General features: G+C 48.0%; 59 protein-coding genes (1 of these 59 running past the window's edge). 26 read left to right on the forward strand and 33 right to left on the reverse strand.

Annotated elements, in window-relative coordinates; all coding sequences use genetic code 11:
• Positions 1–171 precede the first annotated feature (171 nt).
• Complete coding sequence (locus F4X88_07465; protein ID MYA56115.1) at positions 172–480, forward strand: hypothetical protein; 309 nt, start codon at positions 172–174, stop codon at positions 478–480.
• Positions 481–550: 70 nt separating this feature from the next.
• Here the strand turns inward: F4X88_07465 and F4X88_07470 are convergent, their stop codons facing one another.
• From F4X88_07470 to F4X88_07505, 8 genes are all read right to left on the reverse strand, one after another.
• Positions 551–976, reverse strand: a complete 426-nt coding sequence (locus tag F4X88_07470; protein ID MYA56116.1) for a hypothetical protein — start codon at positions 974–976, stop codon at positions 551–553.
• Entirely contained in the window at positions 948–1,289 is a 342-nt protein-coding gene (locus F4X88_07475; protein ID MYA56117.1) for a hypothetical protein, read from the reverse strand. The genes F4X88_07470 and F4X88_07475 overlap by 29 nt, the downstream gene beginning before the upstream one ends.
• Before the next feature lie 24 nt (positions 1,290–1,313).
• Positions 1,314–2,210, reverse strand: a complete 897-nt coding sequence (locus F4X88_07480) for a methyltransferase domain-containing protein (protein ID MYA56118.1) — start codon at positions 2,208–2,210, stop codon at positions 1,314–1,316.
• A 99-nt stretch (positions 2,211–2,309) separates the two neighbouring features.
• The gene (locus F4X88_07485) at positions 2,310–3,302 is read right to left on the reverse strand and encodes a hypothetical protein (GenBank protein ID MYA56119.1); all 993 of its coding nucleotides are present in this window, start codon (positions 3,300–3,302) and stop codon (positions 2,310–2,312) included.
• A 199-nt stretch (positions 3,303–3,501) separates the two neighbouring features.
• Positions 3,502–3,723: a hypothetical protein gene (locus tag F4X88_07490; protein MYA56120.1), complete on the reverse strand. Its 222-nt coding sequence runs from the start codon at positions 3,721–3,723 to the stop codon at positions 3,502–3,504.
• Between the two features lie 58 nt (positions 3,724–3,781).
• Entirely contained in the window at positions 3,782–4,801 is a 1,020-nt protein-coding gene (locus F4X88_07495; GenBank protein MYA56121.1) for a glycosyltransferase family 4 protein, read from the reverse strand.
• On the reverse strand, positions 4,802–5,047 hold the full coding sequence (locus F4X88_07500; GenBank protein MYA56122.1) for a hypothetical protein: 246 nt from the start codon (positions 5,045–5,047) through the stop codon (positions 4,802–4,804).
• Between the two features lie 605 nt (positions 5,048–5,652).
• The gene (locus tag F4X88_07505; protein MYA56123.1) at positions 5,653–6,612 is read right to left on the reverse strand and encodes a hypothetical protein; all 960 of its coding nucleotides are present in this window, start codon (positions 6,610–6,612) and stop codon (positions 5,653–5,655) included.
• Between the two features lie 619 nt (positions 6,613–7,231).
• Between F4X88_07505 and F4X88_07510 the strand changes: the two genes are divergently transcribed.
• From F4X88_07510 to F4X88_07540, 7 genes are all read left to right on the forward strand, one after another.
• Positions 7,232–9,748 (forward strand): T9SS type A sorting domain-containing protein, encoded by a 2,517-nt coding sequence (locus F4X88_07510; GenBank protein ID MYA56124.1) that lies wholly within the window; start codon positions 7,232–7,234, stop codon positions 9,746–9,748.
• A gap of 371 nt (positions 9,749–10,119) precedes the next feature.
• On the forward strand, positions 10,120–11,229 hold the full coding sequence (locus F4X88_07515; protein ID MYA56125.1) for an acyl-CoA desaturase: 1,110 nt from the start codon (positions 10,120–10,122) through the stop codon (positions 11,227–11,229).
• A 341-nt stretch (positions 11,230–11,570) separates the two neighbouring features.
• Positions 11,571–12,482 (forward strand): phytanoyl-CoA dioxygenase family protein, encoded by a 912-nt coding sequence (locus F4X88_07520; GenBank protein MYA56126.1) that lies wholly within the window; start codon positions 11,571–11,573, stop codon positions 12,480–12,482.
• Positions 12,483–12,663: 181 nt separating this feature from the next.
• Complete coding sequence (locus F4X88_07525; protein ID MYA56127.1) at positions 12,664–13,794, forward strand: FtsX-like permease family protein; 1,131 nt, start codon at positions 12,664–12,666, stop codon at positions 13,792–13,794.
• Complete coding sequence (locus F4X88_07530) at positions 13,784–14,041, forward strand: hypothetical protein (GenBank protein ID MYA56128.1); 258 nt, start codon at positions 13,784–13,786, stop codon at positions 14,039–14,041. The genes F4X88_07525 and F4X88_07530 overlap by 11 nt, the downstream gene beginning before the upstream one ends.
• On the forward strand, positions 14,026–14,700 hold the full coding sequence (locus F4X88_07535; GenBank protein ID MYA56129.1) for an ABC transporter ATP-binding protein: 675 nt from the start codon (positions 14,026–14,028) through the stop codon (positions 14,698–14,700). Before F4X88_07530 ends, F4X88_07535 begins: the two co-directional genes overlap by 16 nt.
• Positions 14,697–16,106, forward strand: a complete 1,410-nt coding sequence (locus F4X88_07540; protein ID MYA56130.1) for a hypothetical protein — start codon at positions 14,697–14,699, stop codon at positions 16,104–16,106. Before F4X88_07535 ends, F4X88_07540 begins: the two co-directional genes overlap by 4 nt.
• Here the strand turns inward: F4X88_07540 and F4X88_07545 are convergent, their stop codons facing one another.
• From F4X88_07545 to F4X88_07580, 8 genes are all read right to left on the reverse strand, one after another.
• Entirely contained in the window at positions 16,107–16,412 is a 306-nt protein-coding gene (locus F4X88_07545) for a Rieske (2Fe-2S) protein (protein ID MYA56131.1), read from the reverse strand.
• Positions 16,413–16,583: 171 nt separating this feature from the next.
• Positions 16,584–18,407 (reverse strand): ABC transporter permease subunit, encoded by a 1,824-nt coding sequence (locus F4X88_07550; GenBank protein MYA56132.1) that lies wholly within the window; start codon positions 18,405–18,407, stop codon positions 16,584–16,586.
• Positions 18,310–19,182, reverse strand: a complete 873-nt coding sequence (locus F4X88_07555; GenBank protein ID MYA56133.1) for a MoxR family ATPase — start codon at positions 19,180–19,182, stop codon at positions 18,310–18,312. The genes F4X88_07550 and F4X88_07555 overlap by 98 nt, the downstream gene beginning before the upstream one ends.
• Before the next feature lie 22 nt (positions 19,183–19,204).
• Complete coding sequence (locus F4X88_07560; protein MYA56134.1) at positions 19,205–19,834, reverse strand: nucleotidyltransferase family protein; 630 nt, start codon at positions 19,832–19,834, stop codon at positions 19,205–19,207.
• Positions 19,835–19,837: 3 nt separating this feature from the next.
• The gene (locus F4X88_07565; GenBank protein MYA56135.1) at positions 19,838–20,107 is read right to left on the reverse strand and encodes an acylphosphatase; all 270 of its coding nucleotides are present in this window, start codon (positions 20,105–20,107) and stop codon (positions 19,838–19,840) included.
• A gap of 840 nt (positions 20,108–20,947) precedes the next feature.
• Positions 20,948–21,076 (reverse strand): DUF481 domain-containing protein, encoded by a 129-nt coding sequence (locus tag F4X88_07570; protein MYA56136.1) that lies wholly within the window; start codon positions 21,074–21,076, stop codon positions 20,948–20,950.
• 202 nt (positions 21,077–21,278) lie between these two features.
• The gene (locus tag F4X88_07575; GenBank protein MYA56137.1) at positions 21,279–21,587 is read right to left on the reverse strand and encodes a tetratricopeptide repeat protein; all 309 of its coding nucleotides are present in this window, start codon (positions 21,585–21,587) and stop codon (positions 21,279–21,281) included.
• A 161-nt stretch (positions 21,588–21,748) separates the two neighbouring features.
• Complete coding sequence (locus F4X88_07580; GenBank protein ID MYA56138.1) at positions 21,749–22,177, reverse strand: hypothetical protein; 429 nt, start codon at positions 22,175–22,177, stop codon at positions 21,749–21,751.
• A gap of 270 nt (positions 22,178–22,447) precedes the next feature.
• Between F4X88_07580 and F4X88_07585 the strand changes: the two genes are divergently transcribed.
• Positions 22,448–23,416: a nucleoside hydrolase gene (locus tag F4X88_07585; protein ID MYA56139.1), complete on the forward strand. Its 969-nt coding sequence runs from the start codon at positions 22,448–22,450 to the stop codon at positions 23,414–23,416.
• On the opposite strand, the gene F4X88_07590 is transcribed toward F4X88_07585, so the two are convergent.
• Together F4X88_07590 and F4X88_07595 are read right to left on the reverse strand one after the other, a co-directional pair.
• Positions 23,413–23,964: a hypothetical protein gene (locus tag F4X88_07590; GenBank protein ID MYA56140.1), complete on the reverse strand. Its 552-nt coding sequence runs from the start codon at positions 23,962–23,964 to the stop codon at positions 23,413–23,415. The two genes, F4X88_07585 and F4X88_07590, sit on opposite strands and share 4 nt — an antisense overlap.
• 135 nt (positions 23,965–24,099) lie before the next feature.
• The gene (locus tag F4X88_07595; GenBank protein ID MYA56141.1) at positions 24,100–25,611 is read right to left on the reverse strand and encodes a carboxypeptidase M32; all 1,512 of its coding nucleotides are present in this window, start codon (positions 25,609–25,611) and stop codon (positions 24,100–24,102) included.
• 268 nt (positions 25,612–25,879) lie between these two features.
• Between F4X88_07595 and F4X88_07600 the strand changes: the two genes are divergently transcribed.
• The 9 genes from F4X88_07600 to phoU all read left to right on the forward strand — a co-directional run bounded on the left by F4X88_07600 (position 25,880) and on the right by phoU (position 33,658).
• A complete protein-coding gene (locus tag F4X88_07600; GenBank protein ID MYA56142.1) occupies positions 25,880–26,806 on the forward strand; it encodes a phosphate ABC transporter substrate-binding protein in 927 nt (308 codons plus the stop codon).
• Positions 26,807–26,808: 2 nt separating this feature from the next.
• Positions 26,809–27,717: a phosphate ABC transporter permease subunit PstC gene (gene pstC, locus F4X88_07605; GenBank protein MYA56143.1), complete on the forward strand. Its 909-nt coding sequence runs from the start codon at positions 26,809–26,811 to the stop codon at positions 27,715–27,717.
• A 188-nt stretch (positions 27,718–27,905) separates the two neighbouring features.
• Positions 27,906–28,790, forward strand: a complete 885-nt coding sequence (gene pstA / locus F4X88_07610; protein ID MYA56144.1) for a phosphate ABC transporter permease PstA — start codon at positions 27,906–27,908, stop codon at positions 28,788–28,790.
• A gap of 175 nt (positions 28,791–28,965) precedes the next feature.
• A complete protein-coding gene (locus F4X88_07615) occupies positions 28,966–29,724 on the forward strand; it encodes an ion transporter (GenBank protein ID MYA56145.1) in 759 nt (252 codons plus the stop codon).
• The gene (locus F4X88_07620; GenBank protein MYA56146.1) at positions 29,705–30,490 is read left to right on the forward strand and encodes a phosphate ABC transporter ATP-binding protein; all 786 of its coding nucleotides are present in this window, start codon (positions 29,705–29,707) and stop codon (positions 30,488–30,490) included. The genes F4X88_07615 and F4X88_07620 overlap by 20 nt, the downstream gene beginning before the upstream one ends.
• Before the next feature lie 40 nt (positions 30,491–30,530).
• Positions 30,531–31,295 carry a phosphate ABC transporter ATP-binding protein gene (locus F4X88_07625; GenBank protein MYA56147.1) on the forward strand — a complete coding sequence of 255 codons (765 nt, stop codon included), beginning with the start codon at positions 30,531–30,533 and terminating at the stop codon, positions 31,293–31,295.
• Between the two features lie 44 nt (positions 31,296–31,339).
• On the forward strand, positions 31,340–32,167 hold the full coding sequence (locus tag F4X88_07630; protein ID MYA56148.1) for an ABC transporter permease subunit: 828 nt from the start codon (positions 31,340–31,342) through the stop codon (positions 32,165–32,167).
• Positions 32,168–32,175: 8 nt separating this feature from the next.
• The gene (locus F4X88_07635) at positions 32,176–32,949 is read left to right on the forward strand and encodes a phosphate ABC transporter ATP-binding protein (GenBank protein ID MYA56149.1); all 774 of its coding nucleotides are present in this window, start codon (positions 32,176–32,178) and stop codon (positions 32,947–32,949) included.
• A gap of 67 nt (positions 32,950–33,016) precedes the next feature.
• On the forward strand, positions 33,017–33,658 hold the full coding sequence (gene phoU / locus F4X88_07640; GenBank protein MYA56150.1) for a phosphate signaling complex protein PhoU: 642 nt from the start codon (positions 33,017–33,019) through the stop codon (positions 33,656–33,658).
• Here the strand turns inward: phoU and F4X88_07645 are convergent.
• Both F4X88_07645 and F4X88_07650 read right to left on the reverse strand, forming a co-directional pair.
• Positions 33,655–34,860 (reverse strand): mechanosensitive ion channel, encoded by a 1,206-nt coding sequence (locus F4X88_07645; protein MYA56151.1) that lies wholly within the window; start codon positions 34,858–34,860, stop codon positions 33,655–33,657. The two genes, phoU and F4X88_07645, sit on opposite strands and share 4 nt — an antisense overlap.
• A gap of 15 nt (positions 34,861–34,875) precedes the next feature.
• On the reverse strand, positions 34,876–37,149 hold the full coding sequence (locus F4X88_07650; protein MYA56152.1) for a hypothetical protein: 2,274 nt from the start codon (positions 37,147–37,149) through the stop codon (positions 34,876–34,878).
• Between the two features lie 212 nt (positions 37,150–37,361).
• Between F4X88_07650 and F4X88_07655 the strand changes: the two genes are divergently transcribed.
• Together F4X88_07655 and F4X88_07660 are read left to right on the forward strand one after the other, a co-directional pair.
• Complete coding sequence (locus F4X88_07655; GenBank protein ID MYA56153.1) at positions 37,362–38,630, forward strand: Gfo/Idh/MocA family oxidoreductase; 1,269 nt, start codon at positions 37,362–37,364, stop codon at positions 38,628–38,630.
• The gene (locus F4X88_07660) at positions 38,631–39,926 is read left to right on the forward strand and encodes an MFS transporter (protein MYA56154.1); all 1,296 of its coding nucleotides are present in this window, start codon (positions 38,631–38,633) and stop codon (positions 39,924–39,926) included.
• Here F4X88_07660 and F4X88_07665 read toward each other — a convergent pair.
• Positions 39,923–40,516 carry a UbiX family flavin prenyltransferase gene (locus tag F4X88_07665; protein ID MYA56155.1) on the reverse strand — a complete coding sequence of 198 codons (594 nt, stop codon included), beginning with the start codon at positions 40,514–40,516 and terminating at the stop codon, positions 39,923–39,925. The genes F4X88_07660 and F4X88_07665 overlap by 4 nt on opposite strands.
• A 272-nt stretch (positions 40,517–40,788) precedes the next feature.
• Between F4X88_07665 and F4X88_07670 the strand changes: the two genes are divergently transcribed.
• From F4X88_07670 to F4X88_07680, 3 genes are read left to right on the forward strand one after another with little or no spacing between them, the layout of a single operon-like run.
• On the forward strand, positions 40,789–41,832 hold the full coding sequence (locus tag F4X88_07670) for a D-TA family PLP-dependent enzyme (protein ID MYA56156.1): 1,044 nt from the start codon (positions 40,789–40,791) through the stop codon (positions 41,830–41,832).
• Positions 41,833–41,864: 32 nt separating this feature from the next.
• The gene (locus F4X88_07675) at positions 41,865–42,581 is read left to right on the forward strand and encodes a phytanoyl-CoA dioxygenase family protein (GenBank protein MYA56157.1); all 717 of its coding nucleotides are present in this window, start codon (positions 41,865–41,867) and stop codon (positions 42,579–42,581) included.
• Positions 42,517–43,491 carry an amidohydrolase gene (locus F4X88_07680; protein MYA56158.1) on the forward strand — a complete coding sequence of 325 codons (975 nt, stop codon included), beginning with the start codon at positions 42,517–42,519 and terminating at the stop codon, positions 43,489–43,491. The genes F4X88_07675 and F4X88_07680 overlap by 65 nt, the downstream gene beginning before the upstream one ends.
• A gap of 36 nt (positions 43,492–43,527) precedes the next feature.
• Here the strand turns inward: F4X88_07680 and F4X88_07685 are convergent, their stop codons facing one another.
• The 7 genes from F4X88_07685 to F4X88_07715 form a co-directional block, all read right to left on the reverse strand.
• A complete protein-coding gene (locus F4X88_07685; GenBank protein MYA56159.1) occupies positions 43,528–43,902 on the reverse strand; it encodes a YraN family protein in 375 nt (124 codons plus the stop codon).
• Between the two features lie 116 nt (positions 43,903–44,018).
• Positions 44,019–44,645 (reverse strand): ribonuclease HII, encoded by a 627-nt coding sequence (locus tag F4X88_07690; GenBank protein MYA56160.1) that lies wholly within the window; start codon positions 44,643–44,645, stop codon positions 44,019–44,021.
• Positions 44,623–44,967 (reverse strand): 50S ribosomal protein L19, encoded by a 345-nt coding sequence (locus F4X88_07695; GenBank protein MYA56161.1) that lies wholly within the window; start codon positions 44,965–44,967, stop codon positions 44,623–44,625. The genes F4X88_07690 and F4X88_07695 overlap by 23 nt, the downstream gene beginning before the upstream one ends.
• A gap of 93 nt (positions 44,968–45,060) precedes the next feature.
• Positions 45,061–45,789 carry a tRNA (guanosine(37)-N1)-methyltransferase TrmD gene (trmD, locus tag F4X88_07700; protein ID MYA56162.1) on the reverse strand — a complete coding sequence of 243 codons (729 nt, stop codon included), beginning with the start codon at positions 45,787–45,789 and terminating at the stop codon, positions 45,061–45,063.
• A gap of 171 nt (positions 45,790–45,960) precedes the next feature.
• Entirely contained in the window at positions 45,961–46,212 is a 252-nt protein-coding gene (locus F4X88_07705) for a KH domain-containing protein (protein ID MYA56163.1), read from the reverse strand.
• 50 nt (positions 46,213–46,262) lie between these two features.
• Complete coding sequence (gene rpsP, locus F4X88_07710; protein ID MYA56164.1) at positions 46,263–46,679, reverse strand: 30S ribosomal protein S16; 417 nt, start codon at positions 46,677–46,679, stop codon at positions 46,263–46,265.
• 58 nt (positions 46,680–46,737) lie between these two features.
• Positions 46,738–48,135 carry a signal recognition particle protein gene (locus F4X88_07715; protein MYA56165.1) on the reverse strand — a complete coding sequence of 466 codons (1,398 nt, stop codon included), beginning with the start codon at positions 48,133–48,135 and terminating at the stop codon, positions 46,738–46,740.
• Between the two features lie 306 nt (positions 48,136–48,441).
• On the opposite strand from F4X88_07715, the gene F4X88_07720 reads away from it, so the two are divergent.
• The 3 genes from F4X88_07720 to F4X88_07730 all read left to right on the forward strand — a co-directional run bounded on the left by F4X88_07720 (position 48,442) and on the right by F4X88_07730 (position 52,137).
• Positions 48,442–49,533, forward strand: coding sequence for a right-handed parallel beta-helix repeat-containing protein (locus F4X88_07720; GenBank protein ID MYA56166.1), 1,092 nt, complete (start codon positions 48,442–48,444; stop codon positions 49,531–49,533).
• A 14-nt stretch (positions 49,534–49,547) separates the two neighbouring features.
• Complete coding sequence (locus tag F4X88_07725; GenBank protein ID MYA56167.1) at positions 49,548–50,471, forward strand: hypothetical protein; 924 nt, start codon at positions 49,548–49,550, stop codon at positions 50,469–50,471.
• Positions 50,472–50,688: 217 nt separating this feature from the next.
• On the forward strand, positions 50,689–52,137 hold the full coding sequence (locus F4X88_07730) for a sulfatase-like hydrolase/transferase (GenBank protein ID MYA56168.1): 1,449 nt from the start codon (positions 50,689–50,691) through the stop codon (positions 52,135–52,137).
• Positions 52,138–52,215: 78 nt separating this feature from the next.
• Here the strand turns inward: F4X88_07730 and F4X88_07735 are convergent, their stop codons facing one another.
• The 5 genes from F4X88_07735 to F4X88_07755 all read right to left on the reverse strand — a co-directional run.
• Positions 52,216–53,388 (reverse strand): ABC transporter substrate-binding protein, encoded by a 1,173-nt coding sequence (locus F4X88_07735; protein MYA56169.1) that lies wholly within the window; start codon positions 53,386–53,388, stop codon positions 52,216–52,218.
• 37 nt (positions 53,389–53,425) lie between these two features.
• Positions 53,426–55,828 carry a DEAD/DEAH box helicase gene (locus tag F4X88_07740; protein ID MYA56170.1) on the reverse strand — a complete coding sequence of 801 codons (2,403 nt, stop codon included), beginning with the start codon at positions 55,826–55,828 and terminating at the stop codon, positions 53,426–53,428.
• Between the two features lie 38 nt (positions 55,829–55,866).
• Positions 55,867–56,121: a type II toxin-antitoxin system RelE/ParE family toxin gene (locus tag F4X88_07745; protein MYA56171.1), complete on the reverse strand. Its 255-nt coding sequence runs from the start codon at positions 56,119–56,121 to the stop codon at positions 55,867–55,869.
• Entirely contained in the window at positions 56,109–56,810 is a 702-nt protein-coding gene (locus F4X88_07750) for a hypothetical protein (GenBank protein MYA56172.1), read from the reverse strand. The genes F4X88_07745 and F4X88_07750 overlap by 13 nt, the downstream gene beginning before the upstream one ends.
• 100 nt (positions 56,811–56,910) lie before the next feature.
• On the reverse strand, positions 56,911–57,671 hold the 3' portion of the coding sequence (locus F4X88_07755) for a hypothetical protein (protein ID MYA56173.1). The gene runs 211 nt beyond the window's last position; only the last 761 of its 972 coding nucleotides appear in the window; its start codon lies off the right edge, out of view; it ends in the stop codon at positions 56,911–56,913.

Below are 57,671 nucleotides of genomic sequence, written 5' to 3' on the forward strand. Positions count from 1 at the left end.
TCACGAAATGAGCTAAACGCGATTTTTGGGGTTTCGGGTGCTTGTGCCCAGCTGCAAGAAATGCTTGAACACACAAAGATCAGGACAAAAAGAACACATATTGCTGTAAATTTCACAATACATTCCTCCGACAGTGAGGTAATAGACACGTCTGTCTCTTCAGAAGGGAACGTGCCTGCTAACCAACAGAGGGAGGCGGCAGAAGCCGCCATACCCTCTGTAAGCAAGGAAATCGCTTTAGACGCAAGTGCCGTGACTGCATACCATACCATCTGGACAATGGTTGTTAAACTGGCACATCCACGCATCAGCTTCTGGTGTTCCCACGATAGCCTGTGCGAGCAGAACACTCCCAACCGCCGCACCGAGCGTCAGTGGGGACTTAACTCCCACTTTGCCTTCCTCGGATGGGACACCCATCTCCAGGGCGAATACTATCGCTACGGGAGTGAAGCTCTCCCCCTTGGACATGCTTTCTAATGGCTTTTCAAAAGGTTCATCATTCTTGTTAGTTGTTTGAACGGTGTTTACTCAATCCATGCCTGTAAGATTACTGGCACGGGGTTCCACTCGCTCGTAGGAGTTGGTGAGTTTGAAATTGATGATTATCCACTAAAATCGTCGGTGAAGCGCGAATGCCTAACGCTGCAGCACGCTGAATGTTTTCCCGGAAAAGTTGCTCGGATTCCGGTGTATCAAACAATTTCTGAATCTTTGCCACATCAATGCCGAGTTTCTCCGCACAACTTTCCCAACTCTTGTCCAATTTCTTGCCGCGACATAAGATGTAGTCGAGATACTTCTCAGGATACTCTTGTGCTATCAGAAGTTGTCGGATATTTTCCGCCACTTCGGGGTAACCGTGTAGACTGGTAAACGGCGTTATGTCTTGTGCGGAAGGTGCTTCTTTTTCCTTCGCAATAAATTGGAGTTTGAAGTCAATCTTGTTACCAAACTCCTTCACGATTGGGATAATCTTCTCTTCCGCCTGAACACCAAGATAGCGGAAAGATTAAACAGAGTCCCCAAAAAAGTTTGGAATCCCCTGGGGAGAAAATACCAAACCAATAGAAAGCAAAGGCGATAAGTCCGCTTCCAAAGAAGAGTCCTAAGATATAGAGCGGCGTTGTTGTGCCGAGATACCATGCCATTAGTTGGCTGAGTGTTCCGACATACAGGAGTCCAAGGGAGCAGAAATTGCGAATCTTCTGTGTTTTCAGGTCAGTATAACTCGCATATCCACAGAAAACGAGTGCCAAAAAGATCAAGAGATATTCATAGTGCGACATAATGTGAACAAAAAGAGCCTTTCTTTAGAGTTTTACGCTTAACGCGAATGTATCGATAAAGGGACCCGCTTGACGTTGGAATTCCTTCGTCTCAAAGTCAATAACCTTAAGTCCAACTTTCTCGTAGAGTGCTAAGACTTCATCGGAAGAATCAAAATCGTAGAGATGCATCAACAACGGCAACTGCACCGGTAGTGCCGTTATTGCATATCCACCCGGTTTCAGCACACGTAGTGCTTCTAACAAGCCAGTTTCTGGATCGGGGATATGCTCAAGCACTTCAATCGCAACGACCGCATCGAAGGTATCGTCCGGATACGGTAAGAAGCGGATATCTCCGATTGATAACTCACTTCTTTCAAGCACCCCTTTTTTTCTCAAGAGCCTTTGGGTATGCTGAAGGCAATGCTGGCTAACATCAACACCGTTAACTTGCCATGAGGCGTTCTGCTGTAGAAGAAACGCTGTCAACACCCCGGGACCGAAGCCGAGATCGCAGAAATGCGATTTTTCTTTGAAACGATCCAAATGCTTACCGATAAACGCTTTCCGTTTCAAAGCAGGTGGAAAAGAGATGTAATTCAGGTGTTCACTGATTGGGTAATATTTCGTTTCATAGAGTTTCGTTTTTACCGCTTCAAAATCTCTATCTACTGTGAGTTGATTGGGAATCTCAAGCGCGAAAAGTTGTTCAACAGTTATTTCCCCACAGTAGAGGATGTCGCTGACAATTTCTTCAGTGTGTGCCCAACTCGTTTCCGGTTGTTGGATCAAGGTTTCCGTCTGCTCCAAAATGGAGGACAACAGATACTGGATGGTCTGATTAAAACGAGCGCGATGGTATTCTGCGGCGTGTGGATATGCGTCTGTGTGTGTTTGAAATTGTGCCTCAAACGCGGTTTCAAATTCAGGATAGTTCATTCATCAATTACCTTTTTCCTATTAGGCTCGGAGTTGGTTGATATTACGTTCACAATAATTTATCGGCAAGGTGAAGAAAGACTCTGTTTCCGATAGATCCTACTCCCTTTTGAGTTCTCCCCATATTGTCGTAAGCAATTGAGGTTGTGGTGAGACCGGCAATGCATACGCAGGGTCAAACCAATCTCCTAAATAACTCCAAGACTCTCCATCCGTAAGTTGGACCGACGCCTCTGTGTCCAAACTAATTTTGTAGATTTGCATATCTATGTTGGCATCAATGGCATTGTAAAGGAGTTCGCTCCCATTCGGAGACCATACCGGGTTGACAGCTCTTCTCCCTTCTTCAATCACCTGCTGAAGACCGGTGCCATCACGATTCACAATATAGATCGTTACCAATTTGAAGTCTTCTCGCCGAACCTCAACGCGATTGTTCCAAGAAAAGGCGAGTTTATCGCCAAGCGGAGACCAAGCAGGATACCGAACCCACTTTGGTTCTTTAGGGAAAGGGAAGAATGTTTGTTTGTTCGTTCGCACTTTGAGCAAACTGAAACGTCTCGGTTTGTCCAATGCGCCGCTGCGAAAGATGATTTCTGTGCCATCGGGAGACCATGCCGGTCTGTAACCAATCGCCACACGCTCTTCATCTTTTCCATCGATTGTGCCAATATAGAGCAAAGTGTTTCCAATTTCTCCATAACTATAGGCGATGCGTTTGCCATCGGGAGACCATGTTGGACTGCTTCGTCTCTTCCATTTGTCAAACACCTTTCGGACATTAGAACCATCTGGGTCCATGAGATACAAATCCCAAGTTCCCCATGCCTTGTGCTCGCGATCGGAAGCGAAAAGGATGTATTCACCTGCTGGCGACCAAACTGGAGAAATATCGTCTGCGCGATGCTTGGTGAGATTCACCTGCTCGCTACCATCAGGATTCATGAGATAGATGTCCCGATTCTCTCCTATACCGGCTGTGGCAAACACAATTTTTGCCGTATCGGGTGCCTTTGCGAAAACAGCACATACTTTCAAACACAACACGGATACACCAAAAAAAGAAAATAAAAACTGGACCTTATATTTCATGAGAACATCTCCTTAACGAGAATGAATCGCGGAGAAGTATGGGCTCGGTTTTGATAGTGTATCCCTATACTGCTCTTCAGCGTCTGAGGCAGGCGCACTTTCAAAGCGCGCCTCCTCATTGGTTAGTTAATATTCCTCAAAAATAATCAGTGACGAAGAAGGCAAAATTCTCTCGTCCCAACCATTTCTAAGAGTAGTATTACTCTGGATGACAACTGCCATGATCATGGCAGAAATATCCCATAGGACAATGTCCATCGTGGTCGCAAGATTGTGCATTAGCTTCTGGTGTTCCTACAATAGCTTGTGCGAGCAGAACACTTCCCACCGCCGCACCGAGCGTCAGTGGGGATTTGACTCCCACTTTGCCTTCTTCGGACTGGACGAATTCGCGGATTTTACCGCGCAGATTCTTTTTCATATCGGTTTTTTCCTTTCTGCCGGGCTCTCGTCCGGCGAGATTGACTTCCCAACTCCGGTCAGGAACCCATTTCCAAGACGAATTCATTCGCTACGGAAGTGAAGCCTTTCCCTTGGAAATGTCTGAAAACTGCCTCGATTTCAGCAGGTGTATGCTCTTCCGCTAACATTTCTATCAAAGCGGTTTTAAGACAGTCATATCTATTGCTCGCCGCTCGGTACACACTGGACTCGGTGGTTCCAGACCCCGGATCATACCGACGGCAGAAAACCAGCGGAGACACATTTCTTTCTCTTCTAAAGGCATTCGCGCTTTGCTGATGCCCCTCTTCAAAGCACTGAACGATTTCTTGTGCTACTTTTTCCCAAGTGAATTTTTGAGCCAAACCCTTGGCAACGTTTTCGCATTCGGTGCGTGTATGAGAGGGTTTTAACCATTGATTTATTGCCTGCGACAACTCCGACATTGAGACATGGAAATTGCCAAAACCACGCCACTCCGATTTCACAACAGCACCAGCACCTGCTACCTCCGGTGGAAGTCCATATTGCGTCATAGCAATACATGGCGTGCCATATGCCATCGCCTCTAAAACCAACGAAAGCGGTGTTCCCGGAATCGCAGGGAAACAGACGAGATCGAGTGCTTGAAAGAAGATAGGTAATATGGAATGCGTCTCATCATCATCTACGCTGAACATTACCACGTTGCTTGGTGGATTCGTGTAATGTTCCGCCAAGAACGGATCGTAGACAAAAATCGAAAGATGTGGATTGGCACGAGCAAATGCCGAAATCAGTTTTGCAGCATAATTGGGTTCAAATCCAGAAATTAACCCTACGACGGGCTGTTGTGCAAATATCGGTTTTTCAAAGAGAGCGGCGGCATATTGCTTCGCCAAGTGCTGGCACATCGGTTTACCAACGTTGATACCATTCGGAATCACACGAACGTTTCTTCCCGACACACCACATTCCATAAGCCACTCCTTTACCCACGAGGCTTTGACAACCAGCGTGTCGCCTACATTTTGAAAAGCACAAATGTTCAAAAGTGTTTCAAGTGTTGAACCTTGCAATTATAGCAAGCCTTCCTTGTCGAGTTCCTCGAATCTTTCAAACGCCTCAAGAATGTCGTCCTCTATATAAGAGGTCTTCAGCGTCTGGACGATTTCTGCGTTTGTTTGTGTTTTCGCGAGTTTTAAGATGTCCGCTATTACGTCAGAAAGCTCAACGGCACGTGCTTTCTCGATGTCTGCTGCATAGAGAACACCCTCCGTCTCAAAGAGATGGAGTTGGCGCAAAGTTTTTGGAAAATCAAGCAATATTTCTTTTTACCTTTCGACTGTAATTAAAACTTCTGAACTATTAAAGACACAATTTTTGTCCAAAAACGTGCATAATCCAAAAAAAATGAAAATTTTATCTAACAATTACCCAAAATTGCTTGTAACTGCCGAAAAAAATAAAAAAATCAAATTTTTCTGTGGTTATGCACGTTTTCTCTCAGAAATTGTGTCTTTAAGGGCACGTCAGCGGATAAAGTGTTTTTACTTTATTCAACCGAACAAAGATTATGGCTATTGGGCGCAGGAATGTTTCTTGCAGATGAGGATGTTGTAAAGTATAGATTTTCAAGCATGAGAGAATATAGGATTCCTTACTTGACATTGTCACTAAAAGAAGTTGAGAAGTAAGGAGGTAGTCTATGCGAGATAGAAATAAGAGGGGGTCAATACAACAAGTCTCTGAATTTCGACAACAGAATTGAGAACATGCGTATACCCCGCACTTACATGCAGGTTAAGGAATTACGCGACGATCCTCAATGGAAACAGAAAATCCAAGCCGGTGAAGGGTTATTAACCATTTCAATTGAGTAAACATCCATTTTTGTATCAAAGCGTTCCACTTCGGTTGTGTCTGAAACCTACTCCCGTTTCAGTTCGCCCCATACTGTTGTTAGCAATTGAGGTTGTGGTGAAACCGGCAAAGCGAACGCCGGATCAAACCAATCGGATGGGGCATTCCAATCAATATGCGTCAACTGCCTTGGCTCCCCTCCACCTAAAGCGATTTTAAAGATTTGTGCACGATTGTTTCCAGGACGCTGGTCATAAAGAAGTATATCCCCATTTGGAGACCAAACTGGCGTATTCGCTCTATTGCCAGTTTCATCAACAACCTTCTTAACCCCCGTCCCATCACGATTTACAATATAGATTGTTTGTCTATGAACAAAACCTATAAATGGAAAGTGATTTAGCCAAGCAAAGGCAAGTTGCTCCCCAGAAGGCGACCATGCAGGCATCCACATCCAGGGTATAGCATCCTCAGGAAGCAGTAGCTTCTGTCTGCGTGTTTGAAGATTGAACAGCCAAATTCGGGTATGGCCCGCCTTGCCAGTAACAAACGCGATCTCTGTTCCATCCGGGGACCACGCCGGGGCATGACCAAACACTATTTTTTCTTCATTCGTCCCATCTATTTTAGCAGTGTAGATCCAACTTTCATCAGCTTCAACGCGTTGGTAAGCAATCCGTTTTCCATCCGGGGACCATGTTGGATGCTCTCTGTGTGCCACCTTCCTGAAGACCCGTCTGACGTTAGACCCATCCGGTTCCATCAAATATAAGTCGCGCTCCCGAACTCGATCTGAAACGAAAAGGATTTGTTCACCTGTGGGGGACCAGACAGCATCAAAGTCAGCTGCGCGGTTGCGCGTCAAGTTCACCGGCTCCGTGCCATCAGGATTCATGATGTAGACTTCCATGTTGTCATCCCGGAAAGAACTAAACACTATTTTCGCAGTCGTCGGGACTTCCCCCCACACTGGACAGACCAGCGTTAGGTTGTATGCACAAAATAGCAACAAACTAAAACCTTTCATCGGATTTCCCCCGCAAGGCAACTCTAAATAATACTTACCTGCCTCAAATCTCCAGCGAGAAGTGGCTGTTTACAAAAGCCCGCCACTCTGGAAAAACTGGAAAACTGACGCAATTCGGTAAACATCCACTTTTGTATCAAAACGTTCAAGATGGCTGGTCTGAAAACCTATTTCCTTTCTAAGACTATCTTGTGATTTGAATGAGAAGTTCCAAATCCGTTTCTATCGTAAATTTACATCCTCAGCCTTTCTGAACCTTTTCCAATATGAATTTGTACTATCCATTTTATACCACATTAACCTTGTTTTTACTATCTTTTCTGTTCGCAGATAGGGATTAAAAACAGGACTTACGCATGCTATGCTTTTGTAGGATAAACTTTTGATTTGTGTCAGGAGTGTTATGCCTTACAAAGTTTCATGCCATACTGTGTTTATACGATGAATACTCTGAACCTTTGCTATGGCCGCTGTTTCTTGCCTTAAAAACTTGACGAACTACGGAATTTGTGATAGCATTTAAGGCAACCTCTAATTCTATTTGTCTAAAATTGATGCCCAAATAACAAAAGGAGCATTTATGAAATTTAGGTTTTTTTTCGTATGGAGTATCCTCGGTATGGCGACGCTATTTTTCTCATATAACGGTTTCGCCCAAGATTCGCCGCAATGGCATTTACCCGAAGGTGCCACGGCGCGCCTCGGCAAAGGATGGCTCTCTGAAATTCGGTATTCACCGGACGGCACACGGCTCGCTGCTGGCGGTTCCCTCGGCGTTTGGATCTACGATACCGCAACTGGTGAACCCATCTCGCTGTTTACTGCGGGTGGTTATAATATTGTGGCACTCACATATTCCCCTGATGGCAGCATGATTGCCGGTGGAAGTTGGGACGGCACTGTCCGCTTATGGGATCCTGAAACCGGTGACGTATTACATTCCCTTGAGGGACATGAAAGAAGCGTCAACACCCTCGTTTTCAGTTCCGATGGAACGATGCTTGCCAGTGGCAGTAGAGACGACACCATCGGACTATGGAATCTCGAAACAGGCGAACTCTTGAACACACTTGAAGGGCATACAGAAGGCGTTACCAGCCTCGTTTTCAGTTCCGACGGGAGCATGATCATCAGTGGAAGTCGGGACGATACGATTCGTATATGGGAGGTCGCCACGGGTGAACTCAAGCAAACACTTGAAGAGCATCGCGATGATGTCGGCAGCATTGCGCTCAGTCCTGATGGAAGCACACTCGCCAGTGGCGATTTGAACGCAATGATCCACCTCTGGGACGCTGCCACATGGACAGTTAAACAGACCCTTGTTGGACATACATCGCATATCTATGACCTGACCTATAGTCCTGACGGCAGCCTCCTCGCAAGTGCGGGTGAAGACGATACCGTCCGGTTGTGGGATGCAGACGCAGGGACACACCTCATAACCTTGACCGATCACACCGCTGATGTCTATGCGGTCACTTTTACGCCGGATGGGAGTATGCTCACCAGTGGCGCATGGGACGCTTCCATCCGCTCATGGGATCCCGCTACAGGTACACATCTAAAAACGATTACAGGGCACACAGATGTTGTCGCGAGCGTTACTTTCAGCGCAGATGGCACGACCCTCGCCACACGGAGTTGGGACAAAACCATTCGCTTATGGGATGCTACCACCGGTCAACTCCGCCATACACTCATCGGACACCGCGGGGATGTTGATGTTGTTGTGTTCAGCCCCGACGGCCTCACACTCGCCAGCGGCAGCCAAGACGATACCGTCCGGTTGTGGGATGCAACCACGGGTGAACATATCAGGACGCTCAGGGGGCATTATTCTTACCTCATAAGCCTCGCATTCAGTCCGGATGGCAGTATACTCGCCAGCGGCAGTGAGGACGATAGCATCCGATTATGGGATGCAACCACAGGCGCGCACATAAGAACCCTATGGGAACACGAAGCAGGCGTGGAAACCTTGTCCTTCAGTCCGGATGGCAGCAGGCTCGCCAGCGGCAGTCGAGACAATACCATCCGTCTCTGGGATGTCGAAACACATGAGGTCCTCCACACCATCACCGAACACGAAGATGATGTCTGGACAGTCGCGTTCAGTCCGGATGGCAGGACCCTCGCCAGTGGCGGGGGCGACACGGTTTCTCTCTGGGATGTTGTCACGGCTGAACGTCAGCAAACCTTCGTTAAGCCTATCGATCCTGAGACAATCGTTGAGGATCCGGAAGCATCGGAAGGAGACGCACCCGCAGAGAATCCCGCGAATGCTACCAGCATTGTTTTCAGTCCAGATGGTGCCATACTTGTCAGCGGCAGCTATGACGCGACGATCCGTTTGTGGGACATTGGCACAGGGGAACAACTCGAAACACTTGAAGGGCATACATATTCGATCACAAGTGTTGCCGTCAGTCCTGATGGTAGCACAATCGCAAGTGGGAGTTTCGATGGAACGGTTCTCTTGTGGAAATTCCCCATGCTGACAGGAGCAGCGGAAGCCCTTGCTGATGTAAACGGGGACGGTGTTGTCAATATTCAAGATGTCGTGTTGATAGCAGCGGAATTCGGAGCGGCTGGCGGGAAAAGGACTGACCTAAATGATGACGGTTTCGTCAACTTCCAAGATCTCGTTTTGGTGGCAAATGCTTTCGGGAATGTCGCCGGTGCACCTTCTGCGCACGCCTTGTCAGCTGCACAGGTCGAGCAATGGCTGCGGCTCGCCAAGCGAGAAACCTCACGGTCGCTTGAAACTTCCATGCCCGATCGCTTGGCATATCAGCGAGGGATTAGGGTACTGGAACAACTGTTGAGAACATTCGCCCCCCAAAGAACTGCGTTGTTTGCCAACTATCCGAATCCATTTAACCCGGAAACATGGATACCGTATCAGCTCGCAGTGCCTGGGGATGTTAGTATTTCCATCTATGCTGCGAATGGTCAGCTGGTTCGGACGCTGTCATTAGGGCATCAACCTATCGGTATCTATGAATCACGGAGCCGTGCGGCGTATTGGGATGGTAGGAATACGTTGGGAGAGTCAGTGGCAAGTGGTGTATATTTCTATACGCTAACAGCAGGAGATTTCACGGCTACACGAAGGATGCTAATTCTGAAGTAAAGCTTAAGTGATTAAGTGGACAGATCAACAACAAATAAGGTATAATATTTACATGGCACAATATGACATTAGCACGAAGTACTTATTGCTTGAACATCCCAAAGCACTCTCTGAGTTTGGGACATTTTATTGACTTGGCGAAGAAAATAGAAGGGTTTAACTCCTCTGATAAAATAGAGTATTCTTAATTCTGTTCTAATAGCGCATTAACAACTATTGTACCCTGATAAATTCCTGTGTACGAAACAATTTGAATAGACACAACCTAACCGCTATGCGTAGCAAGGAGAATTATATTGTCAACTGAAACATGCCCTAAAAGTCCTGCCCATACGGAGGACCTTATTCACCCCCGAGTTGTGCCTTTCATAATGGTTCACCTCACCTGTCTGGCAATTTTCTGGGTGGACGTTCAACCTATCGATTGGATTATATGTGGTGCATTGTATGTTATCCGTATGTTCGGTATCACGGCTGGATATCATCGTTATTTTTCGCACCGCTCTTTCAAAACGAGCCGCGGATTCCAATTTTTTCTGGCATTTCTCGGTCAGAGCTCAGCGCAACGCGGCGCGCTCTGGTGGGCAGCGAAGCATCGCGAACACCATAAGTACTCCGATACAGAGCAAGATATACACTCCCCAGTCCAACACGGGTTCTGGTATTCCCACGTGCTGTGGATTTTCTCTAAACCCTCGGAGACCGTAGATTACAATATAATTAAGGATTTTCAGAAATACCCAGAACTGGTTTGGCTGAATAAATGGGACAGACTGCCGCCCTTTCTATTAGGTGTTCTGGTTTGGGCGATTGCGGGTTGGTCGGGACTCATCGTAGGATTCTTCATAAGCACGGTGATCCTTTTTCACGGGACATTTACGATTAATTCCCTTGCACACGTGATAGGTAAACAGCCGTATGTCACGGGGGACCATTCACGCAACAACCTATTCCTCGCTATCATCACGTTGGGGGAAGGCTGGCATAACAATCATCACCATTTTCCGAGTGCTACACCTCAAGGATTTCATTGGTGGCAAATTGATGTCACGTACTATATTCTGAAAACCTTGTCCCTCTTTAGAATCGTTTGGGGTCTACGTTTGCCACCCGCACATGTCGTTGAAGGTAAGCGTAGATTATCTCTAACCACCATCGAAAATGCTGCGCACCAACTCGCTGCGAGCGTTTCGATTGAACACATCGGTAAAACGGTTTTGCAAGCGTGGGCACATACGCCAAAGTTAGAAGAACTCCGTAAACGCGCTCGCATCAGCCAATCGGAGGTAGAAGCGTTCCTCAAAGAGATGAAAATCCTTGAGTTGCCGCCCATTGCAAACCTGAAACACCGAGCACAAAATATGTTTGCGCATATCCCATCGCTAAACCCGATTGTTGAACGAGCAAACCAGATTCTCGTTCAGGCAGTTTCGGTATGGTTAGTCCAGAACCATCCTTACGACGCAGAGATTGCGGTGTAGCAAACGTTGATATAGGTTGGGTTGAACGAAAAGTGAATCCAACGCTGCACTCTCTATTGCCCCAAATCCAAGGGTTCTACTTTGGGTTTGGGGCATTTTGTTATTAGTGTTGACGCTTCTGGTAAATTATGATATTCTTAATTTGAACATGCATTGATCTTAAGCATTCAGGCAGCACTCGCAAAGGTTGATCGCATTTGACCCATTTCGTGCTATCCGAGATAAAATTTGCCCGATTTTGTGCAGTTACCTCTGAACATAGCACAAAGAACCTAACCCGTGTGGTATTGCCCGCACTGGCATGGGATTTGCTACAAAACGATAACGAAAGGAGTTACCGAATGGAAACCAAACAGAAATATCGTGTTGTACCCCCTGGATTCACAGCAGAACAGTGGGAAACCTTTAACGAAGACGGTATCATTTTTATTGAGGACGCAATCTCCGATGGGGATATCCAAGCCTATATTGACGCGATAGATCGCGTCGCCGCTACCAGCCCAAAATATACGCCAGGTGGCCATCTTCACATAGAGAACATCGTCGAACGTGATCCCGTGTTTACAGATCTGATTGATAATGAACGGCATGTCGGTTATGCGTACGACTTATTCGGGGAACTCCTCAAACTCCATCAGAGCCAATTTTTCTTGCGTCCGCCCGGCGGTAAACAGTACAACCAGTGGCACCCGGACGGTGCCCGTGCCCTTCCCTACGGGGTGTTTTCACCGAAACTGCCGTTGCAAATCAAAATCGGGTACTGGTTGACCGATCTGCCGAGAGAGAAGATGGGGAACCTCGTCGTGTTACCGGGGAGTCATCGTCAGCAATATATGGACGGCTACGATACCCACAAAAGTATACCGGGGGAAAAGGTCGTCTGTCCCCGTAAAGGCACAATGACGGTGATGCATTCCAGCATCTGGCATCGGGTTGAACCGAATGAGAGCGAGGTCGTGCGCTACAATATCTTTGTTGCTTATTGCCCGTCTTGGCTTACCCCAGCGGATCGCTTCCATTCCTCGCCCGAATGGTTGGAGACGCTGAACCGTGAACAACGTATCATCATGCGAAGTTATAGCCATGCGTATCATAACGCTAAACCGCCTGCGTCTGAATTCCCGCTTTTCCTTGAACGTGAAACTGGGACCGAGGCGGATGTAGGTGCATATCAGAATCACGTCCAATTACACCGTCGCAAACGCCAGACCATGCCCGAGCGGTTTTTTAATTATTCGCAAGGCGTTAAATAAGTTTATTCGTTTGTTGCGTGTTTTTCCACATATCCGCCTGCGCCGTTGTTGCAGGCTACTGTCTGTAGCTAACTCTCTTAGGACGCAGACATGAGCCCGTAATGAAATGGAGGGCGGATCTACGGAAGGGAATGTGAAAGTTCCAAACCTACTCGACCGAACCGCAAGGTAAAATAAAAAGATGAAGACACTCTTTCTCAAGGACATGCGGTATCGCCAAGCGAGAGTTATCCTCACAACACTCGGTATCACTGTCCTCATTTCATTGATACTGCTGTTAGGCGGCATTATGAACGGTATGCGCATTCAAGCGCGACAATACGTCGAATCCACTGGGGCGGATGTCTGGATCTCCGCTGAAGGCTCCGGCGGCGCATTTATTGGGTTTTCTATGGTCGTTGAGGAATACATGGCATTTCTGAACTCAGGTCCCGGCTTAGTGCCAGATTCTGCCTCTCCGTTGGTTTTCGCGCAAGCGCGTCCGAGCGTCCGCGGCAAATCCACCAAGGCGATCGTCGTCGGCTATAAGTTGGGACAACTCGGGGGTCCTAAAAGTGCTATTGAAGGGAGAATGTTCACCCGGAGCAATTTTGAAGACTATAGACCTGAAGACCCAATCCCCTACGAAGTAGTCGTTGACGAGAAAATGGGACTGGAAATCGGAGAACAGATCACCCTCAGCAACGAAAAAGTCCGTGTTGTCGGAAAGGCGAAAAGCCTCATGTTTGTTTTAGATACGCCGCTACTCTTTATGGATGTCCGCATTGCTCAGAAACTTCTCCTCGGCAATACACCGCATGTCAACATGATGATCGCGAAAACAAACAAGAGTGAACACCCCGCACAGATCGCCGCCGATTTAGATGCCTTAGAAACCATTGAAGTACGCACCTTAAAACAGACGCTTAGGGATATTATCGCATACTACGTTGATGAACCGATGAAGGCTGTGCAATTCCTACGGGTGATGTTATGGTTAGCGGCAGGTATCCTCGTCGGGATGATTACTTACGTGACGATGCTCGAAAAGACCCAAGAGATCGGGGTACTAAAGGCGATCGGCGGCTCAAACGGTTATGTGATGGGTCTGCTACTCAAACAGGTTGTCCTAATCTCGACTGTCGGCGTGCTACTTGGACTTACTTTGTCGTATGTGTTCGCGGCAGCAGCACCGATTTTCGTCGCGATTCACTTCGTGGAATCCATCATCGTTGCGTGCATCAGTTTCATCGTGTGTTGCGGTAGCGGGTATCTGGCAGCACGGAAAGCGATCGCAGTCGATCCGATGATTGCATTCCGCGGTGAGATTTAACCCATTAGTACTCATCAAATCGTCTTATCCCAAAAAACAAAGCCTGCAACAATACGCAGAAATACGCAGAAATGCCCAAGCAAAGACTCCAAGCAATACGCAGAAATACGCAGAAACGCCCAAGCAAAAACCCCAAGAAAAAACACCCCAAGCCAAACAAGCAGGCGAATCTACGGGAAGGCATTTGAAACTACCAACCTATCTGACCGAACCGCAAGGAAAATTAGAAAAATGGCAGCAATCATAGAAGGAACAGGCTTAACGAAACGCTTTGGCACAGGCGACGCAACTGTTGTTGCAGTCGACGCCGTCGATATCCGAATTGAAGCGGGTGAACTGCTGATGCTGATGGGAGATAGCGGTTGCGGAAAGACAACGCTCATCAGTCTCCTCGGCTGTATTTTAACGCCGGATGCCGGGGAACTTCACATCGATGGCGAACCGATTCACTCTGACGTGCAAGACTTGAGCGTCATTCGCCGTGAAAAGATCGGATTCGTCTTCCAGCTGTTCCATCTGCTGCCCTATCTCACCGCACTGGAAAACGTAATGGTCGCGATGGATCTCGCCCGAACAAAGACGGGTGAGGCGGAAAGCCGTGCGATAGAGTTACTGACACACGTCGGATTGAGCGATCGATTTCATCATCGTCCCGCCCAGCTCTCCGGTGGCGAAAAACAACGCGTCTCTTTTGCGCGTGCCCTCGCCAACCGTCCGAAAATTATCTTCGCCGATGAACCTACTGCCAACCTCGACAGTCGCCAGAGCGATAATCTGATGAACCTTATTCAAGAACTGCGTCAAGAACACCAAACCACTATCGCCATTGTGACGCATCACGAAGGACTCAAAGAGAACGCCGATCGTGTTATCCAGATGAAAGATGGAAGGATTCTCACCACGTGAACATCAATAACGTTTTTTTTCCTTTCAGAATAGGCATTATCGCCTGGATATTCGGAATTTTAACTTTCCTGCTCATCCTACCGACTTCTCCTCTCGCCGAAGAAGATCAAGCCTTAACCCAACTGGAGCACCCTGACTTCCTAACGAGTGGATTATACGGTGGAGGACTCACCTTCATTAACGGCGATGCTTACGTCCGCCTCCAACTTCAGCCGGATATACCGCTCGGAAAAATAGGTATCGGATTAGACTTAATCCTGCTTTACAACCCTTACGCAGAAGGAGATGATCCCCAAATCCTGGCTGAAGACGGTGAAGCGTGGGACAGTCCAAGCACTTGGTTAAGACTCGTCCGTTATGTGCGTTACGGTCGGCCTTACGATCCTTTCTATGTCCGATTCGGGGAGTTGGATTACCTAACCATCGGACACGGTTCAATCATGTCGGGTTATTCTAATTACGATCGGCGCGGGTTACGTCTGAACCTCAGAAATTCCGAAAACCGTTATGGCATCGAAACGATGATGAATGACATCGGTAATCCTACCATTTTCGGAGGACGCGGATTTTACCGTCCGTTTCAACGGGAAGAAAATAACAACTTACTCACCCGGTTTGAACTCGGTGCGACCTATCTCACAGACATTAACCCGAATTTACAAGAAGTAGGGGAAGATCCGTTGAGTGCGGTCGGGGTTGATGTCGGATTTCCAATTTTTGAGACGAGCGCGTTTCGGCTCGATCTCTATGACGATCTCGCTTTTCTGAATACACTCCCCGAAGAAAACACACCAACAGAAATCACGCTTACAACAGAAAATCAAGTAACAACGAATCTCGCCTGGGGAAACGCCGTCGGTGTTGGATTTTCTTTTACCCAAACCCTTTTCAAAATAGAGTATCGCACGTTTGGAGATGGTTATATCCCTTCTGTGTTCGATTATACGTATGAATCCGCGAAATCGTTATCCCCGGAACCCGACATGCCCCAGTTTTTGGGATTAGCGGTAAACACAGAACCGAGACGCGGTTTTTTCTCACAACTTATCTGGCATCCACTGCCACAAATTCATTTCATGGGGACCTTCGAGGATTATACGAACAGCGAACCTAAACTCTATATGGCGGTGTCAGAGTCGGGGTTAGTGCCCCGTTTTTCGCTGCGGGCCTTCTACACTAAACGGGATATTGGCGAGGGTGGGGAGACGCACTTCTTTGGGGATCTGTTCGATTTAGATGAAAAATCGGCGTTCAGTGTGGAGGTCCGTTATGAAGTCTTTCCGCCGGTTATGACGATTGTCACCCGTGAATACACGTTCCGGCGCGTTGAAACGGCAGCAGGGGACTCCCAATTCGAGCCGATTCACAAAACGTCGTTCATGGTAGGCGTTAGTACGGACTTTTAACTATACCTCGACTTTGATCTCTTCGTCTTCGACAACTACCGGATAGGTCCTGATGCGGAGGCGTGGGTCGGTTTGGCATTCGCCGGTTTTGGTATCATAGGCATAACCGTGGACCGGACACACAGCGATACCGTTTCGGATTCTACCTCTGCCGAGGGAACCCATGGCATGCGGGCAGGTGTTGTCCACAGCACAGAATTCGCCACCTTCGTTGAAAATGGCGACCCGTCTGCCGTTGACGGTGAACGCTTTGCCGCGTCCTTCTCGGATCGCTGACGTTTTTGTAACCGTTATATAATCTGACATTTTTTAATTTTTCCTTGCGGTTCGGTTTTTAATTTTTCCTTGCGGTTCGGTTAGGGCGGTTTGGAAGTTGAAGTCCCTTTCCGTATACCCGCTCTCCATTTCATTTCGAACTACGCGCTGAGTCCTACAGCACTTTCATTATTCCTTGCGGTTCGGTTAGGGCGAGGTGTATCACTCCTTAACGCTTCCTAAAGTGATTCCTTGCACGAATTCACGTTGCATCGCTAAAAATAGGATAACGATTGGCATGAGCGACAACAACGTTCCTGCCATTAACATCCCGTAATCTTGACGATAGGTGCCCACGAGATTCGCTAAACCGATCGGTAGCGTATATTTCACTTCATCCCGTAAAATGATGAGGGGCCAGAGATACCCGTTCCATGAACCCAAAAACGAATAGATCGTCAACGCCCCAAGCGCGGGCTTGATGATAGGCAGCACAACCCGGTAATAGATACCGAACTCGGAACAGCCATCAATCCGTGCCGCATCCAGCAGTTCAGACGGAATCGTGACGATGAATTGACGCATCAAGAAGACACCGAACGCACCGACCGAAAACGGGATGATAATCGCTTTGTAACTATTGAGCCAGCCAATATCATACATCAACCCAAACAACGGAACAAGCAATACTTGAAACGGGACCATCATGGAAGCGAGGAGGATGCCGAACAGGATCTTCTGACCGCGGAATTGATACTTGGCAAACGCGTATCCACCGAGTGAACAGAAAAACAGCGTGAGTAACGTTGACGCGGTCGCAATGAAAACGCTATTGACGAAATACCGATTATACGGCACCGTCTTCCATAGATTCCGGTAGTTTGATGTGAATTTATCCCATACAATTGAGAGATAAGCGGGTTGATGAATCGTTAATTGCAGGAACAACTGACGCCCATTTCCTGTTACCCCTGTGGCTTGGGGGGCGAGGTTCGTTTCTGTTTTCTGCATCGTGATGTGTGACGACTCTAACTCACCGGGGATGCCGTTCAATCGCCAGACCGAATCTGTCCACAACGCGCTCCCTAAAACGAAAGAACGCGTCGGTTGATATGTAACGCCATTGTGAGTGCTGCTATCATCCGTTCCAGAGTTCGGGACAGACACGGTTAAAGAGAGGCGGTGATACGAGGCATCTCCACGCACAGGCAGCGTGATGCGTCGTATCCGTTCAACAGGAATAGGCGAAGAAATCGTTGCCGTCATACGGGCAGTGTCGTTGTCTTGGAAATTGTAGGATAGACTGGCATCTGTCTGGGCATCGTCTGATGTGCGTATACGCGTGCCTGTCTCTGCTACCCAGCTCACCACTTCAATCGGTGTGCGATTGAAGTCAAGGTCCTCTATCTGGAGCGCCCCAACCGCAACTTCGCGATACACCGATCCCCAGATCGTATCAACCGTCTCAGGAATAATAGCCTCTCGCACCGCTGCAGCCATCGCATCTGTTGTGCCGTTCCAGACCTCGTCCGGCAGTCCTGCAATCAGTTGTTCCCATAACCCCTCTATGACTTCGGTTTGCAATTCTTCGGACGGAACATAATTGGCGAACTTCGGATTTGCCGCGATGTGCGCCTGTGTCTCAGACCAAATTACTTGGGTGAGTTGGGGTTGCAGGGGCCTCCACGATGTTTCATCCACACCCACGGGTTTTTCAATGTTAGGATAGACATCTTCGACAATATAAGGCGATGCTGCGACGCGCGGAGGTAGATGCGGGAACCACTGAATAGGGACAGCGAAAATTTCGTTGGCAGTCTTAAAAGAGGAGGTCAACAACCACAGCATCGGTATCATCGTACAAAACGCTGCGGCTACCAAAAGGAGATAACCGACCCCTCTGAAAATTCTTATTTTAACCTGTTGCGTTTTTTTTCTTTGGTTCATTCTAAAATCCCAATTCGGATAATTCCACTGAACGTGCGCGCTGGATATCGTCCTGGTACTTGAAGACACAGCCGAGCGTCTCGGCAACGACATCCGCATCGAGTTGTGCTTTACCCAGTGCCACGAGTGCCAACGCCCAATCCAAGGTCTCCGCAACACCCGGTTTCTTATAGTAATCGCCTTGTCGCCAGAGTTGCATCATCCCACACAACTGCTGTGCAAGGTGTTCATCAACCTGTGGTAACTTCGTCTGCACGATCGCTAACTCCTTCTCCACAGTGGGATAATCGATCCACTGGTAGAGACAGCGGCGTTTGAGTGCTTCATGGACCTCTCGCGTCCGGTTTGAAGTCAGCACTACGTAAGGGATATATTTCGCTTGAATCGTCCCAATTTCGGGGATGGTAATCTGGAAGTCGGACAAGATCTCCAATAGAAACGCCTCAAATTCACTGTCGCTCCGGTCTACCTCGTCGATGAGTAACACAGGTGGGACATCACCATCGCTCTGGATAGCCTCCAACAACGGACGTTTCAATAGAAACCCTTCACTAAACAGGTCGGTGCCGATGTATTCTTTCTCTCGTCCGCGGGCTTCATCAATGCGAAGTTGCAAAATCTGGCGTGTGTAGTTCCATTCATACAAGGCACTGTTGGCATCCAAGCCTTCATAACATTGCAATCGGATGAGTTTCGCGCCCGTTGAATCCGCGAGGACCTTCGCGACTTCAGTCTTGCCCACACCGGGTTCGCCTTCAAGAAAGATGGGTTTCTTGAGATGATGCGCGAGATAGAGCGTTGTCGCTAAACCTCTGTCGGCGATATACGCATGTTTTTCACAGGCAACTTGAACGTTTTCAATAGACGTGAACATATTTTTAATTATTCCTTACGAGCTACGCACTGGATTCTATGGACTTTTTATCTTCCTGTAGGGCGCGTTCATAATCTTCGCGATAATCTATATCGCGGAGGACTCGATCGGTATCGACTGGAACGTAGTGAATATCGTCGCCATACCTTTTGAAGAGCCTTCGCACGCCGCCGCTCTCCGCGCCTAAGGCAAGAATATCGTCGGCATATCGCCGGTGGAAAATCACTGGATGCCCGCGTTTGTAATTATAACTCGGTAAGGCAATTCCCTTGCGCGTTTGGACGTAGGCGTCAATGACTCCATCGATTAACGCAGAAGTGATAAACGGTTGGTCAACCAGCATGAGCGCAAACGCATCACTTCCTTTCAGTGCCTGTATACCCGCCTGCGCGGAGGTCAGCATACCCTCGTGATAGTCAGAATTAAAAACGATCTTGACGGGACGCTCTCCCAATTGTTCTTGCATCTGCGCTGCACAATGTCCGACAACAACGATAACCTCATCAAATTTGGCACCAAGCATACTGTCCACCACGGTCTCAACAATAGTGCTTTCGCCAAATGGGAGTAGCTGCTTCGGTTCCCCCATCCGAGTAGAGAGTCCTGCTGCGAGAAGGATTCCTGATATAGCAGTAGATGTCGTCTGCGTCATGATTCAATACCGAATGCCGAAAGTTTGATATTCCCCAGTGAAGGGACGTTCATCAATCTCAAGCGAATCAACCCTGGCGTAGCGCGGTCCCTTCTTTAGCAAAGCGATTAACGCATCGAGCTGTGCCTTATCCCCCTCGGCGACGACTTCGACAGTGCCGTTGGGTAGATTCTTGGCATAGCCGTTGATACCGAGCTGCTTGGCGTTAAGTTGTGTGAAATTGCGGAATCCGACCCCTTGGACCCTTCCCGTAATTATCACAAACAGTTGCATTTTCCGATTCACCTCAATCGTGAGTGTGACAGGTGTCCCAAGTTTTGGCAGTAACGCATCGTTCTTTTTATAGATATTCTCCTCCGAGGATTCAGGGAGTGGATTCTGAAAGAGGGCACTCGCATCAAAGAGTCTCAAGGCAACAAGGTCGTTGCTCATAAACGCCTGTGGGATCATCGCGTCCTCATCATCGCTATCCAAATCTGGCACGATCCGTGATCCTGAATAGACCCAAGCGACATGTTGCATCGGCTTTTGCGTCTTCACATTGAAAATGAGTTCTTCGGCACGCACCTTTTTCGTCCTATCGCCATCTTCCCACTCAACATAAAAGAGAAACTCGGTTCCCTTTGGGGCTGTCGGTGCATCTTTTTCTTCGTCGTAGCCGGGAGGCGTCCCTACCGCAATACCGAGGTTTTCAAGTGCGTCATGAACTTCCTTTGCTGTCGCCTCAACGACAACGATGCTCTCATACTCCTTGCCGTTGTGCCCACAAACGAGGTATTCAACGGCTCCCTTTAAATGTGAATCGTATTCACCAAGTGCCTCAGAAATTTTACCCTTTAAGACGAGTTTCTTCTCCTTTTCCATGATCTGGAGATGTCCATCTGCCCACGCAACATTCGACAGTCCGACAAGACACACACCCATACAGACGATTACTCCGACCTGCCAAGCACAGGTTTTCACTTCCTTCATCAGATGACTCCTTTTTGTAGTTGTCAGTTGTCAGTCCTCAGTTTTCGGTTAAGAGCCCTCTAAATTTGGGTAGATTGTTACAAAAACGTCTTTTAACCGATAACTGAAAGGTTTTTCGCAGAAAAACCGAACCGATAACCCTTAAAAAGTATACCGCAATCCGTTAAATATTTCCACATCATGTTTTCGGATACCGGTAGGAGGTTCACTGTCGTATCGGAAATTCACTCGAAGCGGAAAGGATAGCTTTGTTGTGAGTCGGAATTTCATGTATGATGTCAAGCCGATTATATTGTTCTAACGCCTCATAGTAATCTCGTATCGGCTTATGTGTGGGTTTGAGACTTAGTTCTTTCATAGGGTTTTCCATTTCGTGTTAACTTTTTGATCACTGAAGATGAATCTGCTGGTTCTCTGAACTGGGATTTATCGAATTCGGGAATTTTCAGGATGGAAATGGAAGGAGGGCTACCTAAGTTTCCTTCTCACGTTCTCTAAGTGCTTTTTGGGCGTTTTCTCGGTTGGTGCGAGCTAACGTATATTCGGGGTTTATACGGATCGCCTCGTCATAATCAGAGATAGCAGATTCAAGGTGTCCCAGTTCGCCTTTTGCAGCACCCCTATTGTTGTAGGCTTTCGCATATTCAGGGTTGAGCCGGATCGCCTCGTCATAATCGGAAATGGCAACCTGATAATCGCCTTGATTGTAGAACTTATTACCCCTATTGACGTAGGCTTCTGCGGACGTAGGGTTTTCAATTGGATTTTTAGTGTTATCCATCAGACTGTTCCTATTGCATCATCGGGTGTAGACCGTCTGTCGCCTGCTAACTCATCTACCCCCTCCATTCTCGGTGCTTTGGGGTCTCCGGAAACGCCTCTCGCTGCTGAATTTTCTGCTTGTGCTGAGATGAGTCTGGCGATTTGTGCTGAAATTTCTACCTATGCTGAGGTTAGGTTGGTGATTTGCTCAGCTAAGCGGTCTACCAACTCCACATTGTCAGCTTTACCTCGACCTTCCCGCCATGACTTAAAAAAATAACCCACTATAGAAAGTATCAGAGTTCCCAAGACCCCTAATATGCCGTACCAAATCCGATCCACCGCCCCTTTCAAATCGCGCATGTCCTCTTGCATGTTCGTTATATTCGTCTTATTTATTGCTACATCTGTCCTAAGAGTTCCAACCGTTGTAATAAGGTTGTCAACTTTTGTCTCAATGCCTTCGGTTTTCTTATCCACATGTTCGCGGACTTTCCCTTCTGATTCATATATCTTCTCAACAATTGCCGACTGTGATTGCGCCAGCACCGTAGAGGGAATAAAAAAGACACAAAGAACCCCGAGACATATCGCCCGCCCATTTAACATTATGAATCTCCCAAGCTCCAGTTTGACTCCATCAAAATGACGCATATACCGCATTTCGGCTAACAGGTTAATTTATTTTAGCATATCATTGAAGAAAAAAAAGGAAAAGTTAGAGGGGTCAGGGCTATTTAGTTAAACCTTATTGCGTTTGTGCTTGTGTGCTGCAAACGAACAGTTTGCGCCACAAATCGGAAAAAAACATTCTATAATTGGACAAAATCGCTTCGTAGTGGTAAAATCAATCAAACACAATATAGTAGGAAGATAAATATGCAACGCATCCTTATAGACACGGATCCGGGGGTAGACGATGCCCTCGCGATTCTTCTGGCACTGCTTTCGCCTGAATTGCACGTAGAGGCACTCACAACCGTCTGCGGGAACGTCCTTGTGAGACAAGGGACAGAGAATCTGCTGAAAATTCTTGAGGTGCTGGATTTGGCGGAATCCCCACTGATCGCTCAAGGCGAAGCACAACCGCTGGTCAAGTCTCTCGTGACAGCGGCGCATGTGCACGGTGATGACGGTTTAGGGAATATTAGTCAACTCCGAAATGCCGATGGGCATCCGCTGTACCCACCCGCTGAGACACGTATCTCACCCACTTCAGGGGTTGATCTCATCCTTGAGATGGTAACACGCTATCCAGATGAACTCACGCTCGCCGCCCTCGGTCCGCTGACAAACATCGCCCAAGCAATTCGCAAAGATACAGCGAAGATGCAACGCCTGCAAAAAATTGTTGTGATGGGGGGTGTCTTTGAGGAATATGGGAACGTTACAACGACTGCTGAATTTAATATCTTTGTCGATCCGCATGCAGCTCAGGAAGTTTTCCAGTCCAATATTCCTATTGATATTGCGCCGCTCGATGCGACGCATCAAGTCGTTTTAACGGGTGAACGCTTGCACGCTGAACTCGATGAACGCTCTGACAGAATTGCCCGATTTCTCAAGGATGCGACACACGCCTGTATGGAATTTTACCGTCAACACGTTGGGTTCTGGGGGTTTCATATCCACGATGCGCTCCCGATCGGTATGCTGACGCATCCAGAATATTTTGAAAGCGTTGCGGCTCACGTACAGGTTGAAACCGAGGGTGTTTTAACAAACGGCGTGACAGTGTCTGATCTGCGTCCTGAACGTCAATCTCCGCATCCAAATGCACAGGTCTGCATTAAGGTGGCAGCCGAGGCGTTTCTGGATCATTTTTTCAAACGACTTCGGAAGGCTTAAAATATGTTCACACCGCCAAGGGGGTGACTCGGAATGTAGCGGAGGTCGTTATATGCGTCGCGCTGGAGCATCGTTGGGACCTCCAACTTCGGAAGTTTCAGTTCAGCGAATTTCAGACGTTGATCGGGGGTCAATTCTGCTGCGATTTCCTCGACGAGGTCTTTAATCTCGTCGAGATAAATCTCGCGCTGCTTCAGAAACTTCCGTGCTTCGTCTCTGAATGCGTTTAGCTCGCGCCGAGAACGCGTATTCATGAACCCACTTTCGTAACGATCGTAATATCGTTGCGTCATACCCGCCCGAAATATCTGATAATCCACCTCTAACTGTTTCTTCTCAAAATCGTAATCGTCAACAATATCACGGATAAGTTTCAGTTTCGGGTGAATTGTCTGCTGCTGTGACGTTGTGAGTTGCAATGCGGCTGAACTCTTGGGAACATCAATCAGTTTGAGTCCGCCACACGCTTGCAAAAAGCAACAGAGCAGTAAAATTTTAATCATACCTTGCGGATAAATAGCAGCATTTAGGGATTTGAGGGTTTGCATGTTCGAGTCGCCCTCCACTTCGTTACGGGCTTAGGTTTCAATGCCACGCCGTCCATATCCTTATTAAGGTTCGGATTGCTCCAAAACCCGCAAGGACAACGGATGTAGCGGCGCAAGCGGACAGAAATTAAAAACCTAATTCCCTAAGTCGTATAATTCACCGTATTTCGTTCGGAGGTAGGCTATATAAGGTTTAATGGAGAGCGGACCGCCGGTTGCGCCTTGGATAATTTCCGGTGCCGTGTATTTCGATCCGTGCTGGTAAAGATTCTCCTTCAACCAATCGTGGAGTGTGGTGAACTGACCCTTCTCGATTTCAGAAGGAATATCAGGGTGCGCTTGGCGTGCCGCCGAGAAGAATTGCGCTCCCAAAATATTGCCCAACGTATAGCCTTGAAATGAACCTCCAATCAACCCATAATACCAGTGGACATCCTGCAAAACACCGTCTTTATCATCAGGCGGGACGATACCGAAATCGGCTTCAAACCGTTCACGCCATGCCGCCGGCAAATCTCGAATCTCCAAATTGCCTTCCAAGAGTGCCAGCTCGAAATCGAAACGCAACATGACATGGAGGTTATAGGTAACTTCGTCTGCATTCGTGCGAATGAGGGAACGTTCCACTTTGTTAATCGCACGATGAAACGTATCTAAGGGGACAGCACCCAATTGTTCGGGAAAAACGCTTTGAAGTCGGGGATAGAAGTGTTGCCAAAACCCTCGGCTCCGTCCCACAATATTTTCCCAGAGCCTCGACTGACTCTCATGCACGCCCGATGAAGTGCCACCTGCGAGCGGTGTGCCTTCCAAGTCCATGCGAATCCCCTGTTCATAGAGGGCATGCCCGGTTTCGTGTAGGGTGCTGAAGAGGGCATCGCCAAGGAAATTCTCTTTTGAACGGGTCGTGATCCTTACATCACCGAGTGAGAACTTCGTCATAAATGGGTGGTGCGTCTTATCTTGCCTGCCACGATTTAAATCGTAACCGAACCTCTGGGAGACCTCTAAGCCAAACGCGAGTTGTTTCTCCTCGGGAAAATGTTGGTGCAAACACGAATCGTCGGCGAGTGCTTGCGATGTAATCGCAGCGGCAATCGGCACGAGTTCTTGACGTAACTCCGCAAAGACACGACTGACATCGGTCGCCTTCATCCCGTAATCGCTGGATTCAATGGATGGATCGGCGATGTGTTCATACCCTGGAAAGAAATCAGCCGCCTGTCGGCTATAGTCGAGTGTTTTCTCCAGATAGGGACGGACCCGTTCAAAGTCATTCGCGGGACGTGCTTCCGTCCAGACCTGATAAGATTCGGATGTATGGCTGGTCACCTCTGCCATGAATTCAGCGGGTATTTTCGTCGCACGTTCGTAGTTTCTCCGCGTAACACGGAGCAGACTGGCTTCATCGGAATCGTAAGCGAGGCTTTTTTCATACGGTTCGAGGGTGTCGAGTAACCGTCCTATTTCAGGGTCGGTCAACTTTTCGTGTGCCAATCGGCGAAGTGTCGCACTTTGTCGTCCCCGAGCCGGGGCACCCCCGGGGGGCATATACGTGGTTTGATCCCAGTAGAGGAGTCCGGCAGCGGAGGCGATATCATTCGCCTCAAGCAGATGGGTTTTGAGTTGTTGGAATTTGGACTGCATTATATTTCTCCCAGCAAATTTATTATCCTATTCTATCACAGGCGGGTTCTGAAATCAATCAATTTCGGAAAAATAAAAGTTGATAGCGGACGCGGAAACCTTGGGGAAATCCGCAGAAACACCCAAGCAAAAACCCCCTACGGGTTCGAGATCTTGTTAAGCAATTCATTATTGCTTAGGCAATTAATAACAATTGCGAATTTTGTCTTACTTTCGTAACAATTGTATGTTACAATTTAGGTTAGAATTTTGTGAGAGAGGGAGATTGATGCGAATAAAGGGTCGGATCTGCTTCACGACTCCATATCTGCTCATCGCTTTGGTATGTTGCTTCGTCATGAACGGATGTTCACCGAAAGACGATACAAGCGTTGCGAAGACAGAGGACACACAATTCACCATCAAAAATAAAGGTTCAGACACGATGGTGAATCTGGCACAAGCATGGGCTGAAAAGTATACGGAGATCACCACGACTGCCTCGGTGGAGGTATCGGGTGGCGGTTCTGGAACGGGTGTCGCTGCACTTATTAATGGCACGGTAGATATTGCGAATTGCAGTCGACAGATTAAGCCAAAAGAGCTGGAACTTGCGACGCAAAATACGGGTAAAGTCCCGCAGGAATTCATCGTCGGCTACGATGCCCTCGCCGTCTATGTGCACCGAGACACACCCATTGATAGAATTACCATTATTCAACTTGCAGAAATTTATGGTGAGAACGGCACAATAAGCAAATGGAGCGAGCTCGGTATATCGCATAGCGATTGTCCGAGTGACAAAATTATCCGCATCAGCCGTCAATCTAATTCCGGCACTTATTTCTATTTTCGCGAAGCCCTTCTCGGTAAAAGTCGTGATTTTCGCATCGGTTCGTTGGATTTACACGGTTCCAAAGACGTCGTAGAAGTTGTCGGAAGGACCCCGTGTGCTATCGGTTACAGCGGCATGGGATATGCCACCTCACATGTGAAAATGTTAGAGGTCGCTGCTGACTCCAATTCGCTTTACTATCCCCCAAATCTTGAAAATGTCCTTGCCAAAACCTACCCTATCGCGCGTCCCTTATACATGTATTCCCTCGGTGAACCTGCGGGAGAAGTAAAAATATATCTCGATTGGATCTTGTCAGCAGCCGGGCAAGAAATCGTTAAGAAACTCGGCTTCGTCCCTTTAGAAAATAATCAAAAATAAATATGAACATCCTACGCAAAAAAAGCGCGGCAAATCTACCATTTTCCGAGACAGCGATTGAATTATTTATCCGTCTGTGTGGTATCAGTTCCATTCTCTTTGTATTCGGTATCTTCTTTTTTGTCTTTCGGGAGGGTGCCGGTTTCCTTTTCGGGGGTTTAGATTTAGGGCAATTTCTGACGAGTGTAGAGTGGCAACCGACCTCATTGAACAATAAAAGATATGGGGCATTTGCGCTGATCGTTGGCACTTTCAGCGTCACCCTTTTAGCCATGTGTATCGCTGTTCCGTTTGGGCTTGGGGCGGCAATCTTTGTATCGGAGTTCTGTAGTCCAAAACTGAGAGAAACATTTAAGATCATCATCGAACTGCTCGCGGCTATCCCGTCCGTTGTGTGGGGGTTCATCGGATTGACCCTGATGAATCAATTGATTATCACAGTGTTCAAAGCCCCTATTGGGTTAACAATGCTCAACGGCAGTATCATGCTGGCATTGATGAGTGTGCCGATTATCGTTTCTATCGCGGAAGATGCCTTAAAAGCTGTCCCGGATTCCTATCGTGAAGCGGCGGAGGCACTCGGTGCGACTCGATGGCAAGTGGTGTATCGTGTGCTTTTACCCGCTGCCAAAAACGGACTCCTCGCAGCCGTGCTCCTCGGTGCCGCACGCTCTATCGGTGAAACGATGGCTGTGCTTATGGCGACGGGACACTCTGTTAACATTCCATCGGGGCCTCTCTCTTGGATTCGCACGCTCACGGCGACAATCGCGGCTGAGTTGGGTGAAGTCGCAAGAGGCGATGAACACTATCAAGTCCTCTTTATCATCGGTATCTTGTTGTTTACGATTACCTTTGTGGTGAACCTCATCGCCGATTTAGTAATTAAAGGCATCCGTCAGGATTTTTAAACTATTAACTCTGGGCATCGTTCCAAATGTAAAGCAAAGACAAATTATGCCATTTAAGGAAACCTAATTTCATTCCACGATGGTGTCTGGTGAATTCAGAAACCTCTACACACCTATAGCAGGTTGGAATTAACTGGAAACCGTTGTGAAACGAAGTGGCGCAACGTCCAGATTTCCATAATTAAAAAATGTTTATAGAAACAGAAATCAGCAAACACAAGCGGTGGACAGAGAATGTGATGCGAATCTTCTTTCTTGTGATGACAAGTCTGATGATTCTTCCATTACTTCTCATCGTCGGTTATCTTATTTACAAAGCATTACCGGTCCTCTCACCGGAGTTCCTATTCACGAATCCGAAGGACAACATGCGTGCGGGGGGGCTCTGGGCTCCCTTCTTAGGGACGATCTATTTGGTGGTCGTCTCCTTATTGGTATCGGCACCGATTGGCGTATTCGCTGCAGTATACCTCAATGAGTATGCCCGTGAGAGTTGGTTCACACGTATCACGAATTTAGCGGTTGTGAACCTTGCGGGTGTCCCGAGTATCGTCCATGCGTTGTTCGGGGTTGGTGCCTTCGTGCTTTTCGCGGGTTTAGGAGAATCCATTTTAGCAGCGTCCCTCACGTTAGCCATCATGACGCTCCCGGTCATCATCGCCAGCACGACGGAAGCCCTCAAAGCCGTCCCGATGTCGTTTCGAGAGGCGTGCTGGAACCTTGGGGCGACGCGCTGGCAAACGATTCGCCGTATCGTTATCCCTAACTCCATCAGCGGCATTTTGACGGGTGTTATCTTACAGGTATCGCGAGCAGCAGGTGAAACTGCACCCATTATGTTCACGGGTGCAGTTTTTTATAAAGCTATTGCGGAAGGAAACCTTTTCGCCTATAATATAATGGAACAGTGTATGGCACTCTCGCTACACCTCTTTACGATTTCCACACAGGTGCCGGACGTTACGGAGGGCATTCCGTATGGGACTGCGGTTGTCCTTGTTGGCAGTGTCTTACTCGTCAATGCAGCAGCGATTGTGCTAAGGGTGTATCTCCGAACTCGGAAAAAGTGGTAGGATGGCTGTCAGCGGTCAGAAGAATAGTCGGCTGTCGGTAAGAGGGTTTTGGATCACCAGACGCTTCTTAAGTATTCCGCAAAGATCGCGAGTACAACTCGCTCCTACAAGAAAACATTGCCGCCGAATTACCCAATTAAGTTAAGCTTCATACGGTTTTCGACAACTATAAAGAATGAACAAAGAGAAATTACGAGCGATCATTGAAGGAAACATTGTCAGCGGAATAATCCAGTTCCTGATTCTCGCTTCCGCTGTCGTCTTTGTGCTTGAATCTGATAGTGAGGACCCCCATGCCCCTCACTTCATTTTGTTGGACTCGGTATTTTTTGGTCTATTTTCGATCGAATATATCCTACGCGTCTATATGGAACCCAGAAAGCGGGATTTCATTTTCAGTTTCTATGGCATCATAGACCTACTCGCGATTCTACCATCTCTGTTCCTTTTGCCGGGCTTCCGTGTACTTAGAATACTACGGTTTCTACGAATTTTCAGGATCTTCAAAGCGACCCGATTTATTTTAGCGGTAGACCGACTCACCGAGGCATTGAATGAAATCCGACGGGAACTTTTGGCACTGGTCATCCTGTCATTAATGTTAGTCTATCTCGCTGCGTGTGGTATCCATTATTTTGAAAGAGAAAAGCAACCCGAAGAATTCGGAACCATTCTTGATTCCATGTGGTGGGCTATTGTAACACTCACAACAGTCGGTTACGGAGATGTCTATCCGATAACACCGGGTGGCAAAATTTTCACTGCCCTTGTCACTCTTGTTGGCGTGGGATTAATCGCCATCCCGTCTGGACTCTTAGCCTCAGTTTTAACGGAAGCACGGGTGGAACGGAAAATAGAGGAAGAAAGTGAAGAAAACGTGAAAAACGCATCCACGGAAGGCAGTGACGCAACACATGCAAACAAATACCCCTAACGGTTCACAAAGCGCGCCTCTAATTGAGATTACCGATCTGAAGGTGCATTATGGAAACACCTCCGCCCTGAACGGTGTCTCCTTCGATGTATATCAGAACGAGATCCTCGGTATCATTGGTCCTGCGCAATCCGGTAAAACAACGCTCCTGAAAGTTATCAACAGAACATTGGAATTTACGCCGGACACAACCGTAGCAGGATCGGTGAAACTCGATGGCGAAGATATTAGCACAATTAGCGATGTCTACGGCTTACGCCGCCGGATCGGTATGGTGCAGCCCTTACCGGTGGGGCTGCCGCTTTCCATCTATGATAACGTGGCTTTTGCACCACGCACAGCCGGTATCCGCGCAAGATCGGAATTAGACGAAATCGTTGAACGGTGTTTACAGCAAGCAGCACTCTGGGAAGAGGTGAAGGACCGGTTGAACACGCTCGGCACTAAATTATCGGGTGGACAACAACAACGCTTGACGATCGCGCGTGCGCTTTCGCATCAACCAGACATCCTCTGCCTCGACGAATTCTCAATCGCTGTTGATCCTGTTACAACGATGCGTATTGAAGAGGTGCTCAAAACTTTACGAACAGAAATGACGATTCTGCTCGTCACGAATTTGGTGCAACAGGCAAAACGGTTGGCGAACCGCACTGCCTTTTTTCTCAACGGGGACCTCATCGAAATTGATACAACAGATATAATTTTCTCTGAAAATCCATCAGAGCAAGCGACTTACGACTACGTGAACGGGACCTTTGGATAAGAAAAAAAACGGGCTGGGTAACCCAGCCTCTACGAAAAAGATGAATTATAGCATTGAAACTGAAAATCTCAACCTCTGGTATGGTGACTTCCAAGCCCTCATTGATGTGAGCGTCAGGATACGCGACGGCCAAATAACTTCGCTTATCGGTCCTTCTGGATGTGGGAAATCAACACTATTGCGCTGCTTCAACCGCGTCAATGAACGCTACGGTAACGTTACGACGAAAGGGACAATCGAGATTCTGGGAAAAAATATCTATGATGCGGATGTCTCTTTGCCGGAACTCCGAAAAGCCGTGGGTATGGTGTTCCAAAGACCAAATCCATTGCCGATTTCAGTCTACGAAAATATACTGTTCGGTTTGCGTATCCACTCTCCAATACGGAGTATGACCCGAACAGAATCAGATCAGATTGTTGAAGAGGCACTTACATCCGTCTTCCTCTGGGAGGATCTGAAGGACAAATTGAAGGTGCGGGCGACATCACTCCAACTTGAACAGCAGCAAAAACTCTGTATCGCGCGTTTGCTACCGCTGAAACCCAAAGTCATTCTGATGGATGAACCCTGCTCCGCGTTAGACGCGAAAGGCACGCTCGCTGTTGAAGAACTCATGGAAGCCCTTGCGGGGACATATACATTCCTTATCGTAACGCACAACATGGCACAGGCACGGCGAGTCAGTACGGAGTGTATCTATATGTTCCTCGGCGAACTTATTGAACACAGAGAAACACAAGCCCTCTTTGAAACACCTCAACACCCTAAAACCGCGGATTACGTCCAAATGCGATACGGATAAGAATAACTGTCAGCCATCAGTTTCCGTCATTAGGATACCCAATCATGAATTCCTCAATGATCCGTTCAGAACTCAGAAAAAAAATCGCTTTGCAGGGGGGGGCTGTCATTATAGTGGGAGCCGTGTTTGTTTTTTTCTGGAACAACCTTAGAAAAACAGCGGAGGCTCACATTCAAACGTCATCAACCTCTCGTATCTCCGGTATATTGCCCAGTCTCATCAGCGATCTCAATCTGATTCTACCCATCAGCCTTTTGGCGGTTTTATTCGGGGTAGCTTGCGCTTTTTACTTAGAAGAATGGTGTCCAGTAACAAGTTGGATTCGAGGTTTTATCGGAAGCCAAGTCAACTTTTTGACTGAAATTCCTTCACTCTTATACGGACTTTTAGCAATCATGGTTATTTTCAGCGACACCGGCGTTCTCAAAGAGATCGGCGCCCTTCCGCCTGCCGAGAACGTGAATGAATCTGGATCAGAAGTCGCTCTCTTTCAACGGAACACGTTGGTGTTTTACGCAGAGACTTTAATTTTCATTCTGATGGCAATGCCAATAGCAATCAAAACAACCCAAGAGGCACTTCGATCTGTTGCGACACCCATCCGTGAATCTGCCTACGTCTTAGGTGCCACTCAATGGCAAGTCTTAACGAAACAGGTCGTGCCGCTTGCCTTTCCAAAAATGCTTGCAGGCGGATGTCGATCGATGTCTCGGGCACTCGCGGGAGCTGCCTTACTTATCGGTATCCATATACCGAGCCATACAACAGGTCCCAGAGGCATACCCGATAGATTCGTGTTATTCTTAGGCGGAGCACTGCTATTGAGCACTATTTCCAGCTTTTTAACGATTGAATCCGGAACCCATAAGTAAAAAAAACGATGCAGACGAAAACAGAAGACCCCATTCTGAGCACCCATAACTTAAATGTGTGGTATGGCGATCATCAGATTCTGAACACCCTCTCGTTTGAGGTCCAACCGAGACAGGTAACAGCACTCATGGGTCCTGCCAATTGCGGTAAAAGCACACTTGTCCGGTGCTTCAATCGTTTAAATGACTTTACGCCGAATTTCAGGTTCAGCGGCGAAATACTTTTTAAAGGCAGTAACATGTATGCCAAAAAGGCAGATGTCACCGCCATTCGGAAAAAGATTGGAATGGTGTTCCGAAAACCTGAATTATTTCGTTGCTCTATCTATGGGAATGTGGCATACGGGGCTCGGATAGCAGGCATACAGCAATCTTCACACCTTGATAGCATCGTTCAGAAAAGCCTGCTAAGAGCCGGACTTTGGAATGAAGTGGAACCTATTTTGCACGGAGATCCAAAACATCTCTCAATCGGACAGCAACAACTTCTCTGTACGGCGCGGGCATTAGCGGTTGACCCCGAAATCCTGATATTTGATGAGCCGTGTGGGGAACTGGACCCGATCGCAACCGTTAAAATCGAGACGCTCATACGAGATCTCGCAAACGATTACACCCTTATCTTCGTCACGAATAAAAGGCGGCAAGCGGCGCGTGTTTCTGATGTCGCGGGGTTTCTCTACTGCGGGGAATTGATCGAATTCGGAACAACGGAAAAGATTTTCACAAATCCACAAGATACAAGAACAGAGCAATATGTGACAGGTGCTTTAAGCTATTAAATCTGGGCACGACTCCTTGTGCAAGCCTATAGAGGAGACCTGCGGGACAATATTACGCGGTGGTTTTATGTTAGAACACGAGATCAAGGGACTTCAGCACAAAATATTAGAAATGGCGGGGCTTGCGGAACAGATGCTGCGGCAATCCATTGAATCCGTTTTAACGCGAGATAGCGCGTTAGCGGCACTCGTCATTGCTACAGACGATAGGATTGATCTGCTTGAAAACGAGATCGAGTCATTGTGTATCCAACTCATCGCACTCCATCAACCCGTAGCCATAGAACTCCGGTTTCTAACAACAGCGATGAAGGTTAACTATAACGTCGAAAGGATAGCGGACAAAAGCGTTTCTATCGCCAAACGGAGCATTGAGTTATCGGAGCATCCACCGGTCAAACCCTTCGTAGACCTCCCATACGTCGCACAGGTGATTCAAGCCATGGTTAAGGACGCAATAGATGCCTTCGTCAATCGGAACGCCGAACATGCCTTAGAAATTCGAGCACGCGACACTGAAGTTGACGAAATTTATGAAAAGATGCTCCACGAACTTCTGACAATTTTGAGCGAACATCCGAGACTTATCCAACCCGGTATCAGTCTGCTCCTCCTTTTTCGGCATTTGGAACGGATAGGCGACCTGGCGGCAAATATCAGTGAAGAGGTCTATTATCTCGTCAGGGGTGATGTCATTCGGCACACCTAAGGGGTCGGCAGTTTTTGCGGCTCGGTGTCCGTTGGATACAAATGGACATCCCGTTGTGGGAAGGGGATCCTAATGTCGTGCTCCTTAAATTTTTCCCAAATCATAAAATGCAGATCGCTCGCAATATCAAAACGTTGAAAACAATCGGAAACCCATGCCAACAATTCAAAATTCAAGGACGATTCCCCGAAGTCAGTGAAGCGGACAAACGGTGCGGTGACGTTTTCCATAGCAGGATTGGGTTCTTTAATTATCTCCGGATGGGCGTGAGCGACTTCAAGTAGGAGCTTTTTGACAAGCGTCACATCTGAACTATACGATACACCCACCGGAATCTGAAGTCGATAGCGGTTATTATAGTGCGTGAGGTTATGAACAGATTCTGTAATCAGCTGAGAATTCGGGACGATAACTTCCTTTTCATCAAGGGCGACGATGATCGTTGACCGAAGATTGATGCTACCGACCCTCCCAAATATGTTAACGTCCATAATCTCCACGAGATCCCCAATTTTGATAGGGCGTTCAAAAATCAGAATAAATCCCGATATTAGGTTCGAGGCGATATTCTGTAAACCAAAACCGATCCCAATACTTAGCCCACCGAAAATTAAGGCTACACTTGTGAAACTCACACCGATCGTGTTGAGACTGATAATGACCCCGATAATGATAAGGCTGAAGTGAAGGAAGCGGAGTAAAATAAACTGGGTATGATCCGCAATTTGAAAAGCCTGTAATACCTGTCGCCGTAGCACCCATTGAACATATTTTGAGAGAATAAACATCCCGAAGACAATTACAAACCCATAAAAAAGCCGCGCCAACGTTAATTTCGCGACTTCTGCAGTCGCATCGGGCTCTCCGGGTTTCTGAGAAGGTTGAAAAAGGTCGGTAAGCGGATAATCAAAAAGTTTACCAAAGAACCCAGTGCTAATCCCTGCAAGCCGGAATGCCAAACCGATCCCAAAAATTAAGACGACCAGGAATAGCAGTGCCAGTAATCGATTTATGAGGGTTTGTGGGATCCCGAGCCTATTGAAAAGCCGCCGGAACCATCGGCGTAAAAAACCTGCGATTGTCAATGTGGCTGTCAAAGTGACAATTAACCCAACAATTTGGATGACTCTCACAGGTTCCTCACCTAAAGTGATGACCCGTGTTTGAAATAAATCAAGAGCTTGTGGGATCAACTCATTCATCAAACCCTGCCTCTATTAATCGATTGAAATCTGTTCAATTGCATGAACGAACAACACGTCATTGGCTGCCTCGTAGGACTGTAGCGTTTTCGCCAATTTTTCAGAGTAGATATCTTCCCCTGTTAAACCTGCGATCACCAAATCGGTCTGAGAGGATCGATGCTCTATCTCTTGCTCTAAAGCCGTCTGACTGCTGTAAGAGACGGACGTCACGTTATGCATTGAAATCGGAAGTCGCCCTTCCTTCATGAGCGTCGAAAGTCTGTTCGCTTCCCGCTTAGCATCCGTGGCTTCGGAACAAGCGAAAAGCCGGATTTCGGCACGTCTCCAATCTGGATGCCCTACAATGATAAAGGCAAGCAAGAGCATCATTGGTGCGTTTTTCAAGTTGTCTTCCGTTACCCATACATCGATCGAGGAACGATACCCAAATCGGTATCCCGTGGATCGCAGGACCAGGACATTGAACAACGAATTCGCAACAAGGGGTATTCCTTCTTTAACTTCTTCGACCTCGTCAGGCCTGTCACGATCGAATTCAAGGAGAACACAATTATTTGGCAACCCCGAAATCCCGGGCATCTGCAATATTTGTGTCAGGGCGAGTTGAAACGTCGGGCAAATTATGGAATCCACGAAGATACCGGCTCTGCTGACCTCCGTCTTTTTAATCAAATCATCCACATGGATACGTGCTTGGAGTTCACTGGAAAACGAGTAGTCTCCAGGGAACAGACGGATGAAGTGTCCGAACCCATGCCTGTGGCAAATCCAGCGTAGTAGATCGAAATGTCCGAGCCGTCCCTCTCCGAATCGGGTCATTGCGACAATCGAGGGGCGCCATCCGCCTTCAGACGAATTGACCCGACTTTTTTGTAAAGTAATCTGAAGCCATCGGGTTAACTGAAACATGGTGCCTTGAAAGATCGCCGTCAAGTCGCGTTGTCCCTTATGACTTCTGCGGAGTCCGAGGTAGGCCACCGCCATGAGTCCTATAGAAATGAAAGCATAGAGTGCGCTGATTTGGAACATCATCAAACCGCACATGACAGTCCCTAAGAGAGATAAGTACCAGCGAGAATGGAAGGTAGGGCGATACGAGGGATTACTCGCAAAGTGCTCCAGGAACGACACTGCACAGAGCGCGCCATAAGTTACCATGAAGAACATCGTCAAGATCTGTGCGATGAAGTCCAATTCGCCGATCGCCACGAAAATGATCGCGATGATGCCTGACACAGATGTCGCATATACAGGTTCCTGCGACTCACCGACACCTTTTTCCATGAGACGGTTTAATTTCGGGATCGGTAGCACACTGTCTCGGGCAAGCATTTGCAATGTTCTCGGAGCCACCATAATCGATCCGAGCGCAGAGGAAAGCGCAGCTGCCCCCAATCCGACGTAGATAGCGGGTCCCCACAGCGAAACCTTTGCCATGATAAACTCATCGGCATCGAGTGCTTCAGGCGTGGCACTCTGACCGAGCTTAATCGCAACAAGCACATATATGACCATGCCTGCGAATGTTGCCCCGATCGTCCCGACGGGTATACTTCTTTGCGGATTTTTCAGATCACCAGATAACCCCAAACCTGCAATCATACCGGTAAATGCGGGAAAGCATGTGGCGAAAACGATGCCAAAACTGTCGGGATTCTCAATACGTGCCGTAAGGTTCAATCCCTCGGGCCGAATTGATTCAGGTCCCTGTCCCAAAAGGAACGTAATTATGGACACTGCGAGGATTGCACACACGCCCCATAGCACTCGAACCCCGCTCCCTGCGCCCTTCGTCAGCATCAGGACAAGAAGAAAGACGGTGAAGGGCAGACTTACCCACCGTGGGTCGGGAATCAATCCATACGTCGTCGCGACCCAGTCATAAATAGGTTGAAAAGCCTGGGCAAACGCCACGATATAGAAGGCAACCGAGATGGCTTGGGAGATATACAGGGCAATTCCGATGGAGCCTCCGATACTCTCTCCGAACGAGCGACTAACAATATAGTATGCACCGCCACCCGCTACGCGACGATTCGTCGCAATCTCAGACACCGCCAGAACCGTCGGAACCGTCACAAGATGCCCAAGTGCGATAACCATGAGGCTCCCCCAGAGCCCGGCGTGTGCAACGGCGTAACCGAACCGTAAAAAGAGAATAGCACCGAGAATCGTACTCACTGAAGCTAGGAACACGGGCGCGGTACCGAAACCGTGTCCTTGTTGGGAGCCTGGAGCATTACCGCCGAGTTGAGATTCAGACTGCTGTCCTTGATTTGAAAACATCGTCAATTTTCCTTTCGTTCAGGGCACTGCACGCCTACAATGTAAGACGCAACACTCATAAATATATATAGTGCCATGTTTCTGTTAACGGTTCACCCTTAATTAAATCATGTATTAATCATACCTATTAAGAGCGTATTTGTCAAACGAAACTGAGAAGCATTCAATACATCACAAAAAAACAGTGATTTAAGGGTCGTTCTTACCCAGAAATGAAGGTTTTCAATTTGCCTCAAAAACGTATCCGTGATACGATAACGCATCAGACATTTTTACGAAAAAAGGGGAAAATCATGGCGGTCCAAATTGCAATTATCGGATGCGGTGGGATGGCAACCGGGCATCTCAACGCTTACCTCACAATACACCAAACAGAGCCGGGTAAAGTAGAACTCGTCGCGATGTGCGATGAAGTCAAAGAACGCGCAGACAACTTCGCCGATCAAGTCAAAGCGGTGACGGGTAAAAAACCTACCGTGTTTGATGACACCGACACCATGCTCGCAACGGCGGATTTAGACGGCGCAGATATTTGCACGTCGCATGCACATCACCATATCAATGCCATAAAGTGCCTCAATAGTGGGGTCAACGTCATGGTGGAGAAACCGATGGGCGTAACCGTCAAAGCGAGTCATGCGATTATTGCGGCGGCGAAAGCGAATAACAAAATCGCGGCAACCGCTGAGAACATCCGTCGCATGCCGAGCCGACGCACTGCGGAATGGTTAATGAACGAAAAACAGATGCTCGGCGATCTGCGGATGTTTTCCGCACAACACGCCTCTTATCGGGAACCGGATCCGCAAAGTGATTGGCACTGGCGACTCGACTTAACCCTCGGGGGGGGTGGCATGGTGATGGATTCCGGGGCACACTATTGCGATACCATACGCTATCTCTTCGGGGACCCAGACACCGTGTATGGACGCGTTTGTCAATTTGAGGATCTGCAAGTTACCAAAGCCGGGCAACTCGTCAAGAACGAACAGGAGGACACCTGGGTTGCAACCCTTAACTTCAAAAATGGAGTCATCGGACTCTGGACGTGTACATGGGCAGCAGTCGGACACGGCTTCCATCATGTTGTCTACTACGGGAGCGAAGGCTGTCTCCTCGATGATGGTGACATCTTCCACGGCCCCTTCGATGGCGCGGAAGTGATTCTTAAAGACGGCACTCGTCATAGCATGGAAAGCCTTATCGCCGAATATCAGTCAAGCCTTTCCGATGAAGAAGCAGCGCGGCTCTTTCCACACAACTTCACCGATGGTGTCGTCCTTGAATGCTACGATTTCGCGGATGCAATAGCAAACAACCGTCCCCCAGAACTGGATGCTGAGGTAGGGCTACGGGCTAAATCCATTTGTGAAGCGATTTACGAGTCTAATGCCTGTGGACAGGCAGTTGACTATGAAGAGGTAGTCGCGGGCAATATTGAAGTCTACCAGAAACCGATTAACGAACGGTGGAATCTCTAATTGTCTAAACAAGAACGTTCCCCAACACAGCCCACGGACACACAACGGGACATCGGAAAACCGGTCGGCTATTTTGAACTGATTCTACAGAATGCAAACTTCCGCTGGCTCTGGGGTGGGCAGGTCGTCAGTCTGCTCGGGGATTGGTTTAACCTCATCGCCTCTGCCATCCTCATTGCTGAGTTAACGGACTCCGGTCTCGCGTTAGGCATTCTGTTTACAATCCGAATGCTGGCACCCTTCGCAGTTGCTCCGATTGCGGGGATATTCGCGGACAGGTATAATCGGAAGCATCTGTTAATCATCACAGATATCGTGCGCGCCGTCGTTGTTCTCGGATTTCTTTTCGTCCGAGATGCAAATGATATTTGGTTGCTTTATGCCCTCACGACCGTTCTGTTCGGTGTCAGCGGTTTCTTCAGTCCGGCACGGAGTGCTATCCTCCCAGACGTTACCTCTCCACAAGAGCTGGGGACTGCTAACACGCTCGGCGCAGCCACCTGGTCGGTGATGCTCGCCGTCGGTGCTGCCATCGGGGGTTTAACAACAGGACTCTTTGGCAGCCAGACGGCTTTCATTATTGACGGATGCACCTTTGCTGTCTCAGCAGGCCTCTTGCTGAAGATTAGACTCCCCGGGACATCATCTACTGCCGGAGAAACGCCAGGACGTGCAAAGTTAACGGCACTGCGTTATATGTTTCAGCGGCCCGACATCCTAATCATCGCAATCCATAAGGCAGCGATATCCCTTTTAATGTCTACGGGTGTTCAGGTGGTGTTAGTGGAGATCTCCAATAGTTATTTCGTTATTGGAGTCGGTGGGGCATTGAGTTTAGGAATGATATACTGCGTAAATGGGATCGGAAGTGGTATCGGACCGATTCTGGCGCGGCGGTGGACCGGCGACCGAGACAAACCGCTCCGAGTCAGTATCACCCTCGGTTACTTAATCGCAGTGATCGGAATAGCCATCATGGCTCCCCTATCTAATTTTGAGACCGTGCTTTTCGGGGGGCTTGTGAGGAGCATCGGGGGTGGAATCGTATGGGTATTTTCGACACAATTGCTGCTGCAACGCGCCCCGAACCAAATTCGAGGACGTATTTTCGGCACTGAGTTCGCCCTTTTCACACTTATGGGCGGTGCCAGCTCAATGATGATTGGGATGCTGTTAGATCGGTTTCAGATACCGATGATCTTGTGGGGAATCGCGGCACTCAACCTTATTCCGGCACTCCTATGGGGATTATGGTGTAGACATCACAATCGGGTGGGACAGAAAAGGGAAAATTAAAATTCTTTCCACCTTTGAATCAATCCCGTATCTATGCCAAACTGATCCAATATTTTCGTAACAACGAAGTTGAGCAGATCGTCCACATCTTTTGGGTAGTGATAAAACCCTGGCATTGCGGGTAACACACAAACCCCCAGGCGCGACAATTTCAGCATGTTTTCCAAATGGATCGGACTTAAGGGTGTCTCGCGCGGGACAATTACAAGCTTGCGATTCTCCTTGATACATACATCCGCGGCGCGTTGGATAAGATTGCGCGACATGCCTCCCGCGATAGACGCAACGCTCCCCATACTGCACGGCACAACGACCATCCCCTCGGTCCGGAAGGAGCCGCTGGCAATCGGTGCCGCGATGTCCGATTCGTGATGGTAAATAACCCGCGGCGAAGACACACCGATGAGGGATTCCAATTTGAAATTGTTGAGGTCAACTTCAAGCTGAAGTTCTTCTGACAAGGCACGCGCCCCAGACGAAGAAATCGTCAGATGTATCTCTATATCCTGCTGTTCTGTGAGCACTTGCAGCAGACGGACCCCATAGACTCCTGCGCTCGCGCCGGTAATTCCTACAATTAATCGTTTCAATTTCCTAAAATCTCCCGTGAGAAAATCATGCTCAAGCTTCAAATGGTGTGCGCTTGCCAGCCGAAGAAAGCACTATGTGCTGCCCTAAAACCGCACCTGCCACGCGTGGTGTGTCAAGGGGTGTTTGAAGGGATTTCTTGTATGAACAGTATAGCACCCATCTGACAAAAAATCAAGAGGCTTTTCACGCATCATCGCCCAATCGCTTGACAGAAAAATGCACAAGAGGTAAATTAAACGTAGAAATCCATAGTCTACATTACGAGGAAACTATGAACATCGCTGCCTTAGACACACCCGCACTTGCCGCAGATCTGGATGTGCTTGAACGGAACATCGAGGGTATGGCAACACATTGCGATCAACTCGGTATTCCCCTGCGTGTGCATACCAAAACGCATAAGGTGCCAGAGATCGCTAAATTGCAGATTGCCGCCGGTTCCCAAGGCATTACCTGCCAGAAATTAGGCGAAGCAGAGGTGATGGTAGATGCTGACATCGACAATATCCTTGTCCCTTACAATATCGTCGGAACACCGAAATTGAAACGGTTGACAGCACTCGTCCAACGTGCCAAGGTTATCGTCGCACTCGATTCAAAAGAAACAGCAACCGGTATCTCTGAACAAGCAAGTGCTGACGGTTGTGTTGTACCTGTTATCGTGGAACTCGATACCGGAAGTGGACGCTGCGGTGTGCAGTCCCCCCAAGACGCACAACGCCTCGCACAACAGATTATGAAAATGTCAGGCATCGATTTCCAAGGTGTGATGACGTATCCGAGCAACGTCCGAGCGAAGCCGTTTATCGAAGAAACGCTTGACTTACTCTCAAGCGACGGAATTCCTGTGAACATCATCAGTGGTGGCGGCACAGGTTCGGAAGCGGCATCGAAAGAACTCGGCTGCACGGAAACCCGAAGCGGTTCTTACGTTTACGAAGGGATGACCCGGGTCGGGAGTTCCGAGATGCTCGCGCCTGACAAGTGTGTGTTGCGTGTTATCACAACCGTCGTCAGCACACCAACGCCTGAGCGGATTATTATTGATGGTGGGATGAAGACTTTTGCGAGTTATCCCCCAACGCCTTACGGTCACATCATTGAACATCCCGAGGCGAAGATTTACGGAATGTCGGTCGAACACGGGCATGTCGATGTCAGTGAATGCTCCCACCGATTTAAGGTCGGTGAACAGCTCTCCGTTATCCCGCTGCATCAAGGGATGACGAGCAACCTGCACGATGAACTCATAGGTCTCAGAGACAATAACGTTGAAACAGTCTGGCAAATCGCAGGCAGGGGCCGCGTTTCTTAATTCGGCGCAAAGCGTGTAAAGAGAGGAAAATCATGATTCTACCAACACCTGAACAGAAAGCACAGTGGGAAGAGGAAGGGTATCTCGTCTTTGAAAACGCAATTCAAGGGGAGGACCTCAAGCGACTCCAAACCGCTTTCGATTACTGGGCAGACGCGTGCAAAGAAGAGTGGCTGGATAGAGTTGAAGCGGGGGAATCCGTCGCGACCTTCTATGACATCCCAAATCCGCTTGAAAAGGATCCGGTTTTCATCGACATTATCGACTATCCAAGCTACTACGGTGCCTTGATGGCATTTACCGACCACGACCTCATCCTCTTAGGACCTCAGGTGCGGACGGTAGCACCGTGGCCCGTGAGCTACACCGGATGGCATCCCGATGTGGGACATGACAATCCACTCCACATCAAGGTCCAAATTTACGTCAACGATGTCGAACAGGGAGGTGGGGAATTCGGCTTTGTGCCGGGCAGCCATAAACCCGATGCTGGTCCCTACACGCGCCCGATGCGGCAAGAAAGCATGCCGGGACACAAAGCTTTCCCCGGTAAAGCAGGCACAGCGATCATGTTCAATTCGTGTGGATGGCACGTTTCCATGGACAATCACTCCGATGTGCCGCGTAAATCCATTATCCTGATCTACGAAAAACGAACACCAGGACGTGTCGGACCGGAACAGTATGCCTCTATCTCGGAGCACTGCCAGACCCCGGAACGTCGTAAATTGTTCAGTTTGGACGGGTAATCAAAGGGGGATACCTATGCCACGCATTGACGCGCATCTGCACGTATTCACAAAAGCCTCCGCCGAGTTTCCACGGGAGATATCAGACGTTTGGCCCGCAGAACGGGAAGAGCCTGTCGAAAAACTGTTAGATGAAATGGAGAAACACCGGATCGATCAGGCAGTTCTTGTCCAGATGGCGGGCGCGAGCACAGCGAACCATCGTTACTTACTGCACTGTCTCAAAGCGTATCCAAACCGATTTTTAGGGATTGGATTGGTTCCAGACGGACATCCAAATCCTGCCGACCACATGGCGGAACTCACAGATAACACTGGGATTATCGGATTCCGATTTTCCACATTCGGGGGACCGCGTGATATTTTTGCGAAGATGGATGTCCGCGAGTTCGCGGCGTATCCTATCTGGAAGTGCGCTGCCGAACGCGATTATGTCTTGTGGCTCTATCCGAACGCGATTAATGCACACCTCCTGCCATACCTGATACAAGAATTTCCACAGGTCCGGGTTGTGCTCAATCATCTTGCCGTGTGCCCAGGAAAAGGCAAATTCAGTTGGGATGAATATGGAAGACCTCAGATACAGGTGACGGGTTACAACCTGACCATGCACACCACCTATCGACTTGCACGCTATGAAAATGTGAATGTGCATCTCTCCGGTCAATACGCCTTTAGCACGGAAGAATTCCCTTATAAAGATTTGGCGGGATGGCACCGAGGGCTTTTGACTGGCTTTGGGGCAAAACGGTTGATGTGGGCAACCGATTTTCCATGGATATTGGAAGAACCGGGGTATGGGAAACTTACCACCGTGATAGAAGAATTACTACCGGATCTATCTGAAGCGGAACTGGCAGACATTATGGGAGGGAACGCGAAACGGATTCTAAGGTTTCCCGATCTGTAGGCATTGAACTTCATAAGACATCGTTGCGAATTCGGTTCAGGCTTGAAATTCAAACGCGCTCTCAATTTGCTCGAGATTTAACACCTTAAGCTGCGGGGATAAGTGAATTGCGATAACATCGAAACGGCACGGTGCGTCCAAGAGGTTTCGGGATTGTAGGTATGCCAAAGCGACCTTAGAAATTTGTTTCTGTTTTTGCCAAGTTACGGCCGCTTGAGGCACCCCAAATTTGAGGCTCCGCCGCGTTTTCACTTCCACGAAAACGGTGAATTCACCATCCCGCACGATGATATCTATTTCACCGCGGCGTGCGCGATAATTCTGTGCCAGGATTTTACACCCACGCGCTTTGAGATGCTTCACTGCCAACGCCTCACCCATTTTTGCGATGTCCACGCGCGAACGATCCATTTTTTAATTTTACCTTATTTATCGTAGATTATAGAATTACTTAGACATTACGGATGAGAACTTACCCCTTATCGGGGGTGAATTAGAGGGTTCTATCTTGGGGTTCGGTAAACGGTTCAAGCGTCTGGAAGGAGTTTAAAGGTGCGACGATGAATTTCGGACGTGCCAAACTGGGCAATCGCTTGTCGATGTTGGGAGGTGGGATACCCTTTATGCCGCGAGAATCCGTAGTTGGGGTAGATCGGATCCAATTCAGCCATCAGTCGGTCTCGAGTGACTTTGGCGATAATAGAGGCTGCCGCAATAGAATAACTTTTGCTATCACCTTTGGGAATTGCTTCACCGACAATTCCTGCTTCAGGTAAATTCGAGCCGTCAACGAGCACGTAATCCGGGGCAGGTGTCAGTTTTTCAACGGCTTCTCGCATCGCTAACAGCGTCGCCTGAAGAATATTCAAACGATCAATAACCCGATGATCGGCGGCACCGATACCTACGGATACAGCAACGTCGTGGATTTCGTCAAATAGGTAGTCACGTTGCTTCGGAGACAACTGTTTTGAATCTCGCAAACCTCTAATGCCGCAATTGATCGGTAAAATGACTGCAGCGGCAATGACGGGACCTGCCAAAGCTCCTCGACCTGCCTCGTCAATGCCAGCAATCTGTTTGTAGCCGTTTTGTTGGCACGCAAACTCAAAAACGTTCATCTCCATCAGGTTATCTTCTACGCTCTTTGACACGGGCAGCTCTTCCGGTCCGATCGCGTAAGTAATACAACTTCGCGCGGCGAACAGCGCCGTATCGAACTACTTGAATGCTTTCAATATTAGGAGAATGGAGCGGAAAGGTTCTTTCACTTCCAGCACCAAATGCGACACGCCTAACCGTAAAGGTCTCCTTCAATCCACCATGGTTGCGACGGATGACAGTGCCTTCGTATGCCTGAATGCGTTCCTTCTGTCCTTCACGGATACGTGTATTCACCTTGACAACATCCCCAGGACCAAAATTAGGGATATCGCTCTTCATATATTGATTTTCAACAGATTCAATTAAATTCATCTCTTATGCCTCCTTATGTAATAGATATAAGTGCTGATATATATTTATGCAGATATACAAGGCACTGAAAGACCCAATACGCAATTCCTCGGTTTATTCCATCAATCCCGCCGCTCTGAGAATCGCGATATCCTCTTCGCTCAGTTCCAACCGCTGCAGTAGGTCGGGTCGGCACGCTGCGGTCCGTTTGAGTGCCTCCGCATACCGCCATTTCTCAATATTCTTATGATGTCCACTCAAAAGCACGTCAGGCACAGTGAGATCCGCGAACGTAGCGGGACGCGTATAGTGCGGATGGTCGAGTAAGTCATGGCTGAACGAATCGACATGTGCGGATTCATAATCGCCCAAGGCTCCCGGAAGGACCCGCCCGATCGCATCAATCAAAACGAGCGCAGCAATTTCTCCACCGCTCAACACATAGTCGCCAATAGAAATCTCAGTCGTTACCAATCGGTGTCGCACGCGTTCATCAACGCCCTTGTAGCGCCCACACAAAAGAATGAGATGTTTTTCCAAGGAAAGCGATTCCACAACGGCTTGGGTCAAGGGGGTCCCTTGCGGTGTCAAATAGACAACGTTCGCATTCATTTCCGGGTTCAACGTCGTGAGTGCTGCGAAAATAGGTTCCGGTTTAAGAATCATTCCCGCGCCGCCGCCATAAGGATAATCATCAACCGACTTATGTTTATCGGTTGCCCACTCTCGTAGGTTATGGAGATTGACAGCGAGTTTATCGGCGTCCTGAACACGCGTGAGGATACCCGTGTTCAACGCTGGCGCGAGTATCTCTGGAAACAGGGCAAGAACATCAATTCGCATTTCTATTGGTTTTCGGTTATCGGTTTTCAGTTATCGGTTAAGACTTAGTGGACGTTACAGTAGACTTTCCTGCCACACGTCCCTCTTTAACTGAAAACTGAAAGGATTTTTTATGGCGTAAAAAATCCGACTGACAGCCGACCACCCTTCTGCTGACTGCTATTCTTCAATCTACTCATCTGATTTCGGATATTCAATCAGTTCAAGAATAACCTTTTTGTTGGCTTGCAACCCCGCGGTATAGAGCACACTTCTGATGGCTTTAAGCGTTCGCCCATATCTACCGATAATCTTCCCCAGATCTTCCTCTGTGACAGTCAACTCAACGATAACGACCGTTTCGCCAGTTACTTCACGAACCACTACCTGGTCGGGATAATCGACGAGAGATTTTACGATGTATTCAATCAAATCTTTGAACATAGTTGACTTTCGGATTTCAGAGGAGTTTTCAGTTATCAGTTAACTGAAAACTATTCTTCTTCGGACGCCGGTGTTTCTGCGTCGGGTGTTGCTTCATCGGACGAGGTGTCGGTTTCAGATGTTGCGTCCTGCGTTTCGGTAGGTTCGACGTCCTCCGTTTCTGTGCTTTCTTCGACGCCTTCACTCCCTGGCATCGGTTTCCCCAATTTCTCGTACTCGAATTTCATCAAAATCCCGTTTTGAGTGAGGAGTCGCTTTGCGGTATCAGAAGGTTGTGCGCCCCGTCGTAACCACTTTAAGGCTTTCTCTTCATCAATGAAAACATCTGCGGGGTCGGTCATAGGATTGTAATGACCGAGGCGTTCCAAAAACACACCGTCCCTTTGGGCGCGTGCGTCTGCCGCCACCAGCCGATAAAAAGGACGTTTTTTTCTACCGTGTCGTTGTAATCTAATTCTAACTGCCAAAAAATACCTCCTTGGTATTTATGCTGCTTACATAGCAGGCGCCCCTTCTGGAGTCGCCCTATCGTGATTTGCGGCGTCTCCGTTTTCGAGGTTTCCTGGATGTCTTCCGTTTCAACCCCGGTAGCGCTCCCACCTTCCGTCCCATCTGTGGCATCGCCATCGCCGCCTGCTGGTTCAGCATACGATTCATCATCTGCAACTGCGAAACCAGCATGTTTATTTGATTTACTGTTGTTCCACTGCCTTTGGAAATGCGAAGTTTTCGACTTCTATCCAAGAGTCGAGGATTCTTACGCTCCTCAAGCGTCATTGAATGGATGATCGCTTTCGCCGTTCGCAAATGGCTTTCATCGGGTGTAAGGTTTTGAACAGGCAACTGATTCTTAAAGGGCATCAGATCCATCAATTGATCCAAGGGTCCCATATTTTTAAGTTGCTCCAGTTGCGTGAGAAAATCGTCAAAATCTAAACCTTTGTTCTCTGTAAGTTTACGTTCAAGTTCCTTTGCCTGGTCTTCGCTGAAAACATCTTCTGCTCTCTCAAGCAAAGTTTGGAAATCGCCTTCTCCGAGGATCCGAGAAGACATCCGTTCGGGATGGAATTCCTCTAACGCTGTGGCTTCAATTTTTTCACCGACACTGATGAGCTTAATCGGTTTCTGCGTGACATGCCGAATAGAGAGTGCAGCCCCGCCACGTGCATCGCCATCCATTTTCGTAAGGATAACGCCATCAATCTCCAAATCAGTGTTGAAATTCTCGGCGACATTCACGGCATCCTGACCCGTCATTGCATCAACGATCAGCAGGATCTCTGTCGGTTCCACGCGTTCTTTAATCTGCTGAAGTTCACCCATTAACGTCTCATCAACGTGCAGCCGTCCAGCAGTATCAATAATAACGCAGTTATGCCCATGTGCTAAGGCTTCCTTGACAGATGCCTCAGCGATGTCAACAGGAGAGACCTCTGTTCCCATTGAGAACACGGGTGTCTCTGTCTGTTCACCGAGAATTTGCAACTGCTTAATAGCAGCCGGTCGATATACATCTGCGGCAACAAGTAAGGGTTTACGTCCCTCTTTGCGAAACCTGAGTGCTAACTTCGCAGCGACAGTCGTCTTCCCCGCGCCTTGCAATCCGGCAAGCATCACCACGGTGGGTCCCCCCGGTGCGATGCGAATTTTCTCCGCCTTTTCACCCATCAATTGGGTGAGTTCTTCGCCAATAATTCGAGCGATTTGCAGTTCCGGTGTCAGACTCCCGAGTACTTCTTGACCGAGGGCACGCACCTTAATCCGCTCTATGAACTCACGTGTGACCTTATAGTTGACATCGGCCTCAAGAAACGCCCGACGCACTTCACGCAGCGTATCAGAGATATTGTTCTCTGTTAACTTTCCCTGTCCCTTGAGTCTTTTGAAAGTGCTTTGTAACCTATCACTCAAACTTTCAAACATTGTCCATACGTCCTTTTTTGTAGGCGTGAGATGTGCTTTTGGGTTCCGTGCTCGGTACTAAAATGCATAATTATAGATGCCATTCCCTAAAACGCCCCAAATATTCTATGGCATCCATATAAGTTCTGAGGTCTCAATCCGTGTAACGACAATATAATATCTAATTATACAATTATAGCAAATTTTACGCCCGATGTCAAACTTTTTTTTCCCAGAGCCATTCAATTCTCCTATAGGAAGGATCTCCGATTTCCGATACTTGTTTCATCCTTGATCTAAACACATGTCTATGCTAAAATTATAGTCATGAAAATAGCAACTCTCACACAGCAACATCAGAAATTCTCGTGCTGCACCCTCCTCATCCCCCTTATCTGTGCTTTAACTGCGCTCTATTGCGGATGCCAAGGTGAAACCTTCAATCTCGATGTAGGTGGCACTTCAGAGATCATAGAGAAATCGGGTGAACTGACAGAAAATGAGGTTTGGGACGGACGCATCTATATTACCGACACCCTCATTGTCCCCGAAGGTATCACGTTGACGATCCGATCAGGCACTATTGTCGGTTTTGAACCGATAGATACACCAAGCCACATCGTCGTGCGCGGTGAACTCTATGCCGAAGGATCACCAGAGCGGATGGTTGTCTTCGGTTCCTTGGGAAGGATGCGCGAAGATCAGCACGCCCCATCCGAAATAGACGCACACGTGTCACCACTGACATCAGACTTCGGGACAATGGGCATGGAAGAGAATATCAGCACCGACACTCAGGTAACTTTAACTGCCGATCCGCCAAAGGCAGGAGATTGGGGCGGAATTCAGATCGAAGCCGAAAGCCCGAATAGCCGACTCACATATTGCCGTATCCAACATGCAACCGCTGGCATCACAGCCCGGACGGATGCCGTTCAAATCGAGAGATGCTTGTTCAGTGAAAACAAAACAGGGGTCCTCTCCGAAAATACCAGCCCGACTATTACCAGCAACGAATTTAATAGGAACGGCACAGGCACACAATTCCGAGGCGGCGCGTCCCCGGATGTAGAATACAACGAGTTCACGGCTAACAATTACGGAATTATATGCGAAGATGACGCTCGACCGCGTATCCAGTATAATATTCTCCGTGCGAATTATGAGAACGCCATCGTCTGCTATTCCACTGCATCCCCAGAGATCGTCTCCAATAACATCACGTTGAATGTCGGTTGGGCAGTCTACGACGGGGGTCGGCTCCGGGACAACTTCATCCAAGGTAATAAACAGATTGGCCCGAATATCACCGAGCTCGGCACGGGAACCCAAAGCGATCAGTTTTACGGTGTAGACGAAGCCTACGAACCCAGAAATTCTCCGGTAACAGAAGCAGGCGTGCCACGCGAAAATTTCTAATCGAAAGTCGATAGATGAACCGTTTCAAAGCCTATCTCGACCTCATCCGCTATCCGCTTTTCGCGATTCCGATTGTCGCAACACTGCCCGGCGCGCTTATCGCCAGTGACGGGCACTTCACACGACGCGTCGCGGCAGCACTCTTGGTTGCGCTCTGCGGCTACTTCGCCGGAATGATAAAAAATGACTACTTCCACCATGAAACAGATAAACACACGAATCCAGAACGTCCCCTTCCATCACAGCGGCTGACCCCGCGTCAGGCGATTGTCCCGGCGAGTATTATCTACGGGTTATGTGTGATTGGCGGTTTCTGGCTCAATATCAAAGCCGGTCTGCTGGTGATGGGTTTGGTCGCAATCTCGCATCTCTACAACGCCATTTTTAAAGGGAAAGGTATCTTAGGAAGTCTCACACTGCCGCTCGGAATTGGACTCCTGAGCGTCTTCGGCGCATTAGCAGTGAACGGCACTGTGCCGCGGTTGGTATGGTATGCCTTCGCGGCAACAACGCTTTACGATTTAGGCACGCATATTACCACCACCTTCAAAGACATCTCGCGCGATAAAGAACTCGGCATCGTAACGACTCCGATCCAACTTGGCATCCGTCCAGCACTCCTACTCTCGGCGGTTGCCACGGTTCTCGCTTTTACCATCGCCTTTTTGCCGTATTGGTTGGAACCCGATCTCCACAAATCCTATATTGTTTGGGTAATCTTAGGTGTCATCGCCACGGTTGGCACGCGTATTTCACTGTATCTCCAACCGAACGAGGAAAATGGCTACTTCGCGCTGAAAGGCTCCATGATCGGCTCAATCCTTTTCTTTCCGTGTCTCATCGGTGCACTCGTCCCTATCGCGGTTTCTGCTGCGGTTATTGTGCCGTTGCTGTTGGTGACGCTATTTTTGCTAAGAACAACGCGCCAAGAGGTTTAAATCATAGATTATATCTGTAAAGTTCACTTTGATAACGGGCGAGGAGACCTCGCCCCTACGATACGTCCTATTGAAATTATGAGATGGCTTGTGAATAATATGCGTTATGCGGATTATTCAAATAGAAATGGTACAACTTTATTACCAAAAGGTTAGACCAAATCACAAACCGATGATTGCGTAATGGGCAATCATAGCGAGGTTAATAGTTAAAAATATGAAAAATATTGTTTTACTGATTACCGATACCTTTCGGTATGACAATCTCGGTGAACGGGCGCGTCGTCCGATTCGCACGCCACTGCTCGATAAATTTGAGGCAGAACGCGCAACGGCTATCGACAAATTCTATATGAGCAGCTTCCCGACAGTGCCACACCGCACAGATATTATGACGGGAACAGTCGGGTGGCCCCACTACCCGTGGCAGCCCATCGATCTGAGCGGACGGAACATTACATCACAACTCCTGAGCGATCAGGGATACGCAACGCAGCTCATCTGTGATACGCCGCACCTGTTCAACGTCCGGTTCCAACACTGTTTCGATGCGGCTTTTCAGCACCGTGGACAGGAAGGAGACAAACCGCTTCTACATCATAACGACGAGATAAAAATCGTTATGCCGAATGAGAAGACACGCCCCCACCCGTCATATAGAGGACACACGCTCCCGAACACCCACCGCTGGACGAACCGCTATTACCAATACGAATCGGAGACGTTTTCCGGGAGGACCTCTGAAACCACAATTCGATGGCTGGAAGAGAACCACCGCTCAGGTCCCTTCTTCCTCTGGGTAGACTTCTTTGATCCGCACGAACCGTGGGATCCTCCCGAATATCTCGTCAAACGATACGATCCTGATTACACCGGTCCACCGATGCTACATCCGAATTACGGTCTGTCGTCGCTCTTTACGGATGCCGAACTGCACAACCTCTGGGCACACTACGCAGGTGAAGCAGAACTCATTGATCGACACATCGGACGGGTGCTGCAGAAAGTGGAAGACTTGGAGTTATGGGACGATACCCTGGTCGTTGTCATGTCGGACCACGGTATGTCTATCGGCGAACACAGTAGAACGGGCAAATCCAATATTGATCCAGAGGATGAACGCTATTGGCCGACGTATCCGGAAATTAATCATGAGATGTTCCTGATTGCGGGTGGCGATGTCCCGAGCGGACAACGCCTCGACCTCATCGCACAGCCGATGGATATTATGCCGACACTCTGTGAATTGGCTGGGGTTACCTTGGATCCACCGACACCGTTTGAGGGCCGCTCTTTTGCACAGGCGCTCCGTAACGGCGATACACAGCATAGAGAATATGCCGTGACGGGTTGCCATATCGCGGCGCGTGACGAGACTGTGCCACGTCGAGCGACAGTGCCATTCCTCGTTACTGATCGCTGGGGATACGCACCCGTTGGTGAATACGGTAGACCGGAACTGTTCGACCTACCCGCTGATCCGATAGCCGAGAACAATATCGCTGCGGATAATATGGAACTCGTCCAAGAGTTGCATGACATGTTTATGGCGCATCTCACGGAGCATAACGCCCCTGAAAAGTTCCTTGATCTCTGGAAAGAAGAACCCTCTGGGGATGGACGCGGCAAATGGTCGATCGACTATCCGGACGATTCAGATGAATAAGAAATTCACAAGTCAGAATTGAAAAAGAGGCTTTAGGTTACGCTTACCTAAAGCCTCTCTGCATATTGAAACACATACCTACTCAAACACCTCAAACTCACCATCTTTGACAATCAAGACAATAGGATCGTAGACCGCGTCTCCAACAGCATTAAAAGAGAACGGACCGAGAATCGTGTCAAAATCACGAATTTCCGCGAGTGCTGCCGCAATCGCCTCTGGATCTGTTGATTGGGCATCCTCTATCGCTTTTGCAAGGACATAAACAGCAGTGTAATATTGCGCTGCCCAAATACTCGGTTCTATTCCATATTTTGCGATGTAGTTTTGAACAAAGGCTTGATTGCCGGGTGTGTCTTCAGTGCTATCCCAACTCGTAAAAGTGATCGTTCCCTCGGCAGCATCTTGCGCGGCTTTCACCGAATTACTGGATAGAGTGAGATTGACAATGAACGGAATATCAAAAGGTATCCCAAGTTCGCGACCTTGAATCAGAATGTTGGAAATGTCTGCGACTGTAGACGAGATAAAGATGGCATCCGGATCCGATGTCTTGATACGCGTGAATTGCGCAGAAAAGTCAGTCTCTTCGGTTTGGAAACTTTCTGTTGTTAGAATCTCAACACCGTTATCAGTGAGCGCGTTTCTCAACGCCTCATCGCTAACCTGAGAAAAAAGATCAACCTCATCAAATAGCGTAGCCACCCGTTGGTATCCGAGTTTCTCTTGCGTCACTCGAACACCGTTAGGAATAAGCACATCTGTGGTGAGATTGGTACGGAAAACAAAATCGCTAATTGCACTCAAGCCAGAGGCGGCTGAGGAAGGACTCATCGCTACAATTTGATTCTGGTGCGCGATTGGAAAAGCCTCCTGTACCTGACTTGAGGATCCCGGACCGAGGATGACAGGAACCTTGTCTTGATGAATCAGTTTGTTGAAGGCTTCAACAGCACCCTCCACGCTACTCCGATCGTCCTCTGTAATGAGTCTGATCTTCACACTGCTGTGTTGTGAGGTGTTAATCTCTCCGACAGCAAGCTCAGTGCCATATCTTGACGATGGATGCGCCGAACTGAATCGTCCTGTAAGCGGATAGACAGCACCAATTAAAATCTCCTCACTAACGCTCTCCATCTGAGGCGTGGTAGGATGAACGATCTGCTGAATCCGTTCGCAACCGATAAAACTCGCAATTAGGACAATAAAAGCTAACACAAACGCGAATGCTATAATTTTTTTAATGTTCAAGTTGAGTTCCTCCGTTTTTCATGTAATTGGTTTCGCTTTAATCAAGATTTTGGGAGAGTTTGGTTTGGATGGCATTAAAATCAGGTCCTTTGGGCATAATGAACAAACACTGTCCGCCCCCACGTGCCTCCCACAACTCACCGATCTCACGTTTTTCTTTCGCATCGTCGGCGGACCAGAGATGAACGCCTTTGTACTCAACAACCAGATAGCGTCCATCGGTCAAGAAACATACAAAATCGGGATAAAACCTGTCGGTTGAAGTTTGGAGCCAGAAGGAACGCAGGGGTTTGCGTTCAAGATTCCGTACCCAAAATTTAACTTCACGTAACCTGTCAATGAACTGCGCACATTGGAATTCCTCACCATCTGACTTTAGATCGCCAACATGTTGATAGTAGTGCTTCTGGAATTGATAATGACCGGTATAACGGGTGTTATAGGGATAACTGTGCGGCTCAAAGGAGAAACAGTGGTCAGGTGAAACAACAACCGGAGTGGCACATTCGGGCAGAAGAAAGTTTTCATAGGTAGCCTGGTGCACGTTTTGGCGATGGTTATCAATTTTCTTCTCAGCGGCATCCTTCAGAGCATATTTATTGCGGATGAGGACCTCTATTGGAATGTTGCGCTCGTCAATAAGATACTTGACTAACCGTTGTAAAAATGGCAGAGATTCACGTTGTAAAATATCCAGATGTTTAATGGTCCTGTCAAGCCAGTTTGCGAGTTGTGCAGCATCCCAATTGTCATCGGGTGCGAGAAAAGACATCTGCTGATGAAGTTGACCCAAAAACCGTATTTCCACTCTTCCTTCTTGAGAGAGCCCAACTTCACCACGCTCACCTGTGTTAAATTCCGAAGGAAATTCTTCCTCAGAGAGTTCAGCATCGCATTCGGACAATTGCCACACGGTTTCTAAAAATCGTGATGCCTCAAAGTCAAGATACGTCTGGTCCCGCTTGACCATCAACTTTGGAATTTTAAAGACTTCACCGCGCGCAGCGGCGGTAGGTTCAGTATCAGGCTGTGTCGTGTCCTCAACAAACGGTAACTCACCTTGCTGCTCATTCGTAGGACGAATGAGTTCAGCGGCTGCCTGTTTCTCAAATCCGTTCTGAACGAGTCCATCGGTTAAGGCAGCTGCAGCGTCATAGAAGTTCTGGGACGCAACAAAGGCATAAGCACTGTTCAGCGATTCCCGTTTCTTTCGCTGTGCTTTCGGAAGACGCATAACCCTTCCTAATATCTGTTCAACAGCAGTAGCGGACCTCATTTCGGCAACAGAGCAGAGAACGTAGGCAAACGGACAATCCCATCCTTCCCGTAACGCTTGCACGGTGATGACATAGCGAATCTGACACTCTGGATCGTTGATGTCCACATCGTCAAGTCCTCTGTCCTCGCCTGTTGCACGCGCGATCTGGTCTTCAGGAATTGTGTGTTCCTCAAGTAGGCATTTCTCAACGACTTCAACCGTTAAAGTTTCTTGGTCTCTACGTCTTGGCTGCGCCTGAATCAGCATCACAGGACGGATGTATTCGCCTGTTTCTCGTCGTTCTTTTTCGGCATCTACTTCAAGGGCGTTACGTTGTGCAATAGCAGTCGCGAGCAGCCGTTTCCACTCAGGATCGGTTTCCAACTGAATCGGCATCTTAATCATATCTTCCGCTTGGAGTTCAGCGGCAGAAACGGTATAAAGGACATTGGAAGGGTTTTGTTCCGTATCAGGGGTCGCAGTGAATTCAATGATTGCAGAGGGGTTAAACCGAGCAAGTGTTTCAAAAGAGAGCTCGGTTCGGGCGTTGTGTGCCTCGTCAACGATAACGAGCGGACGTTTGACGCATAAAAGATTCGCGAGCGAATAAACAGGTTTACTATTTTCTCGCTCAATCCCTGAGAGTACCTCATCTGAAAGATGTGTGAAATGCCCCATTAACGCGCCGGAGGGTTCGTAAACCTTGCGACCATCGGTATCCTCAACACGGAACGCTTGCATCGTGGAAACGATAATCGTGGTCTTTGTATTGAGAATATGCGGGGATAGGTAGAGTGCCTCGCCGATGGTGAGAATCTCGACGTTATGCCTTGCGGACCTAAACGCGTCCCTATAGGGATGATCCGGATTTTTAAGGGCGTTGAGTGTCTGATCGCGGATGGCGTTTGAAGGAACAAGCCAAAGAACAATAGGACTCTCTGTCTTTAAGAGCTCAGATGCGGTGATACTGACAGCGTGGCATGCAACGAAAGTTTTGCCACCTCCTGTAGGGAGTCTGAGGCAGACATACGGCATACCGGGTAAACCATCAACGGAGGCGTAAGGTCGTTGGGTTAGGTCATAAAAAGCAGTGTTGGCGTTTTGTAGACGTAAGCAGTTTTGGTAATATTCTGTTAGGGTTTCAAGGGTGCGTTCTTGGTATTCTTTGAGAGGTAGGTGCATCTTTTCTGCTTTCCAATGTTAGAAAGATATTTACTTTTTTAATATACAGATGAACGATGCCGAATTCGGGAGACTTCAACTGTCAGCGTTCGTTTATCGTGAGTGTAGATCGCTCGATAGTCTCCGGAAGGCAACTTAAACTGTCCACTATATTTTCCTTTCAGTGCCTTATGAGGATAGTCATCACAATTTTCACAAAGGTGTCTAAGTTTTCTAAGAATTTGCCTCTGAATTTTGGCATCCAAACGCCGCAAATCCCGCCTGGCATTTGAGGTCAATATCAATTCATACATTTCAAGTCGATTCCTAATTCTTCGGCGACCTCCTCAAGTGTATACATTTTACCACCGGACCGGATATACTCCTCCTCGCGTTCTAACTCTTCAATGAATTCTGGACGCAACTCCAATCCATCGTCTGGGTCGTAATCATAATTTTCAAGAAACAGTTCCAATTCCAAGTAGCAAACGAAAAATTCGTAGAATTCAGTACGTAGACGATACGATATCTCAATACGGTCATCCGTTTCCATTAACTTAACGAGACGTTCCCGCGATACAAAAAATCGCCAATTTGCAAGTGTATGAACGAACCCCCGGAATTCATCAGGAGATAAAGCGGTAACTTTTATTTCTGGAACAGGATCACCGTGTACGGAGAGACCCATTCGCCGCGCTTCGCGTCCCAAAGGTGAACTTTTCCGCTGTGCCTCAACTGCTGAGATACGGTGATTCAGGTGTGCAAATGCATCGTTCTGCTCTATAATTCCAAGTATAACTTCTTCGTACTCCTCCAACTCCAAAGCAAGCACGTAGTAACCGTTAAAGAACTCCCGAAACTCTTCTTCAAGTTCGTCGTGAGGAGCATTCTTTGCAAGCAGTGCGATGAGTCGTTCACGGGATGTGAATATATCTTCGTTAACAATAGGCACGAGCCAATCTTTGAATTGTTCGAGGGGCATATCTGTAATATTAAGTGTCATTTTATTACTTCCAACGATTGTACATGTATAGTTTTTGCGAATTTTTATACATATCAGGAGTAATATGCATAATTTCTATACATATTGCCAGGATGTGCTATCAAAGGACTACGTTCCGTAAATCACGACATTCTTTCAAATGAGAACTTTCCGCCATATTCAGCGTAAAGAAGTTTCGCAAAAATTCATTGTCTTGATCAAAAAAATCAAACCCTCGTTCGATTCGGATAATAGCGTGTTGTGTCTCTAAATATCTTGCATGGAAGATTCGTCTGGGATCATTTTTTATCAAGAAATTTACCGGCCAAGGGAACCGTTGCTGTAACGGTGTTATGAGTTCTTGAACGATTCTACGGTGCTGTTCCTGAACCCGAATATATTGATCACTGCACGTAAATATCTCCACACTTCCGGCCCCCTGCTGAGATACAAAAAAACCGTGATCATACCAAAGAGATAGAATATATTCAATGCCCTCTCGGAAATCGTTCGTATTGTTTCCTCGCCCAATATATGGATCATAAAACCGAAGCCATTTGGTGAAACGGACCGAACGAATGATGATGTTTTCCACTTCTGATTCGGGAAGTGTGTCTATCGGCCCAATTTGGCTTTCGTAACGCTGGCGGTCTTTCTCAAAATCACTATCGCGATACTCGGATAACGGAACAATATCTTCGCTATATCTTTGATCAGACTCTAGTCTTTCTAGACTCTCGTTTCCAACAATTAAAGCATCGGCTTCAGTATCTGCTTTCAAGTTATATGCCAGATCTAAAAGGTTCATTGATGGAATATTACCTAACGAAAGATGACACGCAATAATCCGTCTTGTTCCCTTTTTCAGTAAGAGTTCCTCAA

This window comes from Candidatus Poribacteria bacterium, assembly GCA_009839745.1.
Lineage (GTDB): Bacteria > Poribacteria > WGA-4E > WGA-4E > WGA-3G > WGA-3G.

Bases quoted from the DNA above. Each gene is read 5' to 3' on its own strand.
- F4X88_07550 (MYA56132.1), bottom strand. From the start codon at position 18,407: ATGCGGATGTCGTTGCCGAGACGCTCGGCTGTGTCTTCAAGTACCAGG.
- F4X88_07730 (MYA56168.1), top strand. From the start codon at position 50,689: ATGAAAAATATTGTTTTACTGATTACCGATACCTTTCGGTATGACAAT.
- F4X88_07575 (MYA56137.1), bottom strand. From the start codon at position 21,587: ATGGATAACACTAAAAATCCAATTGAAAACCCTACGTCCGCAGAAGCC.
- F4X88_07745 (MYA56171.1), bottom strand. From the start codon at position 56,121: ATGTATGAATTGATATTGACCTCAAATGCCAGGCGGGATTTGCGGCGT.
- F4X88_07625 (MYA56147.1), top strand. From the start codon at position 30,531: ATGAATTATAGCATTGAAACTGAAAATCTCAACCTCTGGTATGGTGAC.
- F4X88_07680 (MYA56158.1), top strand. From the start codon at position 42,517: ATGCCTCTATCTCGGAGCACTGCCAGACCCCGGAACGTCGTAAATTGT.
- F4X88_07725 (MYA56167.1), top strand. From the start codon at position 49,548: ATGAACCGTTTCAAAGCCTATCTCGACCTCATCCGCTATCCGCTTTTC.
- F4X88_07720 (MYA56166.1), top strand. From the start codon at position 48,442: ATGAAAATAGCAACTCTCACACAGCAACATCAGAAATTCTCGTGCTGC.
- pstA (MYA56144.1), top strand. From the start codon at position 27,906: ATGTTTATAGAAACAGAAATCAGCAAACACAAGCGGTGGACAGAGAAT.
- F4X88_07485 (MYA56119.1), bottom strand. From the start codon at position 3,302: ATGAAATATAAGGTCCAGTTTTTATTTTCTTTTTTTGGTGTATCCGTG.
- F4X88_07555 (MYA56133.1), bottom strand. From the start codon at position 19,182: ATGTTCACGTCTATTGAAAACGTTCAAGTTGCCTGTGAAAAACATGCG.
- F4X88_07585 (MYA56139.1), top strand. From the start codon at position 22,448: ATGCAACGCATCCTTATAGACACGGATCCGGGGGTAGACGATGCCCTC.
- F4X88_07565 (MYA56135.1), bottom strand. From the start codon at position 20,107: ATGCAACTGTTTGTGATAATTACGGGAAGGGTCCAAGGGGTCGGATTC.
- F4X88_07620 (MYA56146.1), top strand. From the start codon at position 29,705: ATGCAAACAAATACCCCTAACGGTTCACAAAGCGCGCCTCTAATTGAG.
- F4X88_07675 (MYA56157.1), top strand. From the start codon at position 41,865: ATGATTCTACCAACACCTGAACAGAAAGCACAGTGGGAAGAGGAAGGG.
- F4X88_07505 (MYA56123.1), bottom strand. From the start codon at position 6,612: ATGAAAGGTTTTAGTTTGTTGCTATTTTGTGCATACAACCTAACGCTG.
- pstC (MYA56143.1), top strand. From the start codon at position 26,809: ATGAACATCCTACGCAAAAAAAGCGCGGCAAATCTACCATTTTCCGAG.
- F4X88_07570 (MYA56136.1), bottom strand. From the start codon at position 21,076: ATGAAATTCCGACTCACAACAAAGCTATCCTTTCCGCTTCGAGTGAAT.
- F4X88_07535 (MYA56129.1), top strand. From the start codon at position 14,026: ATGGCAGCAATCATAGAAGGAACAGGCTTAACGAAACGCTTTGGCACA.
- F4X88_07600 (MYA56142.1), top strand. From the start codon at position 25,880: ATGCGAATAAAGGGTCGGATCTGCTTCACGACTCCATATCTGCTCATC.
- phoU (MYA56150.1), top strand. From the start codon at position 33,017: ATGTTAGAACACGAGATCAAGGGACTTCAGCACAAAATATTAGAAATG.
- F4X88_07545 (MYA56131.1), bottom strand. From the start codon at position 16,412: ATGTCAGATTATATAACGGTTACAAAAACGTCAGCGATCCGAGAAGGA.
- F4X88_07595 (MYA56141.1), bottom strand. From the start codon at position 25,611: ATGCAGTCCAAATTCCAACAACTCAAAACCCATCTGCTTGAGGCGAAT.
- F4X88_07740 (MYA56170.1), bottom strand. From the start codon at position 55,828: ATGCACCTACCTCTCAAAGAATACCAAGAACGCACCCTTGAAACCCTA.
- F4X88_07705 (MYA56163.1), bottom strand. From the start codon at position 46,212: ATGTTCAAAGATTTGATTGAATACATCGTAAAATCTCTCGTCGATTAT.
- F4X88_07750 (MYA56172.1), bottom strand. From the start codon at position 56,810: ATGACACTTAATATTACAGATATGCCCCTCGAACAATTCAAAGATTGG.
- F4X88_07655 (MYA56153.1), top strand. From the start codon at position 37,362: ATGAAGGTTTTCAATTTGCCTCAAAAACGTATCCGTGATACGATAACG.
- F4X88_07520 (MYA56126.1), top strand. From the start codon at position 11,571: ATGGAAACCAAACAGAAATATCGTGTTGTACCCCCTGGATTCACAGCA.
- F4X88_07670 (MYA56156.1), top strand. From the start codon at position 40,789: ATGAACATCGCTGCCTTAGACACACCCGCACTTGCCGCAGATCTGGAT.
- trmD (MYA56162.1), bottom strand. From the start codon at position 45,789: ATGCGAATTGATGTTCTTGCCCTGTTTCCAGAGATACTCGCGCCAGCG.
- F4X88_07695 (MYA56161.1), bottom strand. From the start codon at position 44,967: ATGAATTTAATTGAATCTGTTGAAAATCAATATATGAAGAGCGATATC.
- F4X88_07525 (MYA56127.1), top strand. From the start codon at position 12,664: ATGAAGACACTCTTTCTCAAGGACATGCGGTATCGCCAAGCGAGAGTT.
- F4X88_07480 (MYA56118.1), bottom strand. From the start codon at position 2,210: ATGAACTATCCTGAATTTGAAACCGCGTTTGAGGCACAATTTCAAACA.
- F4X88_07475 (MYA56117.1), bottom strand. From the start codon at position 1,289: ATGTCGCACTATGAATATCTCTTGATCTTTTTGGCACTCGTTTTCTGT.
- F4X88_07560 (MYA56134.1), bottom strand. From the start codon at position 19,834: ATGACGCAGACGACATCTACTGCTATATCAGGAATCCTTCTCGCAGCA.
- F4X88_07715 (MYA56165.1), bottom strand. From the start codon at position 48,135: ATGTTTGAAAGTTTGAGTGATAGGTTACAAAGCACTTTCAAAAGACTC.
- F4X88_07630 (MYA56148.1), top strand. From the start codon at position 31,340: ATGAATTCCTCAATGATCCGTTCAGAACTCAGAAAAAAAATCGCTTTG.
- F4X88_07615 (MYA56145.1), top strand. From the start codon at position 28,966: ATGAACAAAGAGAAATTACGAGCGATCATTGAAGGAAACATTGTCAGC.
- F4X88_07510 (MYA56124.1), top strand. From the start codon at position 7,232: ATGGCGACGCTATTTTTCTCATATAACGGTTTCGCCCAAGATTCGCCG.
- F4X88_07635 (MYA56149.1), top strand. From the start codon at position 32,176: ATGCAGACGAAAACAGAAGACCCCATTCTGAGCACCCATAACTTAAAT.
- F4X88_07590 (MYA56140.1), bottom strand. From the start codon at position 23,964: ATGCAAACCCTCAAATCCCTAAATGCTGCTATTTATCCGCAAGGTATG.
- F4X88_07580 (MYA56138.1), bottom strand. From the start codon at position 22,177: ATGTTAAATGGGCGGGCGATATGTCTCGGGGTTCTTTGTGTCTTTTTT.
- F4X88_07645 (MYA56151.1), bottom strand. From the start codon at position 34,860: ATGAATGAGTTGATCCCACAAGCTCTTGATTTATTTCAAACACGGGTC.
- F4X88_07490 (MYA56120.1), bottom strand. From the start codon at position 3,723: ATGAAAAAGAATCTGCGCGGTAAAATCCGCGAATTCGTCCAGTCCGAA.
- F4X88_07650 (MYA56152.1), bottom strand. From the start codon at position 37,149: ATGTTTTCAAATCAAGGACAGCAGTCTGAATCTCAACTCGGCGGTAAT.
- F4X88_07515 (MYA56125.1), top strand. From the start codon at position 10,120: ATGGTTCACCTCACCTGTCTGGCAATTTTCTGGGTGGACGTTCAACCT.
- F4X88_07685 (MYA56159.1), bottom strand. From the start codon at position 43,902: ATGGATCGTTCGCGCGTGGACATCGCAAAAATGGGTGAGGCGTTGGCA.